This window comes from Bacillus luti (genome assembly GCF_001884105.1).
Taxonomy (GTDB): domain Bacteria; phylum Bacillota; class Bacilli; order Bacillales; family Bacillaceae_G; genus Bacillus_A; species Bacillus_A luti.
This window is the reverse complement of sequence record NZ_MACI01000021.1, coordinates 1-57,671: the sequence shown is the minus strand read 5'-3', so window position 1 is coordinate 57,671 and position 57,671 is coordinate 1. Positions and strand designations below refer to the sequence as shown.

Below are 57,671 nucleotides of genomic sequence, written 5' to 3'. Positions count from 1 at the left end.
TTGAGCTAACGCTTCGATGATGTCATGATCAACAAGTTTGTTATCTTGAATACCAACACAACGTCCACCTTTACCAGCAATTAACAATTCAACTGCTCTTGCGCCAAGACGACTTGCTAATACACGGTCTTGTGCACTTGGTGATCCACCACGTTGTACGTGACCTAATACCGTTACACGAGTATCAAAGTTTGTTGCTTCTTCAATGTGCTTACCGATGTCAATTGCACTTCCAACACCTTCAGCTACAACGATAATACTGTGCTTTTTACCACGTTCACTACCACGTTTCAGACGAGCGATAACATCCTCCATGTCATACTTCTCTTCTGGAATTAAGATTGTTTCTGCACCATCAGCTAAACCAGCCCATAATGCGATATCACCAGCGTGACGTCCCATTACTTCGATAACATATGTACGTTCATGAGATGTAGCTGTATCACGGATTTTATCAATTGCATCAATAACAGTATTTAAAGCTGTATCGAAACCAATTGTGAAGTCTGTTCCAGGAATATCATTGTCGATTGTACCTGGTACACCAACACATGGGAATCCTTGTTCAGTTAATTTTTTAGCACCTTGGTAAGAACCATCTCCACCAATAACAACAAGTCCTTCGATACCGTGTTTCTTTAATTGCTCGATACCTTTTAGTCGTACTTCTGGATCTTTAAACTCAGGACATCTTGCTGTATATAATTTTGTACCACCGCGGTGGATAATATCGCCAACAGAACCAAGCTCTAATTTTTCAATATGACCAGAAATTAATCCAGCGTATCCATGGTAAATACCATATACTTCAATATCATGGAAAATCGCTTTACGAACAACTGCACGAATGGCAGCATTCATACCAGGTGAATCTCCACCACTTGTTAATACACCAATACGTTTCATTTGTACTCACCTCATAAAGATTATTTGCCTTATAATAAAATAACACGAAAAAATATAAAATTACAATGGAGAAGATGTGTCTTTTCATAATAAAAACGTGCATTCGCGAAGTGGAACGCACGCTTTTCTTATTTTATCCAAATGGAAGCGTTTGAAAACGAAACTTGCCCAATTTTCATATATTTTTCATAACGTTTTTCGATTAATTCATCTTTCGAAATTCCGTTTAATTGTTCAAAAGTTTTTCTAATCATTAAGTCGATATTTTCTGACTGTTTTAAAATATTACGGTGCGCTCCACCTTTTGCCTCTGGAATAATTTCGTCAATTACACCTAATTCTTTCAAATCTGCTGCTGTAATTCTCATCGCCTCTGCAGCTTCCTTTGCTTTTCCTGCATCTTTCCAAAGAATTGCCGCTGCACCCTCTGGTGTAATAACAGAATAAGTGGAATTTTCTAGCATATGAATGTAATCCCCTACTCCAAGACCTAGCGCGCCACCACTACCACCTTCGCCGATAACGATACAAATAACAGGTACCGTTAAGCCTGCCATTTCAAATAAGTTGCGGGCGATAGCTTCACTTTGACCACGTTCTTCAGCAGCTTTACCAGGATAAGCTCCTTTCGTATCAATAAAACAAATAATTGGACGATTAAACTTTTCCGCCTGCTTCATTAAACGTAATGCTTTTCGATACCCTTCTGGATGAGGCATCCCAAAATTACGGCGAATATTTTCTTTCGTATCTTTTCCGCGTTGATGCCCAATTACAGTTACAGGCATCCCTTTATATTTCGCAATGCCGCCGACAATCGCTGCATCATCGCCAAATAGACGATCTCCATGACATTCGAAAAAATCAGTAAATAAGTGCTCAATATAATCGAGCGTTGTCGGTCGTTCTGCATGACGAGCAATTTGAACACGGTCCCATACTTTCATATTGCCGTATATATCTTCCTCTAAATTTTCTAGCTTGTCTTCCAAAATACGAATCTCCTCACTGAAGTCCATCTGGCTGTTTTTCGTATAGTCTTTCAGTTCACGAATCTTATTTCTTAGCTCAACAACTGGTTTCTCAAATTCTAGCTCTGCCATACAGCCATTTCCCCTCCTTGATGAACTTCTAAAATCTTGCGAAGTGATTCTCTCATATCATCACGATGCACAACCGCATCTAATTGACCATGGTCTAGTAAGAATTCTGCCGTTTGGAAGTCCTCCGGTAGTTTCTCACGCACGGTTTGTTCAATTACACGTCTACCGGCAAATCCGATAAGTGCGCCTGGTTCTGCAAGATTATAATCACCAAGTGAAGCGAAACTCGCTGAAACCCCGCCCGTCGTTGGATGAGTCATAACAGAAATAAATAATCCTCCTGCATTACTATGCTTTTTCAAAGCTACGCTTGTTTTTGCCATTTGCATTAAACTTAATATCCCTTCTTGCATACGGGCACCACCCGAAGCAGTAAAGATAATAAATGGAACTTGTAAGTCGTATGCCTTTTCAACCGCACGGGCAATTTTTTCTCCTACTACAGAGCCCATGCTCCCCATTCGAAAACGAGAATCCATTACTGCAACAACAACAAGCATGTCATCAATTGTTCCTTCACCAGTTACAACCGCTTCGTTTAATTCAGTCTTCTTACGATCGCTCTCTAATTTCTCCTCATATCCAGGAAACTCGAGTGGATTTAATGAAACCATTTCTTTGTCATACTCACGGAATGACCCTTCGTCCAATATACTATCAAGACGTTCCCACGCATTCATAGGATGATGATATCCACAGTTCACACATACTTTTAAATTTTTTAAAAGCTCTTTCGTATACATGATTTTTTTACATTTCGGACATTTTGTCATAACGCCATCTGGTACATCTTTCCGTACTTGTTCTGAAGGTATTGCAGCGTACTTTTTCTTTTTCACGAATAAATCTCTTAGCACAATTTGACCCCCTTCGTTGAGAGCTAAGGTTAGCGTAAGAAGAAAATGGGGCTAACACCAAAGTCTGATGTTAGCCTTATCTTCTCAATCTGTCTAATAACCTCTCTCTTTACGTTTAACTTTAACCGCTATGCGGTAGAATGTTTGTCATAACGTGTCATGGTCATTTCGACAAATTTTATACATTACGAGTGAAACTGTATATTCTCTACTAATTCATCGTAAATTTTTAGTGCATCATTTTCTTGTTTTCCTTCCAAAGTCGCATAAAGCTTTCTATACAAATCAATAGAGTCTCCTGAAACCTCACAAGAAAGAGTTGCTACATAATCATTTACGATCATCCAAATGCGATATAGTAAATAATTATCGACTTGTTCAATAAGTGTTTTAAAGAATGTTTGATGAAGCGTTGGAATTGAGCTTTCATTTCCTTCAAGTACTTGATCTAATTTCCTTAGCACTTTAGAAAACGTTTCTTTCGGTAAATTACATACAATTCGAATCATATCTTTTTCAAGCAATCGTTTTGTTTGCAATAAATCACGAATTGTCTTCTCATCTTGCAATAAAAATGGAGCGATTAATTGTACAAGACCGTTATCATAAAAGTTTCGAATAAACGTCCCTTCACCACGTCTCGTTTCAATTAACCCTACAAGTTCTAGAGCACGCAATGCTTCTCTTACAGAGGAGCGTCCGACATTTAAGCGTGAACTTAACTCACGCTCAGACGGCAAACGATCTCCCGCTACCAATCCATCCTCTTCCATAATAGAACGGATTTTTTTTACAATTTCGAGATATACTTTTGTGTTTGATGATGTCAATGGAAATTCCTCGCTTATTCTTTACCAATCAGCGCTAATTGTTTTGTTTTCTCAGCGATCTCATTTGGATCTACTTGACGGCGAGCTACTCCTGTCTCCATCGCAGCTTTCGCAACATAAGCCGCTACTTGAGGCGCTACACGCGCGTCAAACGGTGCTGGAATGATATAGTCTGCATTTAACTCATCTTCTGCTACAAGCTCTGCAATGGCCTGTACAGCTGCCATCTTCATTTCTTCGTTAATTTGTGTCGCATGTACATCAAGTGCTCCACGGAAAATACCAGGGAACGCTAGTACATTATTTACTTGGTTTGGGAAGTCAGAACGACCTGTTCCAACAACAGCTGCGCCCGCTGCTTTTGCCAATTCTGGCATAATTTCTGGAACTGGATTCGCCATTGCAAAAATAATTGCATCGTCATTCATTGTACGAACCATCTCTTCTGTTAATGCACCTTCTGCAGATACACCAATAAATACGTCCGCACCTTGTACAACATCAGCTAAAGAACCTTCAATACGATTCTTATTCGTATATTTTGCAACTTCATCCTTAACCGGATTCATACCTGTAGGACGACCTTCGTAGATCGCTCCTTTACGGTCACACATAATAACATCACGTACACCATAGCGATATAGAAGTTTAATAATTGCAATACCTGCTGCACCTGCGCCATTTGCAACAACTTTAATGTCAGACATTTTCTTTCCAACTAATTTCAGTGCGTTCACAAGACCCGCTACTGTTACGATAGCTGTTCCGTGTTGATCATCATGGAAGATAGGAATATTTGTTTCTTTTTTCAAACGTTCTTCGATAATGAAGCAGTTTGGTGCTGCGATATCTTCTAAGTTAACGCCGCCAAAAGTTGGCTCCATTAATTTTACAGTTTCAACAATTTTATCTACATCGTTTGTATTTAAGGCAATTGGGAATGCATCTACACCAGCAAAGCTCTTGAATAATACAGCTTTACCTTCCATTACAGGAAGTGATGCTTCAGGTCCAATGTTTCCAAGACCAAGTACAGCTGTTCCATCTGTCACAACTGCTACCATATTTCCCTTCATCGTATATTCATATACCTTACTTTTATCGTCATAAATTTCTTTACAAGGCTCTGCAACCCCTGGAGAATATGCAAGACTTAAATCTTTTGCATTTTCTACTTTTACTTTTGATACCGTTTCTAATTTTCCTTGATGCACTTTATGCATGTGAAGTGCTTCTTCACGAAGTGTTGACAAACTATCCACTCTCCTCAAATTATTCTGGCTGATATCAATTTCTCCAAGTGGTCTGACCACGAACACTACTACTATAATAATCGAAGTGTAGGGAAATTGTCCATTATATTTTCACAACTACATTTTCTTCCCCGACAATTTCACGAAGTGCTCCTAGACATTCTTCACTTGGATGAATTGATAAACTTCGAGATAATTGTACCATTTTATGTTCCTTTTCATAATAAATTAGTACTTTCGCAAAACCTGAATAGTCAAACAATATTTTTGTAACCTGATTTAAAAGCTTTTTCTCATACTGAGATGGTAATTTTACATAAACCGATGCATCTTTCTTTTCTTCATAAGCATCCATTTCTTCTAACGGATAGAGTCCATTTACGATCCATTGCAGCTTATGATTTCTTAGCTCGATCGTACCGTCAACTAAAACAATTGCTCCTTCTTGTAACTTGTCTGAGAAATGTATATACGTTTCCGGGAAGAGAACCGCCTCCATTTCATCATTTTGATCACAGAATGTAATAAACGCCATCTTTTGCAACTTTTTCGTACGAATCACTCTCACACTTGTTATATACACGATAGCTCTTTGTACTTTTTTCTTATGTCGCATCGCCTGAGCGAGAGATGGAATTTCTAATTCTTTTCCTAACTTCACATACTGCGCTGTCGGATAACTTGATAAATAAAACCCAAGTGCTTCTTTTTCTTTATTTAATTGTTCAATAAAAGATAGCTCTTCTCCTTGTACGTATTTTGATTTTGGAACAGCATCTCCTAAATCACGTGCAAGATTAGCGTACTCTAATGCTCCTTTAAGACTTTTCCATAAGTTTGTTCTCGAAATACCAAAATCGTCGAAACATCCCGACCAGACGAATGCTTCTAAATTTCGCTCTGTTACAAACTTTGATGGCATACGAAGACAAAATTCAAATAAATCTTCGAACATTTTTTTCTCGCGTTCTTCGAGTAATGCCGTCACCGTAGCCATTCCGATATTTCGAATGGAAAGTAAACTGTAACGTATTGCGTTTCCTTCTATTTGGAAGTTGTAACCACTTCTTTGCAGAGATGGTGGCAAAACGTGAAAACCTTTCCGCTTCGTTTCTCGTATATACTGCACAATCTTATCTTCATTTCCAATTGCACTTGATAATAATGCCGTCATAAATTCCAGCGTATAATTCGCCTTTAAGTAGGCGAGTTGATATCCAATCATACTGTAAGCTACAGCATGACTTCGGTTAAAACCGTAATTTGCAAATCTTACAATTAAGTCGTAAATTTTATTTGCAGATGTCTCTTCATAACCGTTTTTCAAACAACCTTGCACAAAATGCTTACGTTCCTGATCTAAAATGCCACGATTCTTTTTACTCACTGCACGGCGCAATAAATCTGCTTCTCCGAGCGAAAATCCAGCTAACTTTGAGGCAATTTGCATAATTTGTTCTTGGTATACAATTACACCGTATGTTCTTTCTAAAATCGGTTTTAAATCCGGATGTAAATATTCAATCTTTCTTTTTCCATGCTTCGATTCAATAAAGGTTGGAATTTGTTCCATCGGTCCTGGTCTGTACAACGAGTTAACAGCGACGATGTCTTCAAATTCATTCGGCTTTAACCCGCGAAGCACATTTCGCATACCACCTGACTCTAGCTGAAATACGCCTGTTGTATCCCCTCTTCCTAGCAATTGAAATGTCTTTTCATCTTGAAGAGGTAACTTTCTTATATCAATTTGTTTCCCCGTTTTTTTCACGATAAACTTTATAATATTTTCAAGTAACGTTAAATTACGTAACCCTAAAAAGTCCATCTTAAGCAACCCGAGTTCTTCTAATGCATCAGCCGGATATTGTGTAACATAAACATCGTTATGCCCTTCTTGAATTGCTATACTTCCCGTTAATGGTTCTTGACTCATAATAACGCCAGCTGCATGAATAGACGTATGACGCGGTAAGCCTTCTACACGCTTTGCAATCTCAAATACACGTTCATGCAAAAGATTTCCTTGAATAAACTCACGAAGCGATTGTGACTCTTCATAAGCATCTTTTAACGTTATACCAAGCTTGGATGGGATAAGTTTTGAAAATATGTCAATATCTCTTGGCGGCAGCCCCATTACACGTGCAATGTCCCTAATTGCCGCTTTCGCCGCAAGCGTACCAAACGTTACAATTTGCGCAACACGAAGCTGACCATATTTATCTTTCACATATCGAATCATCTCATCACGTCTTATATCTGGAAAATCGATATCAATATCTGGAAGTGTCACACGTTCGGGATTTAAAAATCTCTCAAATAATAAATCGTATTCAATCGGATCAATATCAGTAATTTCTAATACATACGAAACGAGTGAGCCAGCAGCTGATCCACGGCCTGGTCCTGTTAAAATATGATTTTCATGCGCGTATTTCATAAAATCCCATACGATAAGGAAATAATCACTAAATCCCATGCTAGAAATGACATTTAATTCATGATTCAAACGCGCTATATGCACTTCTTTCGGCGCACCATATCGTTTACGCATACCTTCTTCACAAACACGGCGCAAATACGTATCATTCGTTTCGCTAGATGGAACAGGATATTTCGGTAATTGATTTACATGAAACTGTATTTCTACATGACAACGTTCTGCGATTTTCGCTGTATTATAAATGGCTTCTTCTGCTTGAGAAAATAGTGCTCCCATTTCATCTGAGGACTTTAAATAATATTGATCCGTTTTCAGCCTCGGCCTATCTGGATCAGTCATTTTCGTTCCACCTTCAACAGACAATAAACATTCATGAACAAGCGCATCGCTTTGATTGATATAACGTACATCATTTGTTGCAACGACTGGAATGTTTACCTTATTAATAAATTCAGGTAGCTTCTCTTGTAAAAGCAGCTCATCTTGAATCGCATGATGCTGCAAACTTATATAAAAATCGCCAAACATATTTTGATATGTGCGAGCTACTTCTTCAGCTTGACTCTCTTTGTCTTCTAATAATAACTGTTCAATTTCCCCATCTTTCCCTGGTGAAATTGCAATTAGCCCTTTCGCATAATGCGCCAACCACTTCTTCGGAATACCTTCTTTTGATTTCGTCATAATGCTACTAGAAATCTTTAATAAATTTTGATAGCCTATTTCATTCTCAGCAAGTAAGACAAGCGGATAAGACCTTTCTTCTTCTTCACTAAAAATAGAAGCTGTTAAGCCGATAATAGGCTGTATACCATTTTTCTTACATGCTTTATAAAATGGAATAACGCCATACATAACATTTTCATCCGTAATAGCCAGCGATGAAAAACCAAGCTCTTTTGCCCTGACTACAAGCTCATCAATTTTACAAGCACTTTTTAATAAACTAAAAACGGTTTGACATTGTAAATGCACAAACTTCACTGTTGTACCCTCTCTTTACCTATTTGACTACTTTTATTATAGGTGAAGAGGAAAGCGGAAATCAAAACATACTTCTTATACTTTGTCCATATATATGAAGAAGAAAGGGGAATGACGATGGATGTAAGAGAACATACTTTTTTCTCTCTGCTTATTATTAGTTATTTTATTGCCTTTGGGGTTATACTTGGCGGTTCATTAATTGGCGGATTTGGTGCATTTCTTATCGGAAAACCAGCTCTAACTTACATTAATCAATTCGCCCAAAATTTAAGGATTTGGGCACTCGTTGCAGCGATTGGCGGAACGTTTGATACCTTTTATAGTTTTGAAAGAAGTTTCTTTGGCGGGGATATGAAAGATATCGTAAAACAAATTCTCCTTATTTTTTTCGCAACTGGTGGTATGCAAACAGGTCTTATTATTATTAAATGGCTAACGCAGGAACATGTATGAGAGTACCAAGTGCTAATACAGCTAAAAGATGGTATTTAGTTTTAGCTGGTGCTGCTGTTGGGGGTGTGTTGAGTTGGTTTATTTTTTTGTACATATACGGTGTTTTTCAACAAGAACAAGCTAGTAAAATAGCACAGCAACGAGAAATTATAGAAAAGCAAGAAGCAAAACTCCACGTCCTTCTCGAAGATCAAGAAAAATTGAATACGGAAAATAAACGGCTCTTAACCATTCAAGAGATTAAAATAAAAATAATAAATCGAGAAAAATACGATTTAGACAACCTTACACTCGAAAATATGACTACATCTATCCATAATGACCTTCAACATCTTTTAACGAAAAACATACAAAGTATCGCAAAAAATAAAGACCTACTCAAAAAGGTAATCGAAAACAAGACGTACAAACATTATGATCGTATATATCGTTTTAAAGTCGATACAGTATCCTTTGATACTGTGCTTGAAATTAGCATTGTGATAGAGAAAGAAAAATAAAGAAGGAGGGCTTTAGCGCCACTCCTTCTTTTCGTTCTAACATATAATTTCTTATTTACAAATCTCACATAAATCAGCAAACAAACGATCCGCTTCTTCCCAAGAAGATGCTTTTGCACCTGAGGCCATCGGATGCCCTCCGCCGTTATATTGCATTGCTAATTTATTAATAACTGGTCCTTTTGAACGAAGACGAACACGAATCACATCGTCTTCCTCTAAAAACAGAACCCACGCCTTTAATCCGTCAATATTACCAAGCGCTCCGACAACACCAGATGCTTCAGAAGGAAGTACATCAAACTCTTCTAATACTTCTTTCGTTAGCTTAATGTAAGCCGCTCCTTCTTCTACCATCGTAAAGTTTTGTAAAATATATCCGTTTAAACGAGCGATTTTTTCTTTTGTCTTATACATTTCATTATATAAATCCGTAAATTTCACACCCATATCAACAAGCTCACTTACATAACGAAGTGTTTTCGCTGTTGTATTCGGGAATAAGAAACGACCTGTATCTCCAACAATTCCTGCTAAAATAAGGCGAGCTGCTTCTTTTGTTATCTTTAATCCTTTATCTTTGCCATAACTGTAAAACTCATAAATCATTTCACTTGTAGAACTTGCTGTCGTATCTACCCACGTAATATCTCCGTACGGATCTTCATTTGGATGATGATCAATTTTAATTAACATCTTCCCTTTTGTATAGCGCTGATCGTCAACACGTTCTTGGTTTGCAGTGTCACATACGATAACAAGTGCATTTTCATATACACTATCTTCAATATCATCCATTACTCGTAAGTATGCTAGTGACGGTTCATTGTACCCAACCGTATAAATATTTTTTTCTGGAAACGATTCTTGCAGAATTGTACTAAGACCGCCCTGTGAACCTAACGCATCTGGATCCGGACGCACGTGACGATGAATAATAATCGTATCGAACTCTTTAATTGCTCCTAAAATTTGCTCATGCATATGTATAATCTCCTTTTCATTCAACTTCTTCACTTTAACGTGCAGTAAAAGCCCAATTGGTCCGGGCTAATCATTCATGCGTGGAAACATCCCACACGAATTAAAGTTTCACTTTATCCTCCATTATAACGGAAAGTATTTCATACATGCGAACAATTGCTTTATAATAAAAGTTAGAAAGTTTAGATATTTCTTTTTTCTCCACTATTATTTTTCACAAAGCGATGGGAGTGTGTATTATGCCAGTATTAGTCTTCTGTATTATCGTCTCATTTATGTTGTACCTCTTCTACAAAACAAAATACTTTCGTACAAACCGCCCAATGGAGAAAGGTTGGCTCTCAGGAAAATCCGCAATGGCACTCGGTTCATTCGTCTTATTCTTCGGGATAAACCAATTCTTTTTAGAACTTTCAACTGCCCGTATGATCGTCGGTGTTCTATTCGTTTTATTTGGTAGCGCAAGTGCATTTAATGGATTTCGCCAATACAAACATTTCTTACCATTAGCAGTTAAAGAAGCAGAAGCTTATGAAGCAACGTAAAAAAGCATCAACATTGTGATGCTTTTTTACGTCCTCTAACTTTTAAAATCATATATGCAACAAAAGCTGAAGGTATATTAAATGGGTTCCCTTGTACGTGAAAATGTAATTGTTCTTCTTCAAAAGACATTTTTTCATATAGTTCTCGCTGAGATAATCCTGTTCGTTTCTTTTTTTCATGTAAACCTTGTAAGTATAAATATTGAAACGGTATCATCACAAGAAAGTAAAATAGTGCGATTCCACCAAAAAAGAGCACTTCTGATGACATATTGCATACCACCTTCCCAAAATCCATTTTCTTACAATATAATTATAACATAGTATAAACTCTAATTAAATTAATATTCTGTTTTTTATATACAGTTGTCTCACCGTATAATTCCCCTTCAACATACTGAATATATCGCCGAGTAAAATTTCCAGGATTCTTTTTAATAGGTTCAATATCAAGTCTTACGCAGCTTAAGTAATAACTTCAACATCCAATAAAACAAAATAAAATTAAAGAAAAAACCTAATGGATTAAACGAAATTTCCCATCCGCCATAATAAATGAAATTTTCTGCTGGTATACCAAAGTAAAGAAAATCGCTCTTCTTTTCTCCAGTTGTAGGGATAAAGGAACAAATAATAGCGAAAATTAAACTTATTACATACAATTTCTTTTTATTTGAATCCATTATTCTATGAGTTAATACATGAACAGTAATTACAAATATTAAACCTAAAAAGAAAAATATCACTCCCATTCGACACCTCCACAATTATTGTTCAAACAACTGCAAATTATTGCGTGCCCTTACTTATAAATATGAAACAGAACGTGTTTAATTTTCTTTTTTGCAATTCAAAACATAATAGATTCAGTTGATAACTATATTTTAACCCCCCCCTAATGTAGCGTTCTAAAAAAAATGGAACAAACCAAAGCGGCTTGCTCCATCTTTTTATTTATCGATCAATTGCACCATAAGTAATGCTTTTCCAACAACATTGCCTTCATGATGCACTTCTACATCAACCTTACCAAATTTACGCCCAATCTCTAATACTTTCGGATGAACCGATACAACATTATCAATTTGAACTGGTTTTACGAAATAAATCGTTAAGTTTTCAACAATTAAATCGCTCTTCTTTTGCGCACGAATAACGCGATTCGTTGCTTCCGTCACAATCGTTGCGAATACACCGTAAGATAGCGTTCCGATTGAATTCGTCATTTGCGGTGTCACTGAAAATTGATATAGATGCTCATTTTTCGCTTCTTTTGGCGTCATAAATTGATTCGTTACAATATCATCAATTGTTTCTCCAACTTGTGGCTGACGTTGAATCATTTGCAAAGCCTGAAGTACATCTTGACGGCTAATAATACCTTGCAGTTTATTTCCTTCCTCAACGACAGGAAGCAATTCAATTCCTTCCCACACCATCATACGTGCCGCAGCTGCGACAGACATTTTACCGTTCACTGTAATTGGGTGTTTTGTCATTACTTTATCAATTGATGTTTCTTTCGCTACACCGATCATATCTTTTGAAGTTACGATTCCTAGCACCTTTTTATTTTCATCAACAATTGGATATCTTCCGTGCATTGTCTCTTCGTTATACGCATGCCATTGCTGTACAGTATCATTTGGCTTTAAATATAACGTTTCTTCAATTGGCGTTAAAATATCTTCAACGAGTACAATTTCTTTCTTAATAAGTTGGTCATAAATTGCACGGTTAATTAACGTTGCAACCGTAAATGTATCGTAGCTACTTGAAATAATCGGCAGCTTTAATTCGTCTGCTAATTTCTTCACATGATCTTCCGTATCAAATCCGCCCGTAATTAATACAGCGGCTCCAGTTTCTAGCGCTAATTGATGTGCATTCGTACGGTTACCAATAATGAGTAAATTCCCAGCTTCTGTATAGCGCATCATCGCTTCTAATTTCATAGCTCCGATTACGAATTTATTTAATGTTTTATGTAGTCCTTCTCTGCCCCCAAGTACTTGACCGTCGACAATGTTAACGACTTCTGCATATGTCAGTTTTTCGATATTTTCTTTCTTCTTTTGTTCAATTCGAATTGTTCCGACACGTTCAATTGTACTAACATATCCTTTATTTTCTGCATCTTTAATTGCACGGTAAGCTGTCCCTTCACTTACACTCAAATCTTTCGCAATTTGCCTTACAGAAATTTTATGGCCTACTGGCAGGCTATTAATATGTTCTAAAATTTGGTTATGCTTGGTAGCCAAATGGTTTCACCATACTTTCTTTTCCCTAAATTCTTCATGTGTTGTATTTTCAGTATACTATATTTTCAAAACTGTTACACTCTCTCTTTGTATATCTGTACTATTTTTTTTATAACAAAATACGCCTTACATTACACCACTTCTTCTATTACAACAATGTAATGGTATTGTCATCTCGTTCGATAGTTTGTCCCACCGCTTCAATATACAATGAAGACAAGAAATGAAACAAAGGAGCGGATAAATGATGAAAAAATTATTAGAAATTGTAGGTGCTGTATTTTTAGCTTTCGTAGACGGGAAAAAGGTTGCAATGGAATTGAATGAAACACCTGAACAGCCACTTCCAAAAAGAAAAGAATCATCAAAACAACTACAACATTTAAAAGTTGTCCTACACACGTAGAAACCCTTCATTCGTCTTTTCAAATGAAGGGTTTCTTTTCTATAGTGTAATACTTTCTCCAGCTTCTAATACTTTCCCTGTACAATTTTGTAGCTTTTCTACAAATTGATATGGATCTTGTTCAATTACTGGGAACGTATTGTAATGCATCGGTACAACAGTTTTCGCTTGAACCCATTTTGCTGCTAAAACAGCATCTTCTGGTCCCATTGTGAAATTATCACCGATTGGTAAAAATGCTACATCAATATTATTCAGTTCTCCAATTAACTTCATATCAGAGAACAGTGCAGTATCTCCCGCATGATATACCGTTTTCTCTTCTGCTGTAAATAAAATACCCGCTGGCATACCTGTATATGTAATCGTCTTATTTTCTTCATCAATATAACTAGAACCATGGAATGCTTGTGTAAACTTCACTTTGCCGAAGTCAAATTCATGTGAACCACCAATATGCATTGGATGTGTATTCACACCTTGCCAACTTAAAAATGTCGCTAGTTCAAATGGCGCTATAACTACTGCATTATTTTTCTTCGCAAGCTCTACTGTATCTCCAACATGATCACCATGTCCATGCGATAAAAGAATCGCATCTACTTTTACATCTTCAGCCTTTAAATCTGTTGTCGGATTTCCCGTTAAAAATGGATCAATTAAAATTACTTTTCCATTCGTTTCAATCTTTACAACTGAATGTCCGTGATAAGATACTTTCATGATTACATTCCTCCCCTATTCACATTCTCACTTTGTATTCTACATGATTTCTCAATTCCCTGTCTTTTCTAACATCTATTTACTTGTCATAACGCTTTCATCCGATGTAAAGTTATACATGTAATTGAAATCTCGGAGGTGCCAATCGATGAATGCTAGATTAGAAAATTTAATGCAATGGCTAAAAGAAAAAAACGTAGAAGCTGCGTTCTTAACTTCTACACCAAACGTCTTCTACATGACAAACTTCCACTGTGAACCACACGAAAGACTTCTTGGTATGTTTGTATTCCAAGAAAAAGAGCCTATTTTAATTTGCCCTAAAATGGAAGAAGGCCAAGCACGTAACGCTGGCTGGGCACATGAAATTATCGGATTTACTGATACTGACAAACCATGGGATATGATTGCAAAAGCAATTAAAGACCGTGGCATCAATGCAAACGCAGTTGCAATTGAAAAAGAACATTTAAACGTAGAACGTTACGAAGAATTAACAAAATTATTCCCAAATGCAGCTTTCAGATCAGCGGAAGAAAAAGTTCGCGAACTTCGTTTAATTAAAGACGAAAAAGAACTTTCTATTTTACGCGAAGCAGCTAAAATGGCAGACTATGCTGTTGAAGTTGGTGTAAATGCAATTAAAGAAAATCGTAGCGAGCTAGAAGTATTAGCAATTATTGAACACGAATTAAAAACAAAGGGCATACATAAAATGTCATTTGATACGATGGTATTAGCAGGTGCAAATTCTGCTCTTCCACACGGTATTCCAGGTGCAAACAAAATGAAACGCGGCGATTTCGTACTATTTGATTTAGGCGTAATCATTGACGGTTACTGCTCTGACATTACACGTACAGTAGCATTCGGTGAACTTTCTGAAGAACAAACTCGCATTTACAACACTGTACTTGCTGGACAATTACAAGCAGTTGAAGCATGTAAACCAGGCGTTACACTTGGTGCAATCGACACAGCTGCTCGCTCTGTCATCGCAGATGCAGGCTACGGAGACTTCTTCCCGCACCGCCTTGGTCACGGACTTGGAATTAGCGTCCACGAATATCCAGATGTAAAAGAAGGCAACGATTCTCTATTAAAAGAAGGTATGGTCTTCACAATCGAACCAGGTATTTACGTACCAAACGTAGGTGGCGTTCGTATTGAAGATGATATTTATATCACAAAAGACGGATCAGAAATTTTAACGAAATTCCCGAAAGAATTACAATTTGTGAAATAATAAAAAGGCAGCGTGATTGCTGCCTTTTTTATTTCTCTACTATTTCAAATTTCTCTACTATCATTTTCGCTGGATAACTTTCAAGTATTTTAGAAGACGATACTTGAAAGTTATCCCCTGTTTTTAATTGACTATATGCGTCTTTATCCTTAAAGCTCAACACTATATCTGATGGATACTCTTTATTCATTTGTTGTTCCACATAATTTTGCAATTCTACTTTTGTTTCAAACGTTTTATCACCGACAAAAAACACCGTGTCATTTCTTAATACAATATATCCTTCTTTAGGTATTGCTTTTACCGCTACTTGTTTTGTAGTACACGCTGATAATCCGAGTAGAAATACACTGAAAAATATATACATAGAAATCTTCGTATGCCTATTCATTCCTAACTCCTTATCCTACACTATTTCTGCTTTAACACCATCTTCTCTTCATACTTATCATCCCATTTAATCACAATCTCTATCGGTTCATCTTTAGATAAAGGCGCACAACTTACACAAGAAGACTTCATTTCAACCTTTGCTCCTTTATGATTTTCTGACGTTTGTGTCATTGTACTAAAGGCTCCATTAATAGCAATCTCTAAATTTTTCAATTCTGTATTTCCATCTCCGCCTTTATATTGAAACGTAAACATGCCATCTTCACTGTCATCCTTAATATGCCCTTTATATTGCCCCTTCCAACTTTTACTCTCGCTAGAAAAAGTAACATATGAAATTGAACAACTTCCTAAAAAGAAAATACTAATGAACAAAAATAATACTTTCTTCATAATGCCCCTCCATTCCAAAGTACTTATTTCTTGTCTCATTCTTCTCAATGTCTATATGTAAAGAAGCTACATACAAAATTGAAAGATTACTACAAGAGCCCACCCAACATTATAAAAAAGAAGGCCCTTTCTTTAAAAAGTGCCTTCTTCTATTTCACTAATATTTAATTGAAATTTCACGATCCAAACTGAAAAAAGGTGGACAAGAAGCGCAAACGCCATACATGCTCCGCTTAAAAAAGTTAGTATAGGATGCGAATACACGTGCCCTAATCCATAGGATATCGCCACGAAAAACATTGTTATGTAAATATAAATTGCTCCATGTATTTGCCTCATATAAACCTCCTTTTCCCATATTATAACATAAGTTTTCTGATTATTCACATTAATCTACCGTAATTAATATTTCTCAACGGTTACACCTTTAACAGCCGCCTTAATATACGGCGCTCCTTGTAAACTTTGTAAATCTTCTATTTTGCCTGTTACGACTACACCGTATATTCGTAAATCTTTTGATTCAGTGTTTTTTATTTCATCATAGTTTGTCCTAAAATACTCTTGATATCCCCCTTTATTTTCACTTAAAGATATCTAAATACAGCTTTTCCTAAAATTTTTTTCAAAATAAAAAGCACATCTATTTTAATGTGCTTCTCTCAAAAATACCAATCTATTATTTCATCGCTTCCTTCACAACATCTTGAATCATAACAACTTCTGTTTTCATATCAACAGAGGGTGCTTCTTCATCAATACATTCATACCAAAACGCTAAGTGCTTTTTATCAATTTCATGATGAGAATTTTCGACAAGAGCCCCGTTTTCTCCTTGTACAGAATACCAATATAAGTATTCTTCTCTATCTCTTATTTCCCGGAAAATTGTCTCAACGTACATCTTTTCGTCGTTTAGTGTCAAAAGCACTTCTTTCATGTTGTCATTAAGAAGCTGCATCCATTCGTCTACACGATGACTTTTACCTTGTTTCACTTTAAATCTCGTTAACTCCACATTCATTTTTATTCCCCCGTTTTCTTACGTGCAAACAATCTATATTCTATTGGATTATAAAAACTTAATTTACTAGCTAATTTTTGCGAAGGAATATTAGCTACATAACAATCCCAGCACGGTATAATATCATTTTGCATGCAATACTCAATGAACCGTGTCGCAACAGCTTGAGCTAACCCTTTCCCTTGATGCTCTTTATGTGTCGCAATATCAATTTCAGCAAATCCATTTCCACTAAATATTGAAACACATTCCGCTACAATCGTCCCATTTTTCTCTATACAAAATCCAAAACCATCATTCAAAAATGCTTCAGTTGACCCCCAATATTCTTTATAATATTCTTCTGTAAATTCATTACTTTGCGCTATACCTTTTCTATCAATACGCTTCACTTCATGTGTATTTTTGTTACAATCTCGTTTTCTCTCTTCAAAGGTTACGCTTTGAAATTTCATTCGCGGGATGTTCCGAAGTGCATTACTAAAACGCTCTTCTAACATCATTTCCCACTCGGCACTTGAAGTGAAGAGTGTAAATCTCTTCTCTGTTTTTTCAATAGCCATTTTTAAATACGCAAATAAATCTTCTTTATAATTTTGATCATCCGTATCACCAAATAAATAATAGATACCGTTAGCTGTAATAATTAATCCTGCTGTTAATTTCTCGTTGGCAAAAATCTCACCATCTATCATTTGGTCACATACCGCATAAGCAAACGTCGTCGTTCTTGTAAGGCTTTCTAAAATCGGAAGAATTTTTCTATACTCGGCTACAGATAATTTTTTCATAATCGCTCCACTTTAATCGTATCAGCCTCTATATTTTCAAAACAAAGATTTACCGTTCGCTTTAATGCTCTCGTTCTATGAATTGTACATGCTGGAATTAAAATAGAATCATTTGGCTTTAATACCGCTGTTTCTCCATCTTCAAAATCAATAAGTAATTCCCCCTCTAACACAATAAATAATTCATCCGAATTAGAATGATAGTGCCAATCATATTCACCAGTAAATACAGCGATTCGTAAGCAATGGCTATTTACATTTGAAACGACGAAATTTTTATGTTGATCTTGAATGTCCTTTGTTAATTCTATTAAATTCACAGTTTCCATCTTTCATCCCATCCTTTCATTAGTCGTTCTTCTGAAAAACGAACTTAGTCTCCACCACCTCCGCAATCTCCTCCACCATCACTTGAGCTGCTACAATCGTTACTACTGTAATCACCAAATCCACTTGATGAGCTTGAATAATAAGACGAATTTCTTTTCTTTTTCCGCCTTTTTTCTCCACCATTCTTATTAGTTGATAGTAATGTTCCAAACACTAAAACATGTACTAAAATCGCTACCATTAAAAAAATAATAAGTACAAATACATGTAAAGATAAATTTGAAACTGGTAACTTAATTAAGTTAATAAAAATAATACACATGACAATAAAATACATAACATTCGCCACATCTATTAAACCACTTTCGATTTTAGACCTAGGTCTCTTTTTCGTAACTACTAACTCCCGTTTACTCCTTACTCCTCTTTGTTTTTTTTGCTTCCTCCGCTTACTTTTTCTTCCCAATCTGACCCCCCCTTCCAAATTTTATATAATTCTAAATTATCATAGTAAAGGTCGATTAACATCAATAAATACCAATTTTTACATGTTATTACCCGTAAAAAAAGACCTTCCTCATAAAAAGGAAGGTCTCGCATATATCTCTATTATGATAAAGCAGGAGCTTTCTCAAGAAGCTCTTTCGCATCAGCGTATTGTAAACCGTGCGCTTCTGCAACTGCTTCAAATGTTACATATCCATCTAATGTGTTAATACCTTTTAATAATGCAGTGTTTCCTAAGCAAGCATCTTTGTAGCCTTTGTTCGCAATTTGTACTGCATATGGTACTGTTACGTTTGTTAATGCAAGAGTTGATGTACGTGGAACCGCACCTGGCATATTAGCAACTGCATAATGAACAACGCCATATTTTTCGTAAGTTGGGTTGTCATGAGTTGTAATACGGTCAGTTGTTTCGAAAATACCACCTTGGTCAATCGCGATATCTACAACGACAGAACCTGGTTCCATTGATTGAATCATTTCTTCTGTTACAAGTTTTGGCGCTTTTGCACCTGGAATTAATACTGCACCAATAACAAGGTCAGATTCTTTTACAGCTTCTGCAATGTTGTATGGATTAGACATTAACGTTTTTACTTGGTTACCAAAAATGTCATCTAATTGACGAAGACGTTCTGCACTTAAGTCGATGATTGTTACATCTGCACCTAAACCTACTGCAATCTTCGCTGCGTTTGTACCAGCTTGACCACCGCCGATAATTGTTACTTTGCCGCGTTTCACCCCTGGAACGCCTGCAAGTAAGATACCTTTACCACCTTTGTTTTTCTCAAGGAATTGTGCACCGATTTGTGCAGACATACGACCAGCTACTTCACTCATAGGTGCAAGTAATGGTAATGAACGATTGTCTAATTGTACTGTTTCGTATGCGATTGATACAACTTTGTTATCGATTAATGCTTTTGTTAATTCTGGTTCTGGAGCTAAGTGTAAGTACGTGAATAAAATTAAACCTTCGCGGAAATAGCCATATTCACTTGCTACTGGCTCTTTTACCTTCATAACCATATCTTGATTCCATGCTTCTTCAGCAGTTTCAACAAGTTTCGCACCAGCTTGTACGTATTCTTCATCCGTAAAACCAGATCCTAAACCTGCTCCTTTTTGAACAAAAACTTCATGACCATTTTGCACTAAATGTACAGCTCCCGCTGGCGTCATTGCCACGCGGTTTTCATTGTTTTTAATTTCTGTTGGAATACCGATACGCATTATTAGTTCCCCCTTGAGTTATGAAATGACCCCTGAATCATTTTTTAAAGCGCTTTCTACGCTCTTATATTTTAACATAATATCTCAATATTTGACAAAAAAATAATACAAGTTTTCCGATAGATTTAATCTTACATTAAAGGACAGTATTATCCGCACCTCTCAGCACAATGGATAAACTGTCCAATTATTCGAAACTTCACTTTATTTTTCTCTATCGATGTCTATGAATAACATCTACTGCACCCGTTACTTCAATAATTGTACCGGTAATCATATCGGAATCGTCCTCACATAAAAACGAAATCGTTCTTGCGATATCTTCGCCTGTTCCAGATCTACCAATTGGTGTGTTATGTTCTTTCAACTGACGTGCTTCTTGAATTGTCGCTTCTTTCATTTCACCAATAATATCACCAGGACATACCATATTTGCAGTAATACCATATTCCGCTTCTTCGTAAGCAACTGTTTTCGTTAATGAAACAAGTCCTACTTTCGCTGCCGCAAAAGCTGAACGATAAATCCATCCCGGTGCGCTATCTGCCCCTTGGAATCCGTAATTAATAATACGGCCAAAGTTCTGTTTTCTCATAATCGGAACGACAAGTTTTAATAAATGAAATACCGCTGTTAAATTACCCTGAATCATTTCATTCCATTCGTCTTCTTCATAATCGACTAACTTTTTTCGTTCAAATACATATGGACCAGCATTATTAATTAAAAAGTCAATTTTGCCAAAACGGCTTATCGCTTCTTCTACTATTTTATGTAAATCTTCCTTTTTCGTGACATCCGCTTGCACGAATTGTAGACGCTCTTCTATATTTTTATATGTTTCTCTCATCGTTTCCATAGCCGTGATATCGCTATGATACGTTACTGTTACTGAATAGCCTTTAGCCAATAACTTTTCTGTTACTTGCTTTCCTAAACCTTTCGTACCGGCTGTAATGAGCGCGTGTCTCACAAACATGCCCTCCTTTTAAATTGCTATACTTCATATGTAACAAGTTCTCGCACCAATTACAACTAAAATGAATTAAAACAGAGTTTTCGAAATTCTGTAACGTTTCGGGCAAGCACATTACCAAAATTTGTTTTATAATAAAGTTGTAAACGGTAATAAAAATGATTGGGAGGAATTTACTATGAATAATACATATACAAATATTTTAATCGCGGTGGATGGTTCTAAAGAAGCAGAAAAAGCCTTTAAAAAAGCAATTCAAGTCGCAAAACGAAACAATGCAACATTAACAATCGCACATATCGTTGATGTAAAAGCATACTCAGCAGTAGAAGCTTATAGTCGCGCAATTGCTGAACGTGCAAATCTATTTGCAGAAGACTTATTAGAAGACTACAAAAAAACTGCGCTTGAAGCTGGCCTTGAAAAAATTGAAACTGTATTAGAATTTGGTAATCCTAAATCTAAAATTTCAAAAGAAATTGCTCCAAACCATAAAGTAGATTTAATTATGTGTGGTGCGACTGGTTTAAATGCTGTTGAGCGTTTCCTAATCGGGAGCGTCTCTGAACATATTATTCGCTATGCGAAATGCGATGTCCTTGTTGTTCGTGGTGATGAGGAGCAAGGTGATCTTTAATTCATAAAAATAAATAGGGTAAATAAGAGGCTTCTCTTATTTACCCTATTTTCATTTATACTTTAGGAATTCTGTAATCCGGATTATGTTGTTCCCAGCCACCTTGTGTATCTACACTCGTATCGCCATCACCATCTACCCATATTGTTCTCCCGTCAGGTAAAACTCTTTCATGTGCTGTTACATGATGAGTATTCGGATTTTCCTCCGTCGTATATTCTACATCAGCTGTTTCTAGAGCCGATGCTTGTGCTACATTATCACTGCCTACCCCATCTGTAATTCCATCTGCACCATCAATTATATCTATAACCCCTACTGAGAAAACACCTACAGCCGCAACCTTTGCTAATTCTTTTCCTGCTTCTATCGCCTTATCAGTATCTCCCTCTCGTATCGCTTGCACCGTTTCAACTCCCTTTTCTGAAACATGTACAATACCTTTTCCAATTGTCGTTGCCGTATCTTGAACTGTTCCAAGTATTTCTTCGTATCCTCGCTTCGCTTGCTGTTTATCATCTGTAATAAGACCACCTATAGCATCATACGTCCCATCAGCAAGATTCCCAACGATTTCCCCAGTTTTCACAGTAGCTTTATTAACACCTTTTCCAACATCCTTTATGAAATTACTGTTCGTAACTTCTCCTACTGCTTCTATCGCACCGCCAACTACTTCAGCTGTAACTTTAGCCGCCGCTCTCGTTACTAATTTAATTAACCCCATACTGCATCCCCTTTTCAAGAATATTATTATATATAATTATATCGATTATAATTATATAGCTGTAGCCTATACAACTACAACTTATTTCACATACTTCACTATAAATACAAGACAAACTACCACAACAATAGCTACTGCCAACACATAAGGCGGTAAGAACTTCAAAGACCATAACGCCATCATAATCGTCGCAATCGTTAAATAAGATTGCCTTGCATCTTCTGTCATTTTTTTACGAAAGCAGAATACATACAAATAACCGATTGGCGGCGTAATAAAACAAAGAACATATATGATTTTAGATTTCAAATACCATTTTTGTTCCCCAAGTTTCTGTATATCTTCTTCTATTCTCTTATGCTCTTGTTCTCTCGCTTCTTCTACAAGCGGATCTTCCTCTTCTCCTCGCTTTTCTTTCATATAAGGAAGAAAGTGCACGAAAAAATAGTATACAAATACGAATGCCCCAAATCCAATATTGACTCTTTCTAATGGAATATGTTCACTAAAAAAAGCAGCAGTAAGCACTAAAGATAAACAGTACGTCATCATCCAAAATGAACGTTTTCTCTTTTTTCGTTCCATTTCTTTTTTATTTTGTACATGTTTTCTTTTCGAAAGCCATATCGAAATACAGCAATCTATTACAAATAGAGTAAAGATAAATATTGCAACTTGTACTGTTTCTACATTCTCAAATGAAAAGATATTTGGGAATGCAACGTGTAATACAATTAGCGTGTACAAAATTAACTCTATAAAATAAATACGTCTCATGTTCCATTCCTTTCTTATTTCCTAACATTACATTAACATACATTTTTTAGAAATAGACGGACAAAATATATATGTTTAAAAAAGGAGGATGCAACATGGATGATTCTGAACGTATTATTTTAGATGTGAATGGGAAAGAAATCGAAATGTTAGATACAATCCGTACACATTTTAAAGAAAAGCATGGAATTGAACTGAGTAACGGTGCATTACTACGAGATTTGATGGATATTGAGTATATTCGAATTACGGAAGATCGACATAAGTATGATTAATCAGTAAAACTTGAAGCCTAGAGCAAATTTCTCTAGGCTTACTTACATCCACGCGAAAATGTTATAATTAGGAAAAAATGTGGAGGGTGTCAAAATATGAAATCTGAAAATATCTCAAAACATTTTCATACATTACATGCACAAAGGAACGAGTTCCTTCCTCATCTTCATTCATTATCACAAGAACAACTATGGTATAGGAAGGAGGACAAAAAATGGTCTACTGGTGAACACTTTTATCACTTATATTTAATTGCAAGGATGCTCAAAGTAGCAATTAAATTCTCTCTCACTCTTATCCCTTATGCAAAGCTAAGAAAAAATGCCCCATTTGAAACTGAAATACACGATATTTATGCCGAATACAAAAAGAAACATGGTAGAGGAATGAAAGCCCCTTGGATTTTAGTTCCTTCAAAAAAGGTCTATCAATCTCTGAATGTAACTGAATTAGAAGAATTACTTGCACATGAAACTGATGAAATAAAAAAACTAGTTCAAAATATAGAAGAAAATATTGCAGGGCATATCGTATTTTTAGATCCAATTGCGCACTATCCTAACCTTATTCAATCGATCCAGCTTTTAGCGATACATGAGAAACATCATTTTATCATTATGAGGAACAACTATAACAATCTCGGGCGCCCCCTTCTAAAAATATAAAAAACTGCCCATATTACCTATCAGCAGTCTTCCATACCTATTTAAGCTCTTGATGTTTCCCGCCCATACCGCCTGGCTCATTACTATCCTGGTGTACAGTTAGTTTATTTGTTTTAGCATCTTTCGAAACTCTATATGTATACGATTCATTTGGTTCATCTTTAAACTGGATATTCATACCGTAAGAACCGCTTTTACTATAAAAGGCCGGTTGTATGTATGAAATATCACTTTCTTTATATCCTTTCTCTTGCAAATGCCACATCGTTGCGATAATAGCTTCCTCTTGCTTCTCTTTTTCACCAACAGACAAATATTTGTCCAAGAGAAATACTTTAGCATTTGCAAGTAAGCTGATTAATAGTACGACTATAAATATTATTTTTTTCATAGATTCCCCTGACCTTTAATTGTAATTTTTGACTATATCATAACTTTAATACCAATAAAAAGAAAGTACGCTAGACTTTAACAGACTAGCGTACTTTCCAACTCAATTCCTAATAACTTCTTTTGTTAAACCTTTCGCTTTATCCAAAGCTTTTTGGATTTGCTCAAACCCTGTCCCGCCAGCACTATTACGGCGTTTTACAGCCGCATATGGTGACAGCACTTCATACAAATCTTCTTCAAATAAAGAACTCATTTCTTTATACGTTTCAAGTGGTACATCTACTAAATAAATTCCTTTTTGCGTGCAATGTAGAACTAACTTCCCAACAATTTCATGAGCTTGACGGAATGGCAGTCCTTTATTTGCTAAGTAGTCAGCAATTTCTGTTGCGTTAGAGAAATCTTGCGTCACAGCTTGCCCCATTTTTTCTTTGTTTACAGTCATCGTTTCAAGCATGCCTGCCATAATATGAAGACATCCTTCTACTGTTTTTACTGTATCAAACATTCCCTCTTTGTCTTCTTGCAAGTCTTTATTGTAAGCGAGCGGTAATCCTTTCATTACTGTAAGTAAACTAAATAAATTACCGTACACTCTGCCTGTTTTACCACGGATTAGTTCCGCCATATCCGGATTTTTCTTTTGCGGCATAATACTGCTTCCCGTTGCGTATTGATCGCTCATTTCAATAAATTGAAACTCTTGGCTACTCCATAAAATAAGTTCTTCGCAAAAGCGTGATAAGTGCATCATAAGTATAGATGAGTTACTTAAAAACTCCAGTATGAAATCACGATCGCTTACTGCATCTAAACTATTTTCATAGATTCCATTAAACCCAAGAAGCTCCGCACTATACTCGCGGTCAATTGGGAATGTTGTCCCAGCTAACGCTCCTGCTCCTAATGGTGAAATATTAATACGCTTTAATGAATCTTCATAACGATTCACATCACGCTCTAACATCCAAAAGTAAGCAAGGATATGATGAGCAAACGAAATCGGCTGTGCACGCTGCAAATGCGTATAGCCAGGCATAATGGTTTCAATATTATTTTCCGCTTGATGAACAAGAACAGTTTGCAATTGTTTTGTAGCTTTTATGATGTCTTCTACCTTTTCTTTTAAATACAAATGCATATCTGTCGCCACTTGATCGTTACGGCTTCGGCCTGTATGAAGTTTCCCCCCTACTTCGCCAATTTTTTCAATTAACATTTTTTCAATGTTTAAGTGAATATCTTCTGCTTCTACTGAGAATTGAAGCTTATTCTCTTTTGCTTCCTCTAATAAGTAGTGAAGCCCCACCTTTATTTTCTCTGCTTCTTCTTTCGTAACGATGCCTTGCTTCGCTAGCATCGTTACGTGCGCAATACTTCCCTTTATATCTTGATTTACTAATTGTTGATCGAAGGAGATAGATGCTCCGAACTCTTCAACCCACGCTTCCGCTTCTTCTGTAAAACGTCCACCCCAAAGTTTGCTCACGCTTCCACCTTCTTTTGATTCACTTGGCTGTATACTTTCGTAGGTAAACCGAATAATGAAATGAATCCAACTGCTGCATCATGATTAAATTCATCTTGAGCAGTATATGTTGCTAGTTTTTCATCGTATAAAGAGTACTCAGATTTACGTCCTTCTACAATTGCATGACCTTTAAATAATTTCACACGCACTGTACCCGTTACATTTTTTTGTGTTTCTTGTAAGAAAGCATTGAGCGCTTGTTTTAAAGGAGAGAACCATAAACCGTTATAAATAAGTTCTGTTATTTTCTGCTCAATCATCGGTTTGAAATGAGCAACCTCTTTCACAAGTGTTAAATCTTCAAGTTCTTTATGCGCTGTAATTAACGTCATTGCCGCTGGACATTCATATACTTCACGAGATTTAATACCAACAAGACGATTTTCTACGTGATCGATACGTCCAACGCCGTGTTTTCCAGCAAGTGCGTTTAACGTTTTAATAAGTTCTGAAAGTGGATATGCAGTGCCATTTAAAGTAGTCGGTACACCTGCTTCAAATCCGATTTCTACAAACTCTGGTTTATTCGGTGTATCTTCTAATGCCAATGTCATCTCATATGCATCTTCTGGCGGCGCTGCCCATGGATCTTCTAAAATACCACATTCGTTGCTGCGTCCCCATAAGTTTTGATCGATTGAAAACGGGCTATCTAAATTAATTGGGATTGGTACATCATTTTCTTTTGCATATGCAATTTCTTCTTCACGTGACCATTTCCATTCACGTACAGGCGCAATCACTTCTAAGTAAGGATTTAATGCTTGGATAGAAACTTCAAAACGAACTTGGTCATTTCCTTTCCCTGTACATCCGTGTGCAACTGCAGTTGCGCCTTCTTGTTCTGCGATTTCTACTAATTTCTTCGCAATAAGCGGACGAGATAATGCAGAGACAAGAGGGTATTTCCCTTCGTATAATGTGTGTGCTTGCATCGCCATCAATGCATATTCATTAGCAAATTCTTCTTGAACATCAATCATATATGATTTAATTGCGCCTACTGAAAGTGCCTTTTCTTTTACAAATGCTAAGTCTTTACCTTCCCCTAAGTCTAAACAAAGCGCGATAATATCATAATTTTTCTCTTGTAACCATTTAATTGCAACGGAAGTATCAAGACCTCCAGAATATGCTAATACCACTTTTTTCTTCTCCATTTTGCATCCCCCTAAAGAATAAATATTCATTTTCTTTTATAATAATTCACACTTTAACACCTTTTACAAAATGTATCAAGAGTCATTTTCAAATTTTTTCAAACAATTTCGTCGAACTTCTTTCTTTTTTTATGTAAAATAGAGGCAGGAAAACGGAGGTGTATCTATGGAAAAATATTTTATATACAATGAGCATCTAGGAATCGCAGTGCCGAATATACAAGAAGAATGGGATGACATCTCTGAAAAAACACAGCACGTTATTTTATTAAAATGGGAGCAAATTCGCGGAAAAATACCCGATCGTATAAAAGAACTTGAACATTACATTAATGCAAAACAACATCATTTAAATAACGAAGAAGACTTCGAAATTTCTTGCAAACTGAATTCAGAAATTGCCGATCTCGCTTCCATCATTAATGACCTTTGGCTTTGGTATCGTCTTACCCAAAATGTATCTGAGGGGAAGGCACACCAATGAAAAAAGCATGCCCCTCAATTACTTTGGGTCATGCTTTTTTGTCGTAACAAGATTTACAATATATTTCTTGTGCTGTTTTCGCCAAACACACATCAAACGGACCGACTAATATACTTCTTTCTTTCGGCAACTTTACAAAAGCAACGAGCTCTTCTTCATATTGAATCTTTTTCTTACATGAAACGCATATTAATTCTTTTCTTTTGAACATGTCTGTTAGCATATCTTCTTCATCCCCTTTATCTATCTATATTAATATAATCTCATAACAGTTAAGAGTTGTAAAAAAATGACACATTCCAAAACGAAGGATTCACATACTATGTACAAAAGGAGGTCCATACTTATGCGCGCTTTCGTTATTATCGCTTTAACGTTTTTAAGTGTGATTAGCTGGGATGCGTTTTTTAAAGATAAAGGTGACCAAAAAGATACAACTGAATAAACGCCATCTCTTTCTTACTTATTGGACAAACTAAAGAAACTGTCCGATTCTGCAAAATAGCTTAGGCTTTTCTACAAAAATATTTAAACATAACAATTTTTGTAGATTCCCTCCGTTTATTGTCGGTTTCCATCCGCATACATTTTTTAAAAGTATGATATAATAGTATAAATCTTGAAGGAAGGGATTTTGATATCATGATCGCTCGAAGGAGCATGTGGCATCGTATTGACGAATCATACACGTAGCGTATTTTTCAGCTCAGATACTTTAGTCTAGCGAAAAAAATACGAGAGTGGGGAAATTATGATTGCCCGAAGGATAATTTGGCAAAAAAAAGACTCTTCTTACACGTAGCGTTTTGTTTAGGACTTAATTGTTACTAGCTAAACAAAACAAAGAAGAGCAGGATTGCTAAATGAAGAATCCTACTCCACGTTTTGTTTAGTCGCTTTAAGACTTAAACTAAAACGAAGGTAGGGAAACTTGATGGACGAGAGGATTATTCGTTATTTCTTCAGCGACATATAGCGTAGTTAGTTTTTTCGTAAACTAACTGAAGCTACATGTGAGCTCGTAGTTAGTTTACAACACAAAAGGACTACTAACTACGGAAAGAAGGAATAACGATGAGGAACATCCAAAGTCGACAAATTATTAAAGAAATTTTTATGGTTTTAATCGGTTCATTTATTTTAGCAGCAGCGCTATATCACATTCACTTCCAAAACCACTTAACTGAAGGTGGCTTTGTAGGTATTGCACTATTCATCCAAAATTTTTATGATATTTCACCATCTATTTCAACTGTAATTATGGATATCCCTATTATTTTACTGTGTGCTTCATTTTTAGGTAGAAAAATGGTTGGTTATTCATTCCTAGGTTCGATTTCATTCGGAGTGTTTTATTCTCTTATGGAAAATTACTCTCCATTCACGGTAGATTTATCAAATAATTTATTTGTAGCTGCGATAGTTGGCGGTGCGTTAGCTGGTATTGGACTCGGTTTTATATTGCGATTTGGCGGTGCAACCGGTGGAGACGATATTTTAACAATTGTATTAAGTAAACGAACTCGTTTTACAATTGGGCAAATTTTCTTCGTCTTTGACGCGATTGTTCTTGCGCTTTCATTATATTATTTAAATTGGACGGAAATTGCTTTTACTATTCTTTCTATTGCCGTACAGGCAAAAACATTGGATTTAATTTATTATCCAAAAACAGAAAAAACAGCAGAAAAGCAACCAGTATCTATTCCAATGACAAAGAAACATGCAACAAATTAAAAAAGCGAAAGGCTTCGGCCTCTCGCTTTTTTTACATACTTTTTTCTTTTTCAACTATGTGACGCACTTGATAAAATCGATTCGCAAATTCAGTAACATTTCTCGTTAAACGATAATTCACTGTAGATCCAATCGCCATGCCGATTACCGGAATACCTTGGAATAACTTACGACGAAGCGCATAAATCGAAAATGTCTTCAAAATTTGTTTTAACACAACTTCAGTAGAAGCTGGTTGTAACACCGCCTCGTCTCCTTCATAAAAGAACGAATCTTCTTGCCCCAGTTCTTGCAATAAATTGTACCATGCGTATTGTTGAAGCCTTCCTGGTAGTAATGACGCGTGAAACACCTTTAACGCAAGCATCATTTCATAAGGCTTGTTCACATCATGCCCAAATGATGTTGCAATCAGTTGGACAGCCTTCACATTTAACGCAATCATAACTGGAAAATCAGCTGTTAATAATAATAAACCTCCAGCACCGGTGGCTCCGCCTTGTACGAATGAATATAGACGATGGCGTGCTGTTTGCTGCTCTGCTATGTATGTTAATTGATCAATAGATAATGCTTTCAAATCTTCTAGTTGCTCAATCGATTCATCAAATAATCTCGATGTTCCTAAAATACGATTACGCGCATCTAACTGTGATTGTGAACTTTGAATCAATGCATGCAAATGAAAGAGCCATCCATCTGCTTTCGTAAAGAAATCTTTTCGTTTTTTCTCAGGCAATTTCGCAATTGTATTATGTACCCATTTATCAAACATTTTTTGAAAATCCGTCGCTTCTTGCTCAACTAATTGCAATTCCCATTCTTTTATATTGTCTAAAATGGCTTGTTCTCGCTTCGATCGCATCGTAACAACCACCTCGTTCGATTTTTTTCTATTGTAACATATTTCCGCTTATTCTTTACAAATATGCTTGTCTATCTTTATCCTTTTCGGCAAGAAGACTCCATCTGATTTGTGTTACGGGTGAAACCCAACAATTCAGGTGGAGATGAATTGCCGTCAGTCAATAAGGCTGAACTCTTTTGTTTCGCTTATAACAATTTTCCCGGGGGGAATGTTTGTTTCTTTTTGTCTTACGATATGTCGGAAATAAGGAGGGAATATATCTTAAGATAACGAAATTGGATAATCATAATCCTTTTGTTACTTGCACCAAAAGGAATTAATAAGTTAATTCTTTAAGAAAGGTGGTGAAAACAATGGTTAAAAAGAAAGCAGTGAAAGTATTACGGAAACAAAAGAAAAGAGAAAACATGCAACGTTTCACGCAGAAACAAAATATCGGGAGAGCTTGCCTGACTGCAAGAGAATTTCGTTTACTTCAGCGTATGTCACATAGTTCAAAAGCATTGCGAAATGTGGGATTGTACACGATTAAACAAAGTTATTTGAACCATAATAAAATGGCTACTGTAAAAGAAGTGGACACTGCCATGCAAGCCGATTTGAATTACTCGGGCATGCAATCAAACTCTGTTCAAGCCATTCGTAGAGCCTTATATGCAGAAGTGAAGAGCTTTTTTAAAGCAATGGAACAGTGGAAGAAAAATCCTGAGAAGTTCACAGGGCGTCCTAAGTTTCCGAATTATTCTCGTTCAACTGACAAACGAATCATTGAAATCTATCAAGTTCCAAAAGTAGATGCTAACGGATATTGGATGATTCCGATGAGTGTGACATTTAGAAAAAAATTCGGCTCCATTAAAATACGTATGCCGAAAAACTTAAGACATAAAAAAATCTCCTACATTGAGATTATACCGAAGCAAAAAGGTCGGTTCTTTGAGGTGCATTACACATATGACATGCACGTTTCTCAAATGAAGAAACCATCCACGACTATGAGTAACGCTTTGAGTTGCGATTTAGGTGTAGATAGATTAGTAAGTTGCGCAACAAATACAGGTGATGCATTTTTAATTGATGGTAAAAAATTAAAATCCATTAACCAGTACTTCAATAAAATTATACGTAATCTGCAACAGAAAAATCTTGAAAACGGAATTTCAAAACGAGTTGTAACGAATAGAATGGCTGCCCTTTGGCATAAACGGGAAAGACAATTAAATGGTTACATTTCACAAACTGTAGGCTTGTTGTTTAAAAAAGTGAAAGAATTCGATATAGATACGATTGTCGTAGGATATAACACAGGTTGGAAACAAAAATCTGATATGGGAAAAAAGAATAATCAAACATTTGTTCAAATCCCATTTCATAAACTGATTGCAGCAATTGAGAATAAATGTGTAAAAGAAGGCATCCGATTTTTGAAACAAGAAGAAAGCTATACTTCAAAAGCCAGTTTCCTAGACAAAGATCCGGTTCCAGTTTGGTTTAAGGAAGATAAGGCACATTATCGCTTTAGTGGAAAACGAATCACTCGTGGTCTGTACCAAAGTAAAGCAGGAACATGTATCCATGCTGATATTAATGGTGCGCTGAATACATTGGAAAAATCAAGAGTGGTACAATTAGATGAAAATCTTAAAGTAAAAACGCCGATTCTATTAGAAGTGCAAAAACGTAAGGCTGTTGCTTCGCGCATAGCTTAGTGGGTGTGTCAACCATCCATGTGTACTCGACTTGTCGGGGCTTGTAGCACAAGCCAGAGTTATCTGAGTAGTGGCTTCTTTCTTATGGAAGAACTGCTCTTTTTCGAAAGGGTGGTGCAAGTGGGAAAACGATAGTTTGTTGCCAGTACCAACCAAAAACATACTTGGGGTGTTACCATAAGGTGGCATGAATGTTAGAGCGTCAACTGTCTAGCGATAGATGAAAAGACCTAGTGTTCTAACTCAAGCCCCCACTGAAATGTTTTATCTCAGTGGGGGTAGTTGACTCACATACCATTTTTTAATGACATAAAATATTAACAAAAAGGATGGAATAAATCACATGAATCTATCCAATATAAAAAAAGAATATAATGCCGTATTCAGTTTAGGACAAAACTGTTGGCCTGCTTGGGCGTTATATCAATTCGAATTATCACCATTTTTTGGCGTTATTGATTTTATGCTAAGCCCCTCATTGGAAAAAGTGAATTTATTATTACAAAATCGATTTGACCGTTTTTTACACTTCGAAAATTTATCCTTCATCTCATTTTGGGATGATGATGCGAAATTAAGACTAAGGGACAACCTCTATGAAATCGACTCCTGTCATGACTTTAAAACAGATGTAAATACACCAACTTCTTGGCCTTCTTATTCAGAAATCAAGCTAAATTATGAGCATCGAATTAATCGTTTTCTAACTACAATTGAAATGGAAAAGTCCATATTGTTTATTCGGACTGGAGGAACATACGAAGAAGCACGATCTCTGGAACAAATTTTATCTCAAATAGTCAAACATAAATTCTCCGTCTTGTTACTGATTCCTACGGATGTAACAACTGTCATCCAAGAAGATTGGGGATTACAAAATGTTTGCGTTATAAAATGCCCTATTATGGATGTATACCAGTACAATGAAGGATTTTGGAATGACTTATTTGATGGGATCTCAATTAGACCGCACGCTTAAATACACCACACTTTTTATCACGCAATACATTATAATCATCCTTATACAAAATAAATAAGGAGTGATTCTATATGTATCCACGTGCAAAAGCATTCGGTCTTGCCACACATCACGGTCGCCTTCTCGTACAAGAATATCATACAGGCGATGAAACGTATTACCGACCTCTTGGCGGCTCAATTGAACTTGGTGAAAAATCAGCACATACCGTTATTCGTGAATTTCAAGAAGAGCTTCATACAAAAGTGGAAATCACCAATTATTTAGGCTGCTTAGAAAACATCTTTCAGCTAGATGAAGAAATTGGTCATGAAATCATTCAGCTATATTCTGTACGCTTATTAGACACATCACTATACGAAATGAAAAAAATGAATATACAAGATGCGCAAACCGTATCGTATGCAAAATGGATTCCCATTACAGCTTTTATTCAGAAGGAAAAAGTACTATATCCAGATGGAATTTTAAACTATATCCAAAAGAAAAAAGACGAGATCCTATAGGATCTCGTCTTTCTTTTCATATAATATATTAACCAATATCTCCAAGACGTAGTACGTCACGAGCAATCATAACTTCTTCGTCAGTTGGAATTACGATAATTTTTACTGGAGAGTGTGGGAAGCTGATAAATGCTTCTTCACCAAATACGTTATTACGTTTTACGTCGAAGTATACGCCCATGTACTCAAGGCCTTCTAATACGCGCTCACGAATAATTGCACTGTTTTCACCTACACCAGCTGTGAAGATGATTGCGTCTACACCTTTCATACGAGCAGTGTAAGAACCGATGTATTTGTGGATACGGCTTACGAATACATCAAGTGCTACTTTCGCACGGTGGTCGCCTTCTTCTTCTTTCGCAATGATGTCACGTAGGTCACTAGAGTAACCAGTAAGACCTAACATACCACTCTTCTTGTTTAATACGTTAACTACTTCTTCTACTGTTTGGCCTGTTTTTTCCATGATGTATGGAATTAACGCAGGGTCAAGGTTACCAGAACGTGTACCCATTGTTACACCAGCAAGTGGAGTGAAGCCCATAGAAGTATCGATAGATTTACCGCCTTCTACTGCTGCGATACTTGCACCGTTACCTAAGTGACAAGAAAGTAAGCTTAAGCTTTCAAGTGGGCGACCTAATAATTCAGCCGCACGCTCAGTTACATATTTGTGAGAAGTTCCGTGGAAACCGTATTTACGGATGCCAAATTTCTCATAGTACTCATATGGTAAGCTGTATAGGAATGCAGATTCCGGCATTGTTTGGTGGAATGCTGTATCAAATACTGCTACTGCTGGTACGTTTGGTAATACTTCTTGGAATGCTTTAATACCAACAATGTTTGCTGGGTTATGAAGTGGTGCTAAATCGCTTAAATCTTCGATATCAGCTAATACTTCATCAGTAATTAAAACAGAGTCAGCAAATTTTTCGCCGCCGTGAACAACACGGTGACCGATACCGCCAATCTCATCTAGAGACTTAACGATTCCGTTTTCAGTTAATTTTTTTAGAAGCATATTAACTGCTACTGCGTGATCTGGGATGTTTGTAATTTCTTTTTGTTTTTCGCCATCTACAGTAATAGTGAAGATACTATCTTCTAAACCGATACGTTCTACTAAACCTTTTGTTAATACTGTTTCACTTGGCATTTCAAATAATTGGAACTTTAAGGAAGAGCTTCCTGCGTTAATCGCGATGATTTTTGACATCTAGTCTTTCGCCCCTTTTTCTCTTGGTAGTTGTGTGGATGTTTCCACAAACCGCTCGATTTTATCTGATCAAATTTACTAAATATGAAAACGTTTCATCATTAGCAAATTTTATACTCACGATTTTAATTTAAACATCGTCCGACATATATTTCAAGTGAAAAAATTGTAACACCAAGAAAAAATATATATTACAGATTTCAAAAAAATTCAGTTAAATCTTGAATATATTTAAAAATATGACATATTATATAAAACTGTACTACATGAATTACTAATCCTGTTACATATACCTAACTTTATTTATGGGTTGCAAACCAAGTATTTAATTGATCCATAATGTTCTCCATTGCCTTCATGTTGGAGAATTTAGGTAACTCCACTAATAACGCCTGTTTTGGTATTGTTACACCCTGGCCTTTCTTTTGGAGAACAAATATACTTTTTGCATTTTTCTCGTTTTTAAACATGGAAACAGGTAGCTGTAATAACCCTTGAATAAAGCATGTTTCTTTAATAAATGCATGTAATTTCGGTGCTTGATCACTTTCAAAAATGAAGTTCGGTACTAAGAAGAATAAGTACCCACCTTCTTTCGTATGTTTCACACTTTGTTCAATAAATAGGTGATGGGCATATGACATTCCTTCATCTGCTTTTAACTTATATTCACTTGCACCGATTTCATTTGGGTAATAACCAATCGGTAAGTCTGAAACGACTGCATCAACCGGATCGATATAAAGTGGTGCTAGTCCATCTTGATGGAAGAATTCGATTGCATGCTTTTGTAAATTCGCATTTACTAAAGCAAGTTTAATTAGCACTTCATCCACTTCTACACCAAATCCACTCATTGTTAGCCCTTCTTTGGCGCTATTAAACACTGTCGTCATTAAGTTACCTGTCCCAATTGCAGGATCTAACACAGTAATTTCATTTTGACCTTGCATAAATTTATGGAATAAGTAGCTCATGAACATACCAACTGCATCAGGCGTCATTTCGTGATTCGCTTGTACGCCTTCTTTCATTCCTTTTAAGATGGCTAATTGAAATGCTTTACGAATTTCTTCACCTTTATATGTTTCTTCATTAAACGTACTATATTCACGATTCAGCCTTTCAATTGCTGATTCTGATAATTCCTCTTGTAAAATCGCTCCTTCAAACAAGTTATCACCTGTTTCTACAAGCGCCTCTAAATATGTTACATCTAATTCTTTACGTAAAACTACCGCAGAAGAATCAAAAATAGAAAATAATGTTTCTACTGTCTGACTCACGTACATTCCTCCTTCTCTCTTTTACACATAACTTATATCATACCACAAAGTGTTTTTTTCAAAAAAGAAAAAGCGACCTCCTACAAAGAGCTCCCCTTTAAGTTATATATGATATAACGCTTTTTCTCATATATTGGTACCATTATGCAGCAATATATGAGAAAAAACGACCTCTTTATTAAGAGGTCATTTTCTTCACATTACTTCGCAGATTTTGCTGCTTCTAATGCTGCTTCATAGTTTGGATGGCTTGTACCTTCGCCTACGTATTCTACGTAAACTACTTTGTCATTGCTATCTACTACGAATACTGCACGAGCAAGTAAACGAAGTTCTTTCATTACTAAGCCGTAAGCTTCACCGAATGAAAGGTCACGGTGGTCAGAAAGTGTAACAACATTTTCTAAACCGTTTGCTGCACACCAGCGTTTTTGAGCGAATGGTAAATCAGCGCTAATTGTTAATACTTTCGCGTTTTCAATACCTGCTGCATCTTGGTTAAAACGACGTGTTTGTGCATCACACACACCTGTGTCGATTGAAGGTACAACACTAATTAATTTTACTTCGCCTTTGTATGTTTCTAAACTTACTGGAGATAAGTCGTTTGCTAATACTTGGAAGTTTGGCGCTTGATCGCCAACTTTAACTTCTGTTCCAACTAAAGTCATTGGATTACCTTTAAAAGTTACGTTTGCCACTTGAAAATCCTCCCTTATTTAAACAAAATATGTACACTGTAAATGATAGTTTGTCCCTATCGATAATGCAAATAAAATCGCTTTATTTACAAAAAAATAAAAGAAGCTAACCTATTGATTAGCTTCTCTATTCGTTAAATTTGAAATTCAGGATCGTCTTCTTTGCGTTTATCCATCATTTCCTTCACCTTATCAACAGCTTGTGGCGCTAATTCAATTATTTTATCGATGACGTGTGTTTGCTTATCTAAATGCAACACTTTTACACCTTCTCCATTTATAACAAGAAAAGCAACAGGATTAATAGAAACTCCTCCACCGCTTCCCCCGCCAAATGGATGACGGCCTGCTTGTTCTTTACCAAACTCACTTCCACCAGCGGCAAATCCGAAACTAACTTTCGAAACGGTAAGAATTACACTTCCATCTGCCGCTTTAATTGGGTCACCAACAATTGTATTTACATCAGTCATTTGTTTTAAATGCTGCATTGCGGTTGTCATTAAACCTTGAATTGGATGGTCCATTCTATATCCCCCCTATGCTTGAACAGGTTTCTCTGCCATACCAGATCTTTGTTTTCTCATAAACATGAGCAATTTCACCGCTGTTTTTACAGTACGGAATATACGAAAAGATGCTGTTAACTCACATCTTGACGCAAATCCCTTCCCTTGAAAAACAGGAGTAATTTCAAATTCTGGTACATCGACAATATGCATATATTGTCCTACAACTCCAGCAGCCATTCCTTTTGTCCCCCATGCATATCCTGTGACAATTCCAGTACTAGCTGCGTCGCCTGCTCCAATTTGCGTGTGCCATTTCCAACCATTGATTTTCACTCGTTTGAGAAAATCTTTAACAATAGTATGAACTTCTTGAAGCCTTTTTATCAGTTCTCCAATGCTATCAAGTTGGGCCATAATTTTATTATCTAGTCCGCCGTCCTTTTCAGCTTTTTTAATTTTTTGTCCGGTCTTCTTCTGTTGCTTTTCAATTCTTTCCAATACATCAAATGTGTATCGAATCATCCATATTTTCACTTGAAACAAACATTGCTTTTCCATTTCTGAATATAAAAATGTCACTTTAAGCGATATTTTCGACAATAGTATAAGCAAAATAAATAGGAGAAGAATTATCATTCCAATTGCGAGCCACTCCATACGTATCATCCTTTCACTCCGTACCCATTATCGACAAGTTTATTCATCATTAAACAACCGTTGATAAAATTGAATATAAAAATTTTTCTAAAAATAAAAAGGTGTTTTGACAATTTATATCGAAATATATTATTTGAACATATCATCGAGAATAGATTCTAATGGTATGAAGCACTAAAACTAGAAAATCTAACTGCAGTGGAGGGATACATAATGGCAAATCGTCGCAATTTATTTTTCTTTTATGGTGATGACAAAATAACGCTCGTTGAAAAAATGAAACCAATCTATAGTATTTTAGAGGAGAATGGATTTACCATATTAGATCATCCAAAAAATGCAAACGCTATCGTCAGCGTTGGAGATGATGGAACTTTCTTACAAGCCGTTCGTAAAACCGGTTTTAGAGAAGATTGCTTATACGCAGGGATTTCTACGAATGATGAAATTTCATTCTACTGCGATTTCCACATCGATCACGTTGATACAGCCCTTCAAGAAATTACAAAGAACGAAATTGAAGTGCGAAAGTATCCAACAATTCAAGTAGATGTAGATCACGGTACATCTTTCCATTGTTTAAATGAGCTCTCATTACGCTCTAGTATCATTAAAACATTTGTTGTAGATGTACACGTCGACGATTTATATTTCGAAACATTTAGAGGTGATGGGTTAGTTATCTCCACACCAACAGGCAGTACTGCTTACAATAAATCATTACACGGCGCAGTTGTTGATCCACTTATCCCGTGTTTCCAAGTAAGTGAACTAGCATCTTTAAATAACAACACATACCGTACACTTGGTTCACCGTTCATTTTAAATCACAAACGTACATTAACTTTAAAACTACGACCAGACGGTAACGATTATCCTGTTATCGGTATGGATAACGAAGCGCTTAGCATTAAACAAGTTGAAAAAATTGTTGTGCGCTTAAGCGATAAACAAATTAAAACAGTTAAATTAAAAAATAATTCGTTCTGGGAAAAAGTACAGAGAACGTTTTTATAGCATTAAAAAACCGTCGCATTATGGGAATTCCATAATACGACGGTTTTTCTTTCTCTCTCTATCGGTCGCGGTTTTCGTCATCTTTTGTCGGTAAGTCGATATATTTCAATAATCGCTGATATATTCTCACACTTCTTTTCTATAAAGTGAAACTTTAATCAGTGGGGGTTTTCTTCATCCCCCACTGATTATTAGCCTTCACCAATCGGACTTTTATGGGCAGTTGATCCCCCACCTAACTTCTTTGCTTTCGCTGAATTTTGAGGTGGGGGTCTTACTGCCCATTAAAGCGGGATAAACAATCTTCCCATCAATAACAGTCATCGCTGCTTGCACTTCTCTTATTTCTTCTGCTTCTATTTCAAAAATATTGCGGTCTATTATCGTAAAGTCTGCCTCATATCCTTTTGTAATTTGGCCCCGCTTCGCTTCTTTTCCGATTGCATAGGCACTTCCTGTTGTAAATAAAGAAACAGCCTCATATACTGTTAGCCTTTCTTCTGGCATATAACATACGCCGTCAATAAAACTTCTACGTGTAACAGCACTATATATACCTAAGAAAGGGTTTACTTGTTCAATTGGTGCGTCAGAGCCACCGTTACAGTGCAATCCAGCTTCTAATAGCGTCTTCCAAGCGTATGCGTAACGGAGACGACGCTCTCCTAGTTTTTCAATTACTGACGGGAAATCCGATGATACAAAGACAGGCTGAATATCGATAATAGCTGGTAATTGTTTCATTCGTTCAATCAATGCTTCACGAGCAAGCTGACAATGAATAATGCGGTCACGTAATCCTTTTGCTGGTGGATATAATTCGAGTGCATCAATGACGTATTCCAGTGATAAATCACCAATTGTATGAATGGCAACTGGCATATGTAAATCTCGTGCTTTTTTCACTAACTCCGCAAGCTCTTCACATGAAAAAATTGCAACACCATTCGTTTCCTTCTCATCTTCATACGGTTCACTTAATAAAGCTGTTCTTCCGCCAAAAGAGCCATCAGAAAAAATTTTCATGGCACCAAATTCAATATAGTGCTCATCTTCATATTCTTTTCGTTCATTCGCTACTTCATGGTGAACGAGTAAGTGCGCTTTAAATGGCATTTCTTTTATAACATAAGAAAACGCATTATACGTTTTTCTAAAACCACCATAATAATTTAAATCTTCCGTATGCCCACCAACGAGTCCATATTGCCAACAATCTTTAATCGCTGTTTGCAGCGCTCTTCGTAAATAAGCTTCATCAATTTCAGGCTGAACATGTTTAATTAATTCTTGTCCTTGTTCATATAAAAGCCCTGTTAACATATTTGATGAATCCCGGCCAATTTTTCCACCTTTCGGGTCTTTTGCCTTTTCTGTTATGTTCGCTTTTTGCAGTATGTATGAGTTCACCCATGTAACGTGACGACAAACTCGCTTTAATAAAATGGGATGTTCTTTCGAAATGATATCTAGATCACGCGCGTGAACGTCTTTTGTGTCTGTAAAGTTATTTTCATTCCATCCTTCTCCAATAATCCAAGACCCTTTTGGTGCTTCTTCTACTCGCTTCCGAACGAGAGTAAGCACTTCGCTATAAGATGTACAATTGGATAGGTCTAGACGAAGTAGCCTCTCCCCATGACCAATAAGATGCATATGACTATCAACGAGACCTGGAATCATCGTTTTTCCTTCTAAGTCATGCAATTTCTCCGCAAAGTATCGGTTTTCTAACTCTTCTTTACTCCCGACATCAACAATCATACCGTTTTCAACGTAAATCGCATCCACTTTTTCACTTTCTTCTCTCATCGTGTAAATAGTGCCGCCATGCCAAATTTCTCCCATATATTCATCCCCTTTTTATTTTAGTCTACGAAATTAGAACGTATAAAAAAAGCACCATTTCGATTAAAAATGGTGCTTTTTCTAAAAATTACTTTTGCTCAGTAGTAGACGTTGTAACTTGCCATTCAATATTAAATTTATCTTTTACTTGTCCGTATGCTGGGCTCCAGAATGTTTCTTGGAGTGGCATAATAACTTCGCCACCTTCTTGTAACTTATCGAATACTTCTTTCGCTTTTTCCGCGTCACTAATTTGAATTGCAATTGTTACTTGAGATCCAATTGCATGCCCTTGACCTGGGAATGTATCAGAAATCATAAGATCCGTATTACCAACTTTTAAAGTAGCGTGTAAAACGCGCTCTTTCGCTTCAGCTGGAACTGGGTATTCTGGATTTTCAGGCATGTCACCAAAAGTTTGCATAATTTCTACTTTTGCATCTAACGCCTCTTTGTAAAACTGAACAGCTTCTTGCCCACTACCATCTAAAACTAAGTAAGGATTAATACCTAAAATCATACGGACACCTCTTTTTTTAATTTATAAAACCGAACTTGTGTTCGTTTTTATATTATCATACGTTTTACATTTCATTCAACTATTTACTACTCTATTTTCGAAATTATTTTGAAGGAAGCTCCATCTCTTGGTTTCTAAGTTCAATGCGGCGAATTTTTCCAGAAATCGTTTTTGGTAGTTCATCTACAAATTCAATTTTGCGAGGGTATTTATATGGTGCAGTAAGTTCTTTGACGTGTTGTTGTAGTACTGGAATTAATGTTTCTTCGTTCTTTTCTATATTCTCTCTTAATACAATAAATGCCTTCACGACACTTCCACGAATTTCATCTGGACTTGCAACAACCGCACATTCTCTTACGTATGGATGTTTTACAAGTGCATCTTCTACTTCAAACGGCCCGATTGTATAGCCAGAGCTAATAATGATATCATCTCCGCGTCCTTCAAACCAGAAATAGCCGTCTTCATCTTTCTTGGCTTTGTCACCAGTAATATAATAATCACCACGGAATTGCATCGCTGTACGCTCGTCATCTTTATAATATTGTTTAAAGAGGGCTGGTGTTTCAATGTGAACTGCAATATCACCAACTTCTCCAAGTTGTACAGGAACTCCTTCCTCATTTACGATATCAACATGGTTGCCTGGCGTCGGTTTCCCCATTGATCCTGGTCTAATGTCCATCCCTTTCATTGTCCCAACAAGTAGTGTGTTTTCCGTTTGCCCATAACCATCTCTCACTGTAATATCGAAATGCCTTTGGAACGTTTCAATAACTTCCCTATTTAGTGGTTCACCGGCCGATACAGCGCTATGTAACGCTTCTAAATTGTACTCACTTAAATTTTCTACTTTTGCCATTAATCTATACTCAGTCGGCGTACAACAAAGCACATTCACTTTATTATCATCTAATAAATTCAAATACGTTTTCGGTTCAAATTTACCGTGATATACAAATCCCGTTGCCCCTGAGCCGAGAGTTGCTAAAAACGGGCTCCAAATCCACTTTTGCCAGCCCGGACTAGCCGTCGCCCATACAACATCATTCTCTTCAATTCCGAGCCAATTTGGGGCGCTCGTACGTAAATGAGCATATGCCCACGCATGTGTATGAACGACACCTTTTGGATTTCCTGTCGTCCCTGACGTATAAGACAAAAAGACCATATCTTCTTTGTCTGTCTTCGCCATTTCTAGCCTATCGCTTTCTGTTTCTAATGCTGTTTTTAAATTCATCCAGCCATCTACTGACTGCTCGCTCAGGACGAATTTTTGAAGAGATTCCATCGCCTCTATATCATCAAATTGTCCAATATACGGTTCATAACTTACAATCGCTTTTACTTCCCCATGCCCGATACGATATTCGATATCTTTTTTGCGTAACATTTCCGAACTTGGAATCACAACAAATCCCGCTTTAATTGCAGCAATATACGTCATATAAGCTTCAATTAAGCGCGGCATCATAATGAGAAGCTTGTCCCCTTTTTGTAAACCACTTTTTATAAAAGCGTTTCCAATTTTATTCGCACCTTGCATTAATTCACAATATGTAACTTCTTTTCTATTCCCTTTATCATCTTGCCAAATTAAAGCAAGCTTCTCTTTATCACCTGTATATTTCTCTATTTCAGAAACTAAGTTATAAGACGGTGGCGCCAATAATTCCTCTCTTTTCATAAAATATCCTCCTTCATTTCTATGCCTCCCTTTTATAATAAAGAATTTTCAGTTAATTTTGAACCCTCTTCTTTTGACAAATTTTTCACGTCTATGTCGAAATAAATGTATCACGATACAAACAACAAAAAGAAAGAGCGGGAGAACCCGCTCTTTCTAAGCCATCATATATGGGATTATTTTTGGAAACCGCCTAATTGTTGCTCAGCTAGTGAAACTAGACGTTTAGTGATTTCGCCACCAACAGAACCGTTAGCGCGAGATGTTGCATCAGCTCCAAGTTGAACACCAAACTCTTGAGCGATTTCGTATTTCATTTGATCTAATGCTGCTTGAGCACCAGACACTGCTAATTTATTTGTGCTTGCCATGTTGTATCACCTCCTTGTGAGTATAGAGTGTGATAAACAACATGACTTCATACATATTTTAGATATGGTAATTTATGGTTTTAGAAAAGTTCCTCGAATTTTTCTTCTTCCGCCACTACTTCTACTGTTTGTAATACCATTGTTTCTTTGTTCGCTACAGCTTCGTCGATTAACGGTGTGAAATCATATTTCGCTTCAAAACGGTTTGCTTTTTCACGCTTCGGTTTTGTAGCTGGGCTTGCTGGTGTGAATACTGTACAGCAATCTTCGTACGGACGAATTGAAATCTCGTACGTTCCAATTTCTTCAGCAATTTTAATAATTTCTAATTTATCCATCGTAATAAGCGGACGAATAACTGGGTAGTTTGTTACTTCGTTAATCGTATGCATACTATCTAACGTTTGGCTCGCTACTTGTCCAAGACTTTCACCAGTCGTGATTGCAAGTGCATTACGCTCCTCAGCAATGCGTTCTGTAATACGCATCATCATACGGCGCATAACCGTCATTGAATAGCTAGATGGAATTTCTTTATTAATCGTTTTTTGCACTTCTGTAAATGGAACAAGGTGAAGCGTTACACGTTTACAATACTTCGTTAACTCTTGTGCTAAATCAATTACTTTTTGTTTTGCACGCTCGCTTGTGAAAGGTGGACTATGGAAGTGAACTGCTTCCACAGATACGCCGCGTTTCATCGTTAAGTAAGCTGCTACCGGGCTATCGATACCACCAGAAAGAAGTACCATTACTTTTCCACCAACGCCAACTGGTAAACCGCCAGCTCCCATACGCTCATCGCACATGATGTAGCTATAACCACTGCGAATTTCTACACGTACATTTACATCTGGATTATGAACATCTACAGTAATATCTTCTGTATTTTCTAGAATGTATCCACCAATCTCAGGTAATAATTCCATCGTTCTCATTGGAAAATGCTTATAAGAACGGTGTACAGTAATTTTAAATGTTTTCACATCGCCTTTTACTTGTAGGAAAGCTGCTAATGCACCTTTTTTAATGTCTTCTAATTCTGATGGTACTTTCATTGCTAGGTTAAACTTATGAATACCGAATACATCTTGCAATCTTTCAGAGATCGCTTCATGATCTTCACCATTTAATTGGATGTACATACGGTCATGTGTTGCATCGATTTTAATATTTGGAAACTTTTTCAATTTGAACTTCACGTTATCTTTTAATGTGCTTACAAATTTAGAACGGTTCTTACCTTTTGTCGTCATTTCTCCGTAACGCACTAAAATATATTCATATGTCATCATATTTCTTTACCTCATCACTTCATATAATTTTGGCATCGTCTCTTTCACAATACCTTCAAATTGTTTTACTTCTTCCATCGTGTTTTCTGGTGCCAAACTAATGCGAATCGCACTTGCAGCTGCGGCATGTGGTACTCCCATTGACACTAACACTCTGCTCACTTCATTTGCTTTTGAAGAACAAGCAGACTTCGTTGATACATAAACACCGTGTTCTTCTAAAGCATGAACGACCACTTCTGGTTTTAAACCAACAAACGATACATTTAAAATGTGTGGTGCTGCATATGCAAGCGACGTATTAATCGTTACATCTTCCATCTCTTTAAAGAAACGGACAAGCTCTGTTTGTAAACTTTGCAAATGAGCTATCTTTTCTTTCACTTGTTCCATCGTCATGCGAAGTGCTTTCACCATCGCTACAATGCCAGGTAAATTTTCTGTACCAGAGCGATATTTAAGCTCTTGTTGACCGCCTGATAAAATTGGATCTAACCTTACGCCATCACGTACATAAAGAAGGCCCGTTCCTTTTACACTATGGAATTTATGTCCAGATATTGAGCAAAGGTCAATATGAGAAGCGTATAAATCAAGCGGTACTTTTCCTATCCCTTGTACATGGTCCACATGGAATCTTATTTTCGGATAATTCGATAATAACGTTCCAATTTCAGCAACAGGCTGAATTGCTCCAGTCTCGTTGTTCACATGAATAATTGACACAAGAATCGTATCTTCACGAAGTGCTTGCTTTACATCTTCTACCGATACAACACCATGCTCGTTAACCGGTAAATATGTTACATCAAACCCAAGCTCTTCTAATTGCTTATATGCTTCAAACACAGACGCGTGTTCAATATTCGTTGTAATGATATGTTTGCCGCGCGAACGATTCCTCATCGCAATCCCTTTAATCGCAAGGTTATTCCCTTCCGTTCCACCTGATGTGAAAATAATTTCAGAAGGTTTAACGTGAAGGAGCTGCGCTGCAATTGTTCTTGATTGTGTTAATAGACGCTCTGCCTCTCCTCCTAGCGAATGAATGGAAGAAGGATTTCCAAAATATTTTCCAGCAACCGTTACGTACGATTGAAGGGCTTCTGGATATGGCTTCGTCGTCGCACTATTATCAAAATAGATCATCGTTCTTCCCCTTTCAGCGCTATCACATCATATAATCATATCACAAATACGTGTAATTACGCTAAGACTACTCAAAGGTTCCGTTATATTTTCAAACGAACAACCTTACTGTATTCCGCTATTCATTATAGCAACATCGTCTTCAAAATTACACAAAAAAACAAACCCTTTATGAAAGGGTTTGTTCATTGTCTACATATTCAGCTATTTTTTGAACAACACCAGGTTCAAGTTGCTCTAGTATAGAAGCCGCTTGTTCTAAAGCTGCATCGTATTGATATTCGCGGAATAATTTCTCCGCATAATTTAAACTTTCTGCCAGGTTCTCATCGTGACTGCGGTAACGGTTACCGTATTGTATTAATTTTTCAACTAAATACGCCTGTCCAATTAACTCTTCTGTCATTTCAGCTACACCATTAACAGTTGTGTATGCTTCTTCTAAACTACTATTTACAGCGTTCATATTTAACGGTTTCACTTCTAATTGATCATAAACAGCTTGCATCGCCATTTGCCCTCTTTGTAAATCTTCCATAATACTCTCTGGAAGACCTGGCAAATTCGATTTTTGCATAAAGCGCTTCGTTTCTACAATTGTATTTCGCATTTCTTGTAGTTTCTCACGCGCCTCAAATTCTTCTTTACGCATCGTTTGTAGCATTTCTTTATACTCTGCATGAAGTACTTTCAACGTTTCACATTGCTCATAAATCTCTTCTAATTCCTCACGAATAATAGAGAAGGCAATATCTTGATCCGCAACGCGTAATTGCAGCACTTCAAAACGTTTCGTTAAAATGTGCATTTGCTTTTCAATTACTTTTTGAGACTCAATGTCCTTATCTTGCAATTGATAGCTTTGTTTCACAAGTTGTGTTTCTGTTTTCGTTTCAATTGTTTCAGTGCGAATTTCTTCTAAATCTTCATAAACAGAAAGTGTTTTTTGCTCCACATAATGTCTCGCATGCACCTCTTGCTCAAGTTGATCATAGAAACCATCTAAACGAGTTTTTAAGTTTTCTACTTTTTCAGCTGCTTCCGTTATGTGCAGCTCCTGTATGTCCATTAAACATGTGTGTAGTTGTGTCGTCATATCGCGAACTTCTTTAGGGATTTCCAAATACTCTAATACATAGCCTTGTCTTACCATATCATTATGACCGTGTAATAAATCTTCCAGCTGAACTGGTAATGTCGCCTGACATTCTACCAATAAATCTGGGATTTGGTGAATAATGATTTCTAAATCTGCTAAACCTTCTTCCAAACTAATAACGATCTCTCTCGCTTTTAAATAGTCACCATTATCGGTTGCTTCTTCAAAAGTTTTGAATTTATTAGATTCAGCGTCTAGCATCTCTTCGATTTTTTGTTCAGCAGCTCCATACATATGTCTATGTGCAAGAACACTCTTCTTCATACTACGATATGTATCACGTAATCCTTCAATTTCCGAGCTATTTTTCTCATGGCTTTCTAACAATTGCTGTAATTCATTTAAAATGCCAGTAATACGATTATCAGCGTCATCTAAACCACTTATGGATTCATTCATCGCATGCTTTGCTTTTCGGAAGGAGAATTGCGAGGCGAATTTTCGCGCTTGCGCTAAATCTTTGTCAGCTTTCGGAAGGGTTGTTGATACAATTTCATCCCATTCTTCACGCCATTTACCAAACAGTTCTTCTGTTTGACCCGTCATATTTAAATCTTTTACCCGTTTTAGTTCATCTGCTACAGGTTTATCTTTTATCTCTTGTTTCCACTGCTCCAGTGCCTCAATATCTTTATATGAACGATTTCTTATCACAAGCTCTATCATGAGCAGCACTAGAATAGAGCTTACTACAATGATAACGATCGTCAGGATAGAATCCATGCAAAAAAGCCTCCTAGTTATATCTCTTTTTTTGTCCGTTCCGTTTATGAAATGGAAGGCATTATGTATAAAAAGGGAATTCCCCTATATTTAACAACTAACAATGTACTAATCATACCATGTAATGGCTTGTTTTTGACCTAGTTTTTTTTAAAATTTCATGTTTCTTTCAATGCAATTGTAATCTTTCTCAATCTTCCGCTTACTCCTCTATCTATCCTCAAATGATTGTAGTAACAGGTTCTCTTCCATATGAGATGCGAAATAAATTTTGCGCACAAGTGGAGGTTCAATAGGAATTGCATTCACATTCCCTTGCTTTATCGCTTGCTCTACTACCATTTCTGGAAGTAACGTAATACCAAGTCCAGCACTGACCATCGCAAGCATCGGCTCTGCATAAGAAGTTTCAAACGCAATGATTGGCTTCGCACCTATCCCTTGAAACATGTTCGTAATCATTTTCCTTACATCACAGATTTCTGGATAGACGATTAACTTTTCATTTTGCAAATCTTCCATTCTGATTACTGTTTTCACTTTATAAAGATGATCATTTGAAACGACACAAACCATTTTTTCTTCTCGTATTTCTTTTATACACGTAGCGCCTTCTACTACTGAATCGACGAACATTGCTTCAATCTTCCGTTCTTTAAAGAGTCCCATTAGTACTTTCGTATGCTCAATTTTCCATTCCACTTCGAATCCGTCACCTAATATATCTTTACATTTCGATATATAATGCGCTGCTAAACTTGGCAATATGCCTATAGAAATGTGCCGCTTCTCTTGAAATTTCTTCATTTCGGCTTTCACTTCTTGTATCTGTTCCAAAACCGGTAACATTCTTGTTATAAATAACTCTCCAGCCGCTGTTAACTCCACTCCTTGCGCGGAACGCCTTAGTAAAGTAACCTCTAAATCCGCTTCTAACCTTTGAATTTGTTTACTAAGCGCCGGTTGAGAAATATGTAAAAGCTTACTTGCCTTTGATAAACTTCGCGTGTTCTTTACTTCAATAAACGATCGTACTGCCTCTAAATCCATCGTACACACCTCTAACAAAAAGTTATAACTGTCATAAAAAATCGGTATTTCCTTCTATAAGCAATTACTCTTTATACTTATTTCATCAACTTACTATAACGAAATGTAAAGGGGAAAGATACTCTTGAACAAAAAACAAATACTACTCGGATCCACCCTATGCTTACTGGCTGTAACTGCTTGGGGATTTATGTTTCCAGTAATGGCGAATGCTTTGCAATTCATCGATCCGTTCTTCTTCACAGCTATCAGATATGGGTCAGCAGCTATTATTTTCCTTATACTACTCTTAATTGCTGAAGGTAAACATTCGCTCCGCTTAGAAAAAAGAACACTTTCGTTATTCTTTTATGGAACAGTCGGTTTCGCAGGATACGGATTTCTCGTTTTTTACGGCCAACAACTTGCCGGACCTTCTGGAGCCATCCATGCCGCGATGATTCAGTCTCTTATGCCGCTCATCGCTTTATTATTGCAGTGGATAACCAAAAACAAACGCCCACAAAACTACACATTCTTTTGTATGTTCGTTGCACTAATCGGTGTTATGCTTGTCATTTCAAAGGGAAATATTCACTTATTATTCGGAGCTGCCAGTCACTTCTCAACAAATATACTTATGCTATGTGGTGTTACTTGCTGGGTCATTTACACGAACGGCGGTGCTCAATTCCCATCTTGGTCACCACTCAGGTATACGACGTTAACTTGTTTATTTGGCTCTATTTCACTCGTTTTTATTGTCACTGTATTAACTTATACAAACGTTATTACTGTACCGTCACTACGTACAATTGTGAGCGTTCGTTTTGAACTCTTTTACATGTCGATTATCGCGGGTGTGATCGCTGTCTTTTGCTGGAACACAGGAAATCGCTATATTTCATCTATTAACGGCATATTATTTATGAACTTAGTTCCTGTACTTGCTCTTATTGGTTCCATCTTTCGAGGTTATACAGTCGACAAAATTGAAATTGCCGGCGCCTCATTAACAATTATTGCGCTATTATGCAACAATGTATGGCAAAGAAAAGAAACGACAAAAATCCCCACCTCAGTTCGTTAGGTGGGGATTTTTCACATATGAACAGCTCTTGGCCATTCCTGATACATATTCGTTTTACATAATGCTTGTTCCATCCATTGCTCAATTTCTTTCGTGTACATTTCTAAGAAAAATGTCTCGGACGGGAACGAATGTAATACTTCTGATATATATTGCGGATATAAAAACGGCATATTCATCATGCCTTTTAATTGCGTCATAAACATTGTAAAAGATACCTTCTGAAACTCTTGTTTCGTCTGCCCTTGCCTAATAATTTGCTCTATATAATATCTTTCTTTTGAAAAATAAATCGTCATCACTTCACGAATTAACGTCGTATCAAGCGAAAGCTCTCGGTAGAAGAAACGTGTCAGCTCCCTATTTTCAAATTGATATCGTAAAATCCCGCGCACCATTTGCACCATCACATCTTTAGCCGACAAATACTCTCTTTGTTCAAACGACATTTCAATCACATGAATATACCCTTCTAAAAAATCAGTAATAAGCTGTTCTAATAAACCTTGCTTTCCAGCAAAATAATATGAAATATTGGCTACATTCACATCCGCTCGCTTTGCAATGTCTCGCACCGACGTTCCATCATACCCTTTCGTGTTAAACAACGATATTGCCGCATCAATTACTTTTTGTTTCGTCTGTTTCATGCGCTCACTTCCTCTCACTGAACAGCTATAGTTTAAATTTCTTGACTTTTAAGACAAATTCCTTTAATTTTCTATCGACAAAGTCATGTGAAATACATCGTATTTTGCTAACATTTTACACATCTCGATAAAAAGGGAGTTGTTTCCATGTTTACTAAAGAAAGTTATGCAGGATCTCGTGAACAGCAATATGAGACAGTAATTAAACAATTGGATGCATTATTAACTGGCGAATCAAACGTAGTCGCAAACTTATCAAATGCGTCCGCATTATTAAACCAATTTTTAGATCGCGTTAATTGGGTTGGCTTTTATGTAACAGAAGGAAATCAGCTTGTTCTTGGACCATTCCAAGGAATGCCTGCTTGCGTGCGCATTCCTTTCGGGCGAGGCGTTTGCGGCGTGGCAGCTGAAACGAAAACAACACAGCTTGTAGCAGATGTTCATCAATTCCCAGGACATATCGCTTGCGATAGTGCTTCTAATTCAGAAATCGTTGTACCGATTGTGAAAGAAGGAACTGTCATCGGTGTACTTGATATTGATAGTCCCGAAAAAAATCGTTTCGACGAAGTAGATCAGCACTATTTAGAAAAGTTTGTGGAAACACTCCTAAAACATATGTAACAAGAAAAGAGGGAGTTATCGATTCAGTACATCACGTGCGAAACCGATAGCTCCCTCTTTTTTATTGATTCACAGTAGATATTTTCTTTAACGCCTGCTCTAAGTCAGAAACGATGTCCTCCCACGATTCTAAACCGACAGATAAACGTATTAAATTATCAAAAATACCCATTTCTTTTCTTAGCTCAGCCGGAATCGCAGCGTGCGTCATCGTCGCTGGATGCTGAATTAACGTTTCTGTATCTCCTAAACTGACCGCAATCGTAATAAAGTGTAGATCATTGATAAACGCTTGCGTCTCTTCTTTTCCGCCTTTAATTGAAAAAGAAATCACACCGCCGCCCCGCTTCATTTGGCGAGATGCTAACTCCCCTTCTGGATACCAAACACCTTCTACCGCGTCATGATTTTTTAGAAACGATACAATTTTTTCTGCATTATCACAATGGCGATCCATTCTTACGGCTAACGTCTTTAATCCGCGTAACAATAACCACGCATCAAACGGCGCCATAATACCGCCGATATCTTTTCGCATCGGGCGAATTTTTTCAGCTAACGCTTTCGTTTTACAAATTGTTACACCCGCCACAACATCGCCGTGACCACCAATATATTTTGTCGCACTATGCACAACAGCGTCACAGCCGAGTTCAAGTGGTCTTTGTAAATAAGGTGAACAAAACGTATTATCAACAATGACAAGTAAGCCATTTTGCTTCGCAACCCGAATCACCTGTTTTAAATCAATTAATTTCATCGTTGGATTAATCGGTGTTTCAACGAAAATAAGCTTTGTATTAGGACGAATCTTACTTTCAAGATCTTCTTCTGTCTCCATATCACAAAACGAATGTGTAATCATAAACTTCTCTTCTAACACTTCTAAAAAACCGTACGTACATCCATATAATCCATTTGAACAAATAATATGATCTCCAGCCTTTAAAAAGCCAATTAAAGTTGCTGAAATAGCTGCCATACCAGATCCGAAGGCAAGTGCTTCTTCTCCTCCTTCTAACACCGCCATACGTTCTTCAAATAATTTCACAGTTGGATTTCCAAGCCTTGAGTAAATATAAGACGGATCCACTCCCGCAAAACTCGCCTCACCTTGCTCCGCAGTCTCAAATGTAAATGTAGACGTTTGAAATAAAGGTGGTGTTAAACTTCCTTTATGTTCCTCAGATGTATAACCGTGATGAATTAACGCTGTCTCCATATGCTTCTTTTTCATAAAAACATCCCCTTTTATGTTTTTATCCCGCTTTAACGGGCAGTAAGACCCCCACATCAAAATTCAGCGAAAGCAAAAAAGTTAGTTTTGGGGATCAACTGCCCATAAAAGCCCGATTCGTTCAACTAATACTCAGTGGTGGCGGATGCCCCCACCACTGAGTAAAGTTTCACTTTATCCCGCATATTCATCAATAAATAATTTGATGAACGTTTTTACCACATTTTATGTAAGCGTTTTATTTGTGTTTCTATCACTTCTTTTATATTGTTTTAAATTCCTTCTTATTAATTTCCAAAATTTATATGCATAAAACAAAAACGTACTCGCTTGACGAAACTCTGGGTAAAAGATATAATAGCGTTTGTGTAAAATAAAAAGGCAGCCTTGTAATGTGAGTTTATCGTTTGTATTTTGTTCCTCTACGGAGGTGTATCTCGTAACTCCCTGCTGCTGGAGCGAAGGTACATGAAAACAAAATGCCCGTAAATATCGATTACGTCTGTTTTTATTTTACGTAAATAAAAACATTTTTAAAGGAGGAGTCAACTATGGCTCGTTATACAGGTCCAGCTTGGAAACTGTCTCGTCGTCTTGGAATCTCTCTAAGCGGCACAGGAAAAGAATTAGAAAAACGCCCTTACGCACCAGGTCCTCACGGTCCTAACCAACGTAAGAAACTTTCAGAATACGGTTTACAATTACAAGAGAAACAAAAACTTCGTCACATGTACGGCATGACTGAGCGTCAATTCCGTCGCACATTTGACCAAGCAGGTAAAATGCCTGGTAAGCACGGCGAAAACTTCATGATCCTTCTTGAAGCTCGTCTTGACAACTTAGTTTACCGTATGGGCTTAGCTCGCACTCGTCGTGCAGCTCGCCAATTAGTAAACCACGGTCACATCACAGTTGATGGATCTCGCGTAGATATCCCATCTTACCGTGTAAAACCTGGTCAAACTATCAGCGTTCGCGAAAAATCTAACAGCCTTGTTGTTGTTAAAGAAGCGATCGAAGTTAACAACTTCGTACCAGAATACTTAACTTTCGATGCTGACAAATTAGAAGCTACTTACACTCGTCACGCTGAGCGCGCTGAGTTACCAGCTGAAATCAACGAAGCATTAATCGTAGAGTTCTACTCTCGTTAATCTCGGTACTCTGAAAAGAGTATTATTAAAAGCCTTAGGAACCTTGTTTATCAAGGGGCCTGGGCTTTTTTTATTTATCATTAACAATGCAAAATAAAGCATAAAAAAGAAGTTACCTGGGGCGAATTTGGGGCAAAAAAATATATGGCTGGCGTATGCATAGGAATAGGTAAGTACAAAATACAAATGATAAAAGGAGTTACTTATTTTGAAAGAAAAATTCACTAAGATTCCTCTTCATGCACAAGACTTTCAAAAATTAAAGATGCTATTAGAAGAATTAGTACAAGACGAAACAGAATTGTTTGAAGGGTTTTCTAAATATACTTTTCATATTTCCTCTAAAAAATCTAAGGTCACTATTAACCTTAGAAGTGAGTTTTTCCCAAAACCATACTTAGCAATTGCTGCTATAAGCATTACACCCAGTAATCAAGGAATAGGAAGCATTATTCTTGAATGGTTTAAAACATTTGCGAAAGAAAAGGGCTTCGAGCGTTTAATATTACAAGAAGTTATTACTGACGAAGGTTATCATTTCGCATTAAAAAATAGGTTTACAAAAGTGAGTAACCTATACGAGGAAACATTCGGAGCTCCAAGCAGTATTGACGGGGATTATGAACTACATTTAACGTAAAGAATGCAATAAAAGTGAACCAACATTTCCTCTATGCGTTCACTTTTTTACTTGATGAATTATCCAACACAGTTACAGTTCATTCTTTTTTTCCATAAGAGCAATTCACCCTTTTATTCATGATTTTTTACCTCTTTTCTTTTTATCCCCTTTATAAGTGAGTATGGTACGTAATTTACCATCTTTCAGAACAACTTTTCTATCATAATCAGCTAGAATTTCCTCACGATTTATTTTTTCTACTTTCTCACCAACTCCCCAATATCCAGCACGAAGTAGGAATTCAGAATATCCTTCTGGAATCGGTAATTCATAACCATCTAAGGTTATTTTAGTGACTTCAATACCTTCTCGAATTATCATTTAATCACCCTTTCAGTTGGAATATGGATAAGTTCGCTTTGAGTTAGATTAATACCTCTAATAAATTCATTGCAATGTAATATTTACAGTTATCTCCTTAAATTGGTATGATTTACTTATTAAAGGAGGGAGATTTTTGAGTTTAAATATGTATTTAGGGGAAGTACAGGCTCAAACACAAAGTATGAATACTTTCTGTACCGCTACTATTCAAGGTATGGAAGAAGCTATTCAATCAATTGATGCTTTTACAAGTGATACCTTTTTACAAGGGCAAACTTACGATAGTGCAAAAGCATTTTTCGCAGAAACTTTTCGCCCTTTAGCACACGGAATCATTTACTTATGTGAGGAATTAATTCGTCAGAACGATGCCTTTCCAAGTCAATTTCAATCACAGGTAGCTTCAACAGATGTTATTGAACAAGAAATATTAGAACAAATTCGAGAAATTGACCGTATGAAGGCAAGTACAGAAGCACTCCATCAAACTATGCCAATTTCGGGCATGGACGCTATGGTAAATCTTTTTATTGCCATGAGGCGCAAACTTCAAGAAAAGTTAGATCATTTGTATCAGTTCAACCAAACATCTAGTAATAACTATAATACAGCAATTCAATTAGCCGCTAGCATTGCGACGGGTCTTGCTGAAGTCCAAAGTGGGAAAGGTTTTAGTCCAGCAAGTGGTACATTTAGTACACAAGGATTAAATATGGAGTGGGCGACTTCAATTCAAGCGATTGCGGAAGACAGGAATCGTCAGGCTGATAATTCAATTGAAGAAGGTGCAATGTGTGGCAAACCAAAATCTGATTTAGAGAAAGCTTGGGATGGTCTTTATGATGGTGCAGGAAAAGGTGTTGGAGATGCTTGGGAAGGATTTAAAGCGTTAGGTGACGGTGAAACATGGTCAGACATGTGGGATGCTGTTGTCAATTATGATGAGACTCTTCCTGCTATGTGGAACGCTTTCTCAGATTCTTTTATGAATGACGTTTGGCATGGCGATGTCGAAAGTGGATTCCGCTGGGGTTCTTATTTAATAACATCAGTCGGTCTAGGGTTACTTGGTGGGAAAGGTCTTGATAAGGCTTCTAAACTTGCTAGAGGAGCAAACATGTACAAAGTAACTGAAGCTTTTCCACCACGTTTACAACCTGCTTTTGCAGGTGTTGGTCTCACTGGTGAAGCAATAGTAAGCACACTTCCACCATCAGGAAATTGGGGTAATTATTTAAGCGGTTATCTTATGTTTGCTAGACCATCTTGGAGACAATCAGAACTTGACGTAGGTACGGAGTATCCTAATTATGACGACCAAGTTGCTTTTAAAGATAGAGAAGAAGTTTCAAAAGTTACAAAAGGTAGTACAAGACCTGATTTTTACACAAAGGGTCACAGCTTGGAAGTGAAAAATTATGACTTGTCTACTTCATCAAAAAGAAGTAACCTAGTTAGAGTTATTGTTAAACAAGTTAATGATAGGGTTGATAATTTACCTATAGGTACAAAGCAAACTGTCATCATTGATATACGAGGACAAACTGTTCCTGAAGAGGCTTTATTTGATATCGTAAGAAAAATAAGAGAAAAGTCTAAAGAAACACCCGAGGTAATATTTAAGCGAGAGGATTGATATTAATGGCAGTAGGATTTAAAGTAGATATATTTTTCTATGAAACAGGACACCCTGATTTTTTACATAGCTTTTTTTCAACCATGTCATATCATACAGAGTCTGAAGGTTGGGGCACTAAGTACCCACTATTAATGAAGAATTTATATTTCGACAAGTTACGTTGGGAGGACACAGAAGAAGCACTTCAAAATGTAGAAGAGATAAGAAAAATTTTAAGTGAATTACCTCCTGCAGAAGTCATTTGGGATATTGAGCACATGGAAAAACAGCCACCTTGGGGAAATAAAATCCCTAATAAAATAACTAGTTTAGCCAATTATCATGCTACTCCAACAGGTACAACTTTTTTAGATTTACTAAGCAACGCTTTAAACACTGCAAAAAGAAACAAAATTGATATAACAATTTCAAATCTAGGAAAATAAATCCTGCTAGATATCTTATGGTTTCATTTGAGTTTTAATCACTTTACGCTTCGAGGCTGAGGCTGAATAAAAACATTTAAGTCACACTCATATGAGTTGTGGCTTTTATTATGTAGAATTTATAGGTTTTTATAATGAGTAGCTAAAACAAAAAAGCCGTACCTCTAATTAGGGTACGGCCAAATTATTGCTAGTGTCTATTCATATTATATATTTTAATTAACTACATCTGCAAGGGTTATGTTTTGGTTAATCCTCACTTTAATATTGTAATCTTTCCAAAGAGCATCATTATTATTTGTTACTATTTTCCCATGCTTTAATGATTCTTTAACTTCATTTCTAAACCTGCTAAATCCTAAATTTTTGTATCTGTTTAATCTTGGTGGTAAATTTTTTATATTAGATAAATTCATTAAAAATGAATCTGGAATAAAGTGTTCATAACTATCCTTTTTCAATTCGGTTATGACTCCATTTTCAATCCTTATTGTGATTAAAAAATCATATATCGACGAATCAGGCAATCTAGTTCCAGCTAATAAAGAAGGAATGTACAAAGGTAGACAAGTTACAGTTACTGAACATATATTAGGAGGATATAGGAAAGGTGCAAATATGAAATTATACTTTAAAGATAATGAAATAGGTGAAATCAAAGACATTTTTGTAGAAACACCATGGATGTATGGAACAATACATTTAAATGATAATAGTAAACCCTATCAAGAATATTTTCGTGAAATGGTAGACGAAGACAGTACTTTTGACTTTGAAAGTATTGATCCTGAATTTCTAGACGATGAAAATTGGTCCGTTTTCGATGAGAACGAAGGGAAATATTTAGGAATCGACATTCCAGCAATCCACATTGAAGATACAACGATTGCATGGCGATGGAGATAAAAATCACACAAAGAAGAACACCTGATTAATATTTAAACTAACGTTTACGCTAGCTTTCTCCTTTGTTTCGAATCAAATATCATGAAAAAGGAATATTTGATTCTACTGGTGAAAATATCATAACTAAGATACTTCAAAATGAACTGTATCAAGCAA

Annotated in this window: 64 protein-coding genes and 2 pseudogenes (1 of these 66 running past the window's edge); 21 read left to right on the top strand and 45 right to left on the bottom strand. The window is 36.6% G+C overall.

Features of this window, described 5'->3' with window-relative positions; all coding sequences use genetic code 11:
- The 6 genes from pfkA to dnaE form a co-directional block, all read right to left on the bottom strand.
- Window positions 1-906, bottom strand: the 5' portion of a protein-coding gene (pfkA, locus tag BAQ48_RS05975) for a 6-phosphofructokinase (protein WP_071710385.1). It extends 54 nt beyond the left edge of the window; the window shows 906 of its 960 coding nt (coding positions 1-906); it begins with the start codon at window positions 904-906; the stop codon falls past the left edge of the window.
- A 128-nt stretch (window positions 907-1,034) separates the two neighbouring features.
- Window positions 1,035-2,009 carry an acetyl-CoA carboxylase carboxyl transferase subunit alpha gene (gene accA, locus BAQ48_RS05970; protein WP_000818792.1) on the bottom strand — a complete coding sequence of 325 codons (975 nt, stop codon included), beginning with the start codon at window positions 2,007-2,009 and terminating at the stop codon, window positions 1,035-1,037.
- Window positions 1,997-2,866, bottom strand: a complete 870-nt coding sequence (accD, locus tag BAQ48_RS05965) for an acetyl-CoA carboxylase, carboxyltransferase subunit beta (RefSeq protein WP_071710384.1) — start codon at window positions 2,864-2,866, stop codon at window positions 1,997-1,999. Before accD ends, accA begins: the two co-directional genes overlap by 13 nt.
- Window positions 2,867-3,051: 185 nt before the next feature.
- Window positions 3,052-3,696, bottom strand: a complete 645-nt coding sequence (locus tag BAQ48_RS05960; protein WP_071710383.1) for a FadR/GntR family transcriptional regulator — start codon at window positions 3,694-3,696, stop codon at window positions 3,052-3,054.
- Between the two features lie 14 nt (window positions 3,697-3,710).
- On the bottom strand, window positions 3,711-4,919 hold the full coding sequence (gene ystJ / locus BAQ48_RS05955) for an NADP-dependent malic enzyme (protein ID WP_165613782.1): 1,209 nt from the start codon (window positions 4,917-4,919) through the stop codon (window positions 3,711-3,713).
- Between the two features lie 133 nt (window positions 4,920-5,052).
- Window positions 5,053-8,379 (bottom strand): DNA polymerase III subunit alpha, encoded by a 3,327-nt coding sequence (gene dnaE, locus BAQ48_RS05950; RefSeq protein WP_071710382.1) that lies wholly within the window; start codon window positions 8,377-8,379, stop codon window positions 5,053-5,055.
- A 42-nt stretch (window positions 8,380-8,421) separates the two neighbouring features.
- Here dnaE and BAQ48_RS05945 point away from each other — a divergent pair, with 42 nt between their 5' ends.
- The gene (locus BAQ48_RS05945) at window positions 8,422-8,835 is read left to right on the top strand and encodes a YtrH family sporulation protein (protein WP_002019462.1); all 414 of its coding nucleotides are present in this window, start codon (window positions 8,422-8,424) and stop codon (window positions 8,833-8,835) included.
- Window positions 8,832-9,335, top strand: coding sequence for a sporulation membrane protein YtrI (gene ytrI, locus BAQ48_RS05940; protein ID WP_071710381.1), 504 nt, complete (start codon window positions 8,832-8,834; stop codon window positions 9,333-9,335). The genes BAQ48_RS05945 and ytrI overlap by 4 nt, the downstream gene beginning before the upstream one ends.
- A gap of 51 nt (window positions 9,336-9,386) precedes the next feature.
- On the opposite strand, the gene BAQ48_RS05935 is transcribed toward ytrI, so the two are convergent.
- Window positions 9,387-10,319, bottom strand: a complete 933-nt coding sequence (locus BAQ48_RS05935; RefSeq protein ID WP_071710380.1) for a DHH family phosphoesterase — start codon at window positions 10,317-10,319, stop codon at window positions 9,387-9,389.
- 239 nt (window positions 10,320-10,558) lie between these two features.
- Between BAQ48_RS05935 and BAQ48_RS05930 the strand changes: the two genes are divergently transcribed.
- Entirely contained in the window at window positions 10,559-10,864 is a 306-nt protein-coding gene (locus BAQ48_RS05930) for a YtpI family protein (protein WP_001144781.1), read from the top strand.
- A gap of 7 nt (window positions 10,865-10,871) precedes the next feature.
- Here the strand turns inward: BAQ48_RS05930 and BAQ48_RS05925 are convergent, their stop codons facing one another.
- The 3 genes from BAQ48_RS05925 to BAQ48_RS05915 all read right to left on the bottom strand — a co-directional run bounded on the left by BAQ48_RS05925 (window position 10,872) and on the right by BAQ48_RS05915 (window position 13,128).
- Window positions 10,872-11,135 (bottom strand): DUF3949 domain-containing protein, encoded by a 264-nt coding sequence (locus tag BAQ48_RS05925; protein WP_000093750.1) that lies wholly within the window; start codon window positions 11,133-11,135, stop codon window positions 10,872-10,874.
- Between the two features lie 178 nt (window positions 11,136-11,313).
- Window positions 11,314-11,616, bottom strand: a complete 303-nt coding sequence (locus tag BAQ48_RS05920; protein WP_071710379.1) for a hypothetical protein — start codon at window positions 11,614-11,616, stop codon at window positions 11,314-11,316.
- Between the two features lie 198 nt (window positions 11,617-11,814).
- A complete protein-coding gene (locus BAQ48_RS05915) occupies window positions 11,815-13,128 on the bottom strand; it encodes a DRTGG domain-containing protein (protein WP_069356286.1) in 1,314 nt (437 codons plus the stop codon).
- Window positions 13,129-13,375: 247 nt separating this feature from the next.
- On the opposite strand from BAQ48_RS05915, the gene BAQ48_RS27855 reads away from it, so the two are divergent.
- Entirely contained in the window at window positions 13,376-13,534 is a 159-nt protein-coding gene (locus BAQ48_RS27855; protein ID WP_165613781.1) for a hypothetical protein, read from the top strand.
- Between the two features lie 39 nt (window positions 13,535-13,573).
- Here the strand turns inward: BAQ48_RS27855 and BAQ48_RS05905 are convergent, their stop codons facing one another.
- Window positions 13,574-14,257, bottom strand: coding sequence for a metal-dependent hydrolase (locus BAQ48_RS05905; RefSeq protein WP_071710377.1), 684 nt, complete (start codon window positions 14,255-14,257; stop codon window positions 13,574-13,576).
- Window positions 14,258-14,405: 148 nt separating this feature from the next.
- Between BAQ48_RS05905 and pepQ the strand changes: the two genes are divergently transcribed.
- Complete coding sequence (gene pepQ / locus BAQ48_RS05900; protein ID WP_071710376.1) at window positions 14,406-15,503, top strand: Xaa-Pro dipeptidase; 1,098 nt, start codon at window positions 14,406-14,408, stop codon at window positions 15,501-15,503.
- 28 nt (window positions 15,504-15,531) lie between these two features.
- On the opposite strand, the gene BAQ48_RS05895 is transcribed toward pepQ, so the two are convergent.
- From BAQ48_RS05895 to BAQ48_RS05850, 10 genes and pseudogenes are all read right to left on the bottom strand, one after another.
- Window positions 15,532-15,894, bottom strand: coding sequence for a DUF3221 domain-containing protein (locus tag BAQ48_RS05895; protein WP_071710375.1), 363 nt, complete (start codon window positions 15,892-15,894; stop codon window positions 15,532-15,534).
- Window positions 15,895-15,914: 20 nt separating this feature from the next.
- Window positions 15,915-16,289: a hypothetical protein gene (locus BAQ48_RS05890; protein WP_071710374.1), complete on the bottom strand. Its 375-nt coding sequence runs from the start codon at window positions 16,287-16,289 to the stop codon at window positions 15,915-15,917.
- A 132-nt stretch (window positions 16,290-16,421) separates the two neighbouring features.
- Window positions 16,422-16,628: a hypothetical protein gene (locus BAQ48_RS05885; protein ID WP_001248905.1), complete on the bottom strand. Its 207-nt coding sequence runs from the start codon at window positions 16,626-16,628 to the stop codon at window positions 16,422-16,424.
- Window positions 16,629-16,691: 63 nt separating this feature from the next.
- A pseudogene (locus BAQ48_RS05880) lies at window positions 16,692-16,883 on the bottom strand (anti sigma factor C-terminal domain-containing protein); the annotation flags it as partial.
- Window positions 16,884-16,968: 85 nt separating this feature from the next.
- Window positions 16,969-17,313: a DUF6176 family protein gene (locus BAQ48_RS05875; RefSeq protein WP_071710373.1), complete on the bottom strand. Its 345-nt coding sequence runs from the start codon at window positions 17,311-17,313 to the stop codon at window positions 16,969-16,971.
- Between the two features lie 2 nt (window positions 17,314-17,315).
- Entirely contained in the window at window positions 17,316-18,104 is a 789-nt protein-coding gene (locus tag BAQ48_RS05870; protein WP_071710372.1) for a GNAT family N-acetyltransferase, read from the bottom strand.
- Window positions 18,101-18,433, bottom strand: coding sequence for a cupin domain-containing protein (locus BAQ48_RS05865; RefSeq protein ID WP_071710371.1), 333 nt, complete (start codon window positions 18,431-18,433; stop codon window positions 18,101-18,103). The genes BAQ48_RS05870 and BAQ48_RS05865 overlap by 4 nt, the downstream gene beginning before the upstream one ends.
- Window positions 18,434-18,477: 44 nt before the next feature.
- A complete protein-coding gene (locus BAQ48_RS05860) occupies window positions 18,478-18,900 on the bottom strand; it encodes a hypothetical protein (RefSeq protein WP_071710370.1) in 423 nt (140 codons plus the stop codon).
- 143 nt (window positions 18,901-19,043) lie between these two features.
- Complete coding sequence (gene ald / locus BAQ48_RS05855; protein WP_071710369.1) at window positions 19,044-20,177, bottom strand: alanine dehydrogenase; 1,134 nt, start codon at window positions 20,175-20,177, stop codon at window positions 19,044-19,046.
- Between the two features lie 214 nt (window positions 20,178-20,391).
- On the bottom strand, window positions 20,392-21,150 hold the full coding sequence (locus BAQ48_RS05850) for an SDR family oxidoreductase (protein WP_084064430.1): 759 nt from the start codon (window positions 21,148-21,150) through the stop codon (window positions 20,392-20,394).
- Between the two features lie 181 nt (window positions 21,151-21,331).
- Between BAQ48_RS05850 and BAQ48_RS05845 the strand changes: the two genes are divergently transcribed.
- Window positions 21,332-21,790, top strand: coding sequence for a universal stress protein (locus BAQ48_RS05845; protein ID WP_001066672.1), 459 nt, complete (start codon window positions 21,332-21,334; stop codon window positions 21,788-21,790).
- 55 nt (window positions 21,791-21,845) lie between these two features.
- Here the strand turns inward: BAQ48_RS05845 and BAQ48_RS05840 are convergent, their stop codons facing one another.
- On the bottom strand, window positions 21,846-22,517 hold the full coding sequence (locus BAQ48_RS05840; protein WP_071710367.1) for a hypothetical protein: 672 nt from the start codon (window positions 22,515-22,517) through the stop codon (window positions 21,846-21,848).
- 81 nt (window positions 22,518-22,598) lie between these two features.
- Entirely contained in the window at window positions 22,599-23,294 is a 696-nt protein-coding gene (locus BAQ48_RS05835; RefSeq protein WP_071710366.1) for a hypothetical protein, read from the bottom strand.
- A gap of 95 nt (window positions 23,295-23,389) precedes the next feature.
- Here BAQ48_RS05835 and BAQ48_RS05830 point away from each other — a divergent pair, with 95 nt between their 5' ends.
- Complete coding sequence (locus BAQ48_RS05830) at window positions 23,390-23,569, top strand: hypothetical protein (protein ID WP_000342758.1); 180 nt, start codon at window positions 23,390-23,392, stop codon at window positions 23,567-23,569.
- 96 nt (window positions 23,570-23,665) lie between these two features.
- A complete protein-coding gene (locus BAQ48_RS05825) occupies window positions 23,666-24,235 on the top strand; it encodes a DinB family protein (protein WP_071710365.1) in 570 nt (189 codons plus the stop codon).
- Between the two features lie 37 nt (window positions 24,236-24,272).
- Here BAQ48_RS05825 and BAQ48_RS05820 read toward each other — a convergent pair whose 3' ends face one another.
- From BAQ48_RS05820 to BAQ48_RS05810, 3 genes are all read right to left on the bottom strand, one after another.
- Window positions 24,273-24,626, bottom strand: a complete 354-nt coding sequence (locus tag BAQ48_RS05820; protein WP_071710364.1) for a DUF3139 domain-containing protein — start codon at window positions 24,624-24,626, stop codon at window positions 24,273-24,275.
- 102 nt (window positions 24,627-24,728) lie between these two features.
- Window positions 24,729-26,117 carry an argininosuccinate lyase gene (gene argH, locus BAQ48_RS05815; protein WP_071710363.1) on the bottom strand — a complete coding sequence of 463 codons (1,389 nt, stop codon included), beginning with the start codon at window positions 26,115-26,117 and terminating at the stop codon, window positions 24,729-24,731.
- Complete coding sequence (locus BAQ48_RS05810; protein ID WP_042512163.1) at window positions 26,114-27,319, bottom strand: argininosuccinate synthase; 1,206 nt, start codon at window positions 27,317-27,319, stop codon at window positions 26,114-26,116. The genes argH and BAQ48_RS05810 overlap by 4 nt, the downstream gene beginning before the upstream one ends.
- A gap of 166 nt (window positions 27,320-27,485) precedes the next feature.
- On the opposite strand from BAQ48_RS05810, the gene BAQ48_RS05805 reads away from it, so the two are divergent.
- The gene (locus BAQ48_RS05805) at window positions 27,486-27,803 is read left to right on the top strand and encodes a radical SAM protein (protein ID WP_071710362.1); all 318 of its coding nucleotides are present in this window, start codon (window positions 27,486-27,488) and stop codon (window positions 27,801-27,803) included.
- Window positions 27,804-27,831: 28 nt separating this feature from the next.
- Here the strand turns inward: BAQ48_RS05805 and BAQ48_RS05800 are convergent, their stop codons facing one another.
- Window positions 27,832-28,026 (bottom strand): hypothetical protein, encoded by a 195-nt coding sequence (locus BAQ48_RS05800; RefSeq protein WP_071710361.1) that lies wholly within the window; start codon window positions 28,024-28,026, stop codon window positions 27,832-27,834.
- A gap of 851 nt (window positions 28,027-28,877) precedes the next feature.
- Between BAQ48_RS05800 and BAQ48_RS05790 the strand changes: the two genes are divergently transcribed.
- The gene (locus BAQ48_RS05790) at window positions 28,878-29,540 is read left to right on the top strand and encodes a YitT family protein (RefSeq protein ID WP_001244512.1); all 663 of its coding nucleotides are present in this window, start codon (window positions 28,878-28,880) and stop codon (window positions 29,538-29,540) included.
- Window positions 29,541-29,571: 31 nt separating this feature from the next.
- Here the strand turns inward: BAQ48_RS05790 and BAQ48_RS05785 are convergent, their stop codons facing one another.
- Window positions 29,572-30,405 carry an EcsC family protein gene (locus BAQ48_RS05785; protein ID WP_071710360.1) on the bottom strand — a complete coding sequence of 278 codons (834 nt, stop codon included), beginning with the start codon at window positions 30,403-30,405 and terminating at the stop codon, window positions 29,572-29,574.
- A gap of 356 nt (window positions 30,406-30,761) precedes the next feature.
- Between BAQ48_RS05785 and BAQ48_RS05780 the strand changes: the two genes are divergently transcribed.
- The 3 genes from BAQ48_RS05780 to BAQ48_RS05765 all read left to right on the top strand — a co-directional run bounded on the left by BAQ48_RS05780 (window position 30,762) and on the right by BAQ48_RS05765 (window position 33,602).
- Window positions 30,762-32,117 (top strand): RNA-guided endonuclease TnpB family protein, encoded by a 1,356-nt coding sequence (locus BAQ48_RS05780; protein ID WP_071710359.1) that lies wholly within the window; start codon window positions 30,762-30,764, stop codon window positions 32,115-32,117.
- A 343-nt stretch (window positions 32,118-32,460) separates the two neighbouring features.
- Complete coding sequence (locus tag BAQ48_RS05770) at window positions 32,461-33,096, top strand: DUF1796 family putative cysteine peptidase (protein ID WP_071710358.1); 636 nt, start codon at window positions 32,461-32,463, stop codon at window positions 33,094-33,096.
- A gap of 71 nt (window positions 33,097-33,167) precedes the next feature.
- The gene (locus tag BAQ48_RS05765; protein ID WP_071710357.1) at window positions 33,168-33,602 is read left to right on the top strand and encodes an NUDIX hydrolase; all 435 of its coding nucleotides are present in this window, start codon (window positions 33,168-33,170) and stop codon (window positions 33,600-33,602) included.
- A 28-nt stretch (window positions 33,603-33,630) separates the two neighbouring features.
- Here BAQ48_RS05765 and ackA read toward each other — a convergent pair whose 3' ends face one another.
- The 5 genes from ackA to BAQ48_RS05740 form a co-directional block, all read right to left on the bottom strand.
- Window positions 33,631-34,824: an acetate kinase gene (ackA, locus tag BAQ48_RS05760; protein ID WP_071710356.1), complete on the bottom strand. Its 1,194-nt coding sequence runs from the start codon at window positions 34,822-34,824 to the stop codon at window positions 33,631-33,633.
- A 299-nt stretch (window positions 34,825-35,123) separates the two neighbouring features.
- Entirely contained in the window at window positions 35,124-36,110 is a 987-nt protein-coding gene (locus tag BAQ48_RS05755) for a class I SAM-dependent methyltransferase (protein ID WP_071710355.1), read from the bottom strand.
- A 200-nt stretch (window positions 36,111-36,310) separates the two neighbouring features.
- The gene (gene tpx / locus BAQ48_RS05750; protein WP_000024527.1) at window positions 36,311-36,811 is read right to left on the bottom strand and encodes a thiol peroxidase; all 501 of its coding nucleotides are present in this window, start codon (window positions 36,809-36,811) and stop codon (window positions 36,311-36,313) included.
- Between the two features lie 134 nt (window positions 36,812-36,945).
- The gene (gene ytfJ, locus BAQ48_RS05745; protein WP_000350001.1) at window positions 36,946-37,338 is read right to left on the bottom strand and encodes a GerW family sporulation protein; all 393 of its coding nucleotides are present in this window, start codon (window positions 37,336-37,338) and stop codon (window positions 36,946-36,948) included.
- 12 nt (window positions 37,339-37,350) lie between these two features.
- Window positions 37,351-37,989, bottom strand: a complete 639-nt coding sequence (locus tag BAQ48_RS05740; RefSeq protein WP_071710354.1) for a DUF2953 domain-containing protein — start codon at window positions 37,987-37,989, stop codon at window positions 37,351-37,353.
- Between the two features lie 204 nt (window positions 37,990-38,193).
- On the opposite strand from BAQ48_RS05740, the gene BAQ48_RS05735 reads away from it, so the two are divergent.
- Entirely contained in the window at window positions 38,194-38,997 is an 804-nt protein-coding gene (locus tag BAQ48_RS05735; RefSeq protein ID WP_071710353.1) for an NAD kinase, read from the top strand.
- Between the two features lie 294 nt (window positions 38,998-39,291).
- Here BAQ48_RS05735 and BAQ48_RS05730 read toward each other — a convergent pair.
- The 8 genes and pseudogenes from BAQ48_RS05730 to BAQ48_RS05695 form a co-directional block, all read right to left on the bottom strand.
- Window positions 39,292-40,845, bottom strand: a pseudogene (locus BAQ48_RS05730) (amidohydrolase); the annotation flags it as partial.
- Between the two features lie 88 nt (window positions 40,846-40,933).
- Complete coding sequence (locus BAQ48_RS05725; RefSeq protein ID WP_071710352.1) at window positions 40,934-41,365, bottom strand: VOC family protein; 432 nt, start codon at window positions 41,363-41,365, stop codon at window positions 40,934-40,936.
- Between the two features lie 103 nt (window positions 41,366-41,468).
- Window positions 41,469-43,055, bottom strand: a complete 1,587-nt coding sequence (mbcS, locus tag BAQ48_RS05720) for an acyl-CoA synthetase MbcS (protein ID WP_071710351.1) — start codon at window positions 43,053-43,055, stop codon at window positions 41,469-41,471.
- Window positions 43,056-43,231: 176 nt separating this feature from the next.
- The gene (locus BAQ48_RS05715) at window positions 43,232-43,426 is read right to left on the bottom strand and encodes an alpha/beta-type small acid-soluble spore protein (RefSeq protein WP_000168890.1); all 195 of its coding nucleotides are present in this window, start codon (window positions 43,424-43,426) and stop codon (window positions 43,232-43,234) included.
- 80 nt (window positions 43,427-43,506) lie between these two features.
- Window positions 43,507-44,721: a tRNA uracil 4-sulfurtransferase ThiI gene (thiI, locus tag BAQ48_RS05710; protein WP_071710350.1), complete on the bottom strand. Its 1,215-nt coding sequence runs from the start codon at window positions 44,719-44,721 to the stop codon at window positions 43,507-43,509.
- A 6-nt stretch (window positions 44,722-44,727) separates the two neighbouring features.
- The gene (locus BAQ48_RS05705; protein ID WP_071710349.1) at window positions 44,728-45,870 is read right to left on the bottom strand and encodes a cysteine desulfurase family protein; all 1,143 of its coding nucleotides are present in this window, start codon (window positions 45,868-45,870) and stop codon (window positions 44,728-44,730) included.
- Window positions 45,871-46,039: 169 nt separating this feature from the next.
- Window positions 46,040-47,752, bottom strand: a complete 1,713-nt coding sequence (gene ezrA, locus BAQ48_RS05700; RefSeq protein WP_000377312.1) for a septation ring formation regulator EzrA — start codon at window positions 47,750-47,752, stop codon at window positions 46,040-46,042.
- A 210-nt stretch (window positions 47,753-47,962) separates the two neighbouring features.
- Entirely contained in the window at window positions 47,963-48,802 is an 840-nt protein-coding gene (locus tag BAQ48_RS05695) for a LysR family transcriptional regulator (RefSeq protein WP_071710348.1), read from the bottom strand.
- A 124-nt stretch (window positions 48,803-48,926) separates the two neighbouring features.
- On the opposite strand from BAQ48_RS05695, the gene BAQ48_RS05690 reads away from it, so the two are divergent.
- On the top strand, window positions 48,927-49,871 hold the full coding sequence (locus BAQ48_RS05690) for a DMT family transporter (protein ID WP_071710347.1): 945 nt from the start codon (window positions 48,927-48,929) through the stop codon (window positions 49,869-49,871).
- A gap of 11 nt (window positions 49,872-49,882) precedes the next feature.
- Here the strand turns inward: BAQ48_RS05690 and refZ are convergent, their stop codons facing one another.
- The gene (gene refZ / locus BAQ48_RS05685) at window positions 49,883-50,521 is read right to left on the bottom strand and encodes a forespore capture DNA-binding protein RefZ (protein ID WP_000814916.1); all 639 of its coding nucleotides are present in this window, start codon (window positions 50,519-50,521) and stop codon (window positions 49,883-49,885) included.
- Window positions 50,522-50,668: 147 nt separating this feature from the next.
- Between refZ and BAQ48_RS05680 the strand changes: the two genes are divergently transcribed.
- Window positions 50,669-51,148: a GAF domain-containing protein gene (locus tag BAQ48_RS05680; RefSeq protein ID WP_000494327.1), complete on the top strand. Its 480-nt coding sequence runs from the start codon at window positions 50,669-50,671 to the stop codon at window positions 51,146-51,148.
- A gap of 61 nt (window positions 51,149-51,209) precedes the next feature.
- On the opposite strand, the gene megL is transcribed toward BAQ48_RS05680, so the two are convergent.
- Window positions 51,210-52,385, bottom strand: coding sequence for a methionine gamma-lyase (gene megL / locus BAQ48_RS05675; protein WP_071710346.1), 1,176 nt, complete (start codon window positions 52,383-52,385; stop codon window positions 51,210-51,212).
- A 551-nt stretch (window positions 52,386-52,936) separates the two neighbouring features.
- Here megL and rpsD point away from each other — a divergent pair.
- Both rpsD and BAQ48_RS05665 read left to right on the top strand, forming a co-directional pair.
- Window positions 52,937-53,539: a 30S ribosomal protein S4 gene (gene rpsD, locus BAQ48_RS05670; protein ID WP_071710345.1), complete on the top strand. Its 603-nt coding sequence runs from the start codon at window positions 52,937-52,939 to the stop codon at window positions 53,537-53,539.
- A 208-nt stretch (window positions 53,540-53,747) separates the two neighbouring features.
- Window positions 53,748-54,179, top strand: coding sequence for a GNAT family N-acetyltransferase (locus BAQ48_RS05665; RefSeq protein WP_071710344.1), 432 nt, complete (start codon window positions 53,748-53,750; stop codon window positions 54,177-54,179).
- Window positions 54,180-54,296: 117 nt separating this feature from the next.
- Here the strand turns inward: BAQ48_RS05665 and BAQ48_RS05660 are convergent, their stop codons facing one another.
- Complete coding sequence (locus BAQ48_RS05660; RefSeq protein WP_071710343.1) at window positions 54,297-54,542, bottom strand: hypothetical protein; 246 nt, start codon at window positions 54,540-54,542, stop codon at window positions 54,297-54,299.
- A 136-nt stretch (window positions 54,543-54,678) separates the two neighbouring features.
- Here BAQ48_RS05660 and BAQ48_RS05655 point away from each other — a divergent pair, with 136 nt between their 5' ends.
- Both BAQ48_RS05655 and BAQ48_RS05650 read left to right on the top strand, forming a co-directional pair.
- Window positions 54,679-56,181 carry a T7SS effector LXG polymorphic toxin gene (locus BAQ48_RS05655; protein WP_071710342.1) on the top strand — a complete coding sequence of 501 codons (1,503 nt, stop codon included), beginning with the start codon at window positions 54,679-54,681 and terminating at the stop codon, window positions 56,179-56,181.
- 5 nt (window positions 56,182-56,186) lie between these two features.
- The gene (locus BAQ48_RS05650; protein WP_000268162.1) at window positions 56,187-56,609 is read left to right on the top strand and encodes an immunity 70 family protein; all 423 of its coding nucleotides are present in this window, start codon (window positions 56,187-56,189) and stop codon (window positions 56,607-56,609) included.
- A gap of 215 nt (window positions 56,610-56,824) precedes the next feature.
- Here BAQ48_RS05650 and BAQ48_RS05645 read toward each other — a convergent pair whose 3' ends face one another.
- Window positions 56,825-57,070 carry a hypothetical protein gene (locus BAQ48_RS05645; protein ID WP_242660443.1) on the bottom strand — a complete coding sequence of 82 codons (246 nt, stop codon included), beginning with the start codon at window positions 57,068-57,070 and terminating at the stop codon, window positions 56,825-56,827.
- Between the two features lie 157 nt (window positions 57,071-57,227).
- Between BAQ48_RS05645 and BAQ48_RS05640 the strand changes: the two genes are divergently transcribed.
- The gene (locus BAQ48_RS05640; protein ID WP_071710390.1) at window positions 57,228-57,515 is read left to right on the top strand and encodes a hypothetical protein; all 288 of its coding nucleotides are present in this window, start codon (window positions 57,228-57,230) and stop codon (window positions 57,513-57,515) included.
- Window positions 57,516-57,671 lie beyond the last annotated feature (156 nt).

Bases quoted from the DNA above. Each gene is read 5' to 3' on its own strand.
- accA (WP_000818792.1), bottom strand. From the start codon at position 2,009: ATGGCAGAGCTAGAATTTGAGAAACCAGTTGTTGAGCTAAGAAATAAG.
- ystJ (WP_165613782.1), bottom strand. From the start codon at position 4,919: ATGCATAAAGTGCATCAAGGAAAATTAGAAACGGTATCAAAAGTAAAA.
- ytrI (WP_071710381.1), top strand. From the start codon at position 8,832: ATGAGAGTACCAAGTGCTAATACAGCTAAAAGATGGTATTTAGTTTTA.
- BAQ48_RS05935 (WP_071710380.1), bottom strand. From the start codon at position 10,319: ATGCATGAGCAAATTTTAGGAGCAATTAAAGAGTTCGATACGATTATT.
- BAQ48_RS05930 (WP_001144781.1), top strand. From the start codon at position 10,559: ATGCCAGTATTAGTCTTCTGTATTATCGTCTCATTTATGTTGTACCTC.
- BAQ48_RS05925 (WP_000093750.1), bottom strand. From the start codon at position 11,135: ATGTCATCAGAAGTGCTCTTTTTTGGTGGAATCGCACTATTTTACTTT.
- BAQ48_RS05920 (WP_071710379.1), bottom strand. From the start codon at position 11,616: ATGGGAGTGATATTTTTCTTTTTAGGTTTAATATTTGTAATTACTGTT.
- BAQ48_RS27855 (WP_165613781.1), top strand. From the start codon at position 13,376: ATGAAAAAATTATTAGAAATTGTAGGTGCTGTATTTTTAGCTTTCGTA.
- BAQ48_RS05905 (WP_071710377.1), bottom strand. From the start codon at position 14,257: ATGAAAGTATCTTATCACGGACATTCAGTTGTAAAGATTGAAACGAAT.
- pepQ (WP_071710376.1), top strand. From the start codon at position 14,406: ATGAATGCTAGATTAGAAAATTTAATGCAATGGCTAAAAGAAAAAAAC.
- BAQ48_RS05895 (WP_071710375.1), bottom strand. From the start codon at position 15,894: ATGAATAGGCATACGAAGATTTCTATGTATATATTTTTCAGTGTATTT.
- BAQ48_RS05890 (WP_071710374.1), bottom strand. From the start codon at position 16,289: ATGAAGAAAGTATTATTTTTGTTCATTAGTATTTTCTTTTTAGGAAGT.
- BAQ48_RS05885 (WP_001248905.1), bottom strand. From the start codon at position 16,628: ATGAGGCAAATACATGGAGCAATTTATATTTACATAACAATGTTTTTC.
- BAQ48_RS05875 (WP_071710373.1), bottom strand. From the start codon at position 17,313: ATGAATGTGGAGTTAACGAGATTTAAAGTGAAACAAGGTAAAAGTCAT.
- BAQ48_RS05870 (WP_071710372.1), bottom strand. From the start codon at position 18,104: ATGAAAAAATTATCTGTAGCCGAGTATAGAAAAATTCTTCCGATTTTA.
- BAQ48_RS05865 (WP_071710371.1), bottom strand. From the start codon at position 18,433: ATGGAAACTGTGAATTTAATAGAATTAACAAAGGACATTCAAGATCAA.
- ald (WP_071710369.1), bottom strand. From the start codon at position 20,177: ATGCGTATCGGTATTCCAACAGAAATTAAAAACAATGAAAACCGCGTG.
- BAQ48_RS05845 (WP_001066672.1), top strand. From the start codon at position 21,332: ATGAATAATACATATACAAATATTTTAATCGCGGTGGATGGTTCTAAA.
- BAQ48_RS05840 (WP_071710367.1), bottom strand. From the start codon at position 22,517: ATGGGGTTAATTAAATTAGTAACGAGAGCGGCGGCTAAAGTTACAGCT.
- BAQ48_RS05835 (WP_071710366.1), bottom strand. From the start codon at position 23,294: ATGAGACGTATTTATTTTATAGAGTTAATTTTGTACACGCTAATTGTA.
- BAQ48_RS05830 (WP_000342758.1), top strand. From the start codon at position 23,390: ATGGATGATTCTGAACGTATTATTTTAGATGTGAATGGGAAAGAAATC.
- BAQ48_RS05825 (WP_071710365.1), top strand. From the start codon at position 23,666: ATGAAATCTGAAAATATCTCAAAACATTTTCATACATTACATGCACAA.
- BAQ48_RS05820 (WP_071710364.1), bottom strand. From the start codon at position 24,626: ATGAAAAAAATAATATTTATAGTCGTACTATTAATCAGCTTACTTGCA.
- BAQ48_RS05810 (WP_042512163.1), bottom strand. From the start codon at position 27,319: ATGGAGAAGAAAAAAGTGGTATTAGCATATTCTGGAGGTCTTGATACT.
- BAQ48_RS05805 (WP_071710362.1), top strand. From the start codon at position 27,486: ATGGAAAAATATTTTATATACAATGAGCATCTAGGAATCGCAGTGCCG.
- BAQ48_RS05800 (WP_071710361.1), bottom strand. From the start codon at position 28,026: ATGCTAACAGACATGTTCAAAAGAAAAGAATTAATATGCGTTTCATGT.
- BAQ48_RS05790 (WP_001244512.1), top strand. From the start codon at position 28,878: ATGAGGAACATCCAAAGTCGACAAATTATTAAAGAAATTTTTATGGTT.
- BAQ48_RS05785 (WP_071710360.1), bottom strand. From the start codon at position 30,405: ATGCGATCGAAGCGAGAACAAGCCATTTTAGACAATATAAAAGAATGG.
- BAQ48_RS05780 (WP_071710359.1), top strand. From the start codon at position 30,762: ATGGTTAAAAAGAAAGCAGTGAAAGTATTACGGAAACAAAAGAAAAGA.
- BAQ48_RS05770 (WP_071710358.1), top strand. From the start codon at position 32,461: ATGAATCTATCCAATATAAAAAAAGAATATAATGCCGTATTCAGTTTA.
- BAQ48_RS05765 (WP_071710357.1), top strand. From the start codon at position 33,168: ATGTATCCACGTGCAAAAGCATTCGGTCTTGCCACACATCACGGTCGC.
- ackA (WP_071710356.1), bottom strand. From the start codon at position 34,824: ATGTCAAAAATCATCGCGATTAACGCAGGAAGCTCTTCCTTAAAGTTC.
- ytfJ (WP_000350001.1), bottom strand. From the start codon at position 37,338: ATGGACCATCCAATTCAAGGTTTAATGACAACCGCAATGCAGCATTTA.
- BAQ48_RS05740 (WP_071710354.1), bottom strand. From the start codon at position 37,989: ATGATACGTATGGAGTGGCTCGCAATTGGAATGATAATTCTTCTCCTA.
- BAQ48_RS05735 (WP_071710353.1), top strand. From the start codon at position 38,194: ATGGCAAATCGTCGCAATTTATTTTTCTTTTATGGTGATGACAAAATA.
- BAQ48_RS05725 (WP_071710352.1), bottom strand. From the start codon at position 41,365: ATGATTTTAGGTATTAATCCTTACTTAGTTTTAGATGGTAGTGGGCAA.
- mbcS (WP_071710351.1), bottom strand. From the start codon at position 43,055: ATGAAAAGAGAGGAATTATTGGCGCCACCGTCTTATAACTTAGTTTCT.
- BAQ48_RS05715 (WP_000168890.1), bottom strand. From the start codon at position 43,426: ATGGCAAGCACAAATAAATTAGCAGTGTCTGGTGCTCAAGCAGCATTA.
- thiI (WP_071710350.1), bottom strand. From the start codon at position 44,721: ATGATGACATATGAATATATTTTAGTGCGTTACGGAGAAATGACGACA.
- BAQ48_RS05705 (WP_071710349.1), bottom strand. From the start codon at position 45,870: ATGATCTATTTTGATAATAGTGCGACGACGAAGCCATATCCAGAAGCC.
- ezrA (WP_000377312.1), bottom strand. From the start codon at position 47,752: ATGGATTCTATCCTGACGATCGTTATCATTGTAGTAAGCTCTATTCTA.
- BAQ48_RS05695 (WP_071710348.1), bottom strand. From the start codon at position 48,802: ATGGATTTAGAGGCAGTACGATCGTTTATTGAAGTAAAGAACACGCGA.
- refZ (WP_000814916.1), bottom strand. From the start codon at position 50,521: ATGAAACAGACGAAACAAAAAGTAATTGATGCGGCAATATCGTTGTTT.
- BAQ48_RS05680 (WP_000494327.1), top strand. From the start codon at position 50,669: ATGTTTACTAAAGAAAGTTATGCAGGATCTCGTGAACAGCAATATGAG.
- megL (WP_071710346.1), bottom strand. From the start codon at position 52,385: ATGAAAAAGAAGCATATGGAGACAGCGTTAATTCATCACGGTTATACA.
- rpsD (WP_071710345.1), top strand. From the start codon at position 52,937: ATGGCTCGTTATACAGGTCCAGCTTGGAAACTGTCTCGTCGTCTTGGA.
- BAQ48_RS05660 (WP_071710343.1), bottom strand. From the start codon at position 54,542: ATGATAATTCGAGAAGGTATTGAAGTCACTAAAATAACCTTAGATGGT.
- BAQ48_RS05650 (WP_000268162.1), top strand. From the start codon at position 56,187: ATGGCAGTAGGATTTAAAGTAGATATATTTTTCTATGAAACAGGACAC.
- BAQ48_RS05640 (WP_071710390.1), top strand. From the start codon at position 57,228: ATGAAATTATACTTTAAAGATAATGAAATAGGTGAAATCAAAGACATT.